This window comes from Massilia pinisoli (assembly GCF_024753285.1).
GTDB lineage: Bacteria > Pseudomonadota > Gammaproteobacteria > Burkholderiales > Burkholderiaceae_D > Telluria > Telluria pinisoli.
Window position 1 is genome coordinate 1 of sequence record NZ_JANUGW010000019.1, and the last position, 56,620, is coordinate 56,620.

Annotated in this window: 52 protein-coding genes (1 of these 52 cut by a window edge); 18 read left to right on the plus strand and 34 right to left on the minus strand. The window is 67.7% G+C overall.

Going from position 1 to position 56,620, the window contains the following annotated elements:
- Positions 1-24 precede the first annotated feature (24 nt).
- The 21 genes from NX784_RS21365 to mepK all read right to left on the minus strand — a co-directional run bounded on the left by NX784_RS21365 (position 25) and on the right by mepK (position 16,888).
- Positions 25-918: a hypothetical protein gene (locus tag NX784_RS21365; protein WP_258818717.1), complete on the minus strand. Its 894-nt coding sequence runs from the start codon at positions 916-918 to the stop codon at positions 25-27.
- Positions 919-933: 15 nt separating this feature from the next.
- Positions 934-1,422, minus strand: coding sequence for a hypothetical protein (locus NX784_RS21370; RefSeq protein WP_258818718.1), 489 nt, complete (start codon positions 1,420-1,422; stop codon positions 934-936).
- Positions 1,423-1,436: 14 nt separating this feature from the next.
- Entirely contained in the window at positions 1,437-2,018 is a 582-nt protein-coding gene (locus NX784_RS21375) for an RNA polymerase sigma factor (RefSeq protein ID WP_258818719.1), read from the minus strand.
- 67 nt (positions 2,019-2,085) lie between these two features.
- Positions 2,086-2,529 carry a thioesterase family protein gene (locus NX784_RS21380; protein ID WP_258818720.1) on the minus strand — a complete coding sequence of 148 codons (444 nt, stop codon included), beginning with the start codon at positions 2,527-2,529 and terminating at the stop codon, positions 2,086-2,088.
- A gap of 30 nt (positions 2,530-2,559) precedes the next feature.
- Entirely contained in the window at positions 2,560-3,864 is a 1,305-nt protein-coding gene (locus NX784_RS21385) for a M20/M25/M40 family metallo-hydrolase (RefSeq protein ID WP_258818721.1), read from the minus strand.
- 60 nt (positions 3,865-3,924) lie between these two features.
- The gene (locus NX784_RS21390; RefSeq protein WP_258818722.1) at positions 3,925-4,665 is read right to left on the minus strand and encodes a sulfite exporter TauE/SafE family protein; all 741 of its coding nucleotides are present in this window, start codon (positions 4,663-4,665) and stop codon (positions 3,925-3,927) included.
- Between the two features lie 63 nt (positions 4,666-4,728).
- Positions 4,729-5,694: an electron transfer flavoprotein subunit alpha/FixB family protein gene (locus tag NX784_RS21395; RefSeq protein WP_258818723.1), complete on the minus strand. Its 966-nt coding sequence runs from the start codon at positions 5,692-5,694 to the stop codon at positions 4,729-4,731.
- Between the two features lie 24 nt (positions 5,695-5,718).
- A complete protein-coding gene (locus NX784_RS21400; RefSeq protein WP_258818724.1) occupies positions 5,719-6,468 on the minus strand; it encodes an electron transfer flavoprotein subunit beta/FixA family protein in 750 nt (249 codons plus the stop codon).
- 11 nt (positions 6,469-6,479) lie between these two features.
- Positions 6,480-7,253 carry a ferredoxin--NADP reductase gene (locus NX784_RS21405; RefSeq protein WP_258818725.1) on the minus strand — a complete coding sequence of 258 codons (774 nt, stop codon included), beginning with the start codon at positions 7,251-7,253 and terminating at the stop codon, positions 6,480-6,482.
- On the minus strand, positions 7,246-7,617 hold the full coding sequence (locus NX784_RS21410; RefSeq protein ID WP_258818726.1) for a gamma-butyrobetaine hydroxylase-like domain-containing protein: 372 nt from the start codon (positions 7,615-7,617) through the stop codon (positions 7,246-7,248). The genes NX784_RS21405 and NX784_RS21410 overlap by 8 nt, the downstream gene beginning before the upstream one ends.
- Positions 7,607-8,479, minus strand: coding sequence for an ABC transporter ATP-binding protein (locus NX784_RS21415; protein WP_258818727.1), 873 nt, complete (start codon positions 8,477-8,479; stop codon positions 7,607-7,609). Before NX784_RS21415 ends, NX784_RS21410 begins: the two co-directional genes overlap by 11 nt.
- Complete coding sequence (locus tag NX784_RS21420) at positions 8,476-9,420, minus strand: ABC transporter permease (RefSeq protein ID WP_258818728.1); 945 nt, start codon at positions 9,418-9,420, stop codon at positions 8,476-8,478. Before NX784_RS21420 ends, NX784_RS21415 begins: the two co-directional genes overlap by 4 nt.
- 2 nt (positions 9,421-9,422) lie before the next feature.
- Positions 9,423-10,835 carry an ABC transporter substrate-binding protein gene (locus NX784_RS21425; protein ID WP_258818729.1) on the minus strand — a complete coding sequence of 471 codons (1,413 nt, stop codon included), beginning with the start codon at positions 10,833-10,835 and terminating at the stop codon, positions 9,423-9,425.
- 55 nt (positions 10,836-10,890) lie between these two features.
- Positions 10,891-11,220: a ferredoxin FdxA gene (fdxA, locus tag NX784_RS21430; protein WP_258818730.1), complete on the minus strand. Its 330-nt coding sequence runs from the start codon at positions 11,218-11,220 to the stop codon at positions 10,891-10,893.
- Positions 11,217-12,167 carry a HEAT repeat domain-containing protein gene (locus NX784_RS21435; protein ID WP_258818731.1) on the minus strand — a complete coding sequence of 317 codons (951 nt, stop codon included), beginning with the start codon at positions 12,165-12,167 and terminating at the stop codon, positions 11,217-11,219. Before NX784_RS21435 ends, fdxA begins: the two co-directional genes overlap by 4 nt.
- 12 nt (positions 12,168-12,179) lie before the next feature.
- Positions 12,180-12,413, minus strand: coding sequence for a 4Fe-4S dicluster domain-containing protein (locus NX784_RS21440; protein ID WP_056448502.1), 234 nt, complete (start codon positions 12,411-12,413; stop codon positions 12,180-12,182).
- Positions 12,414-12,436: 23 nt separating this feature from the next.
- On the minus strand, positions 12,437-14,173 hold the full coding sequence (locus tag NX784_RS21445) for a fumarate reductase/succinate dehydrogenase flavoprotein subunit (RefSeq protein WP_258818732.1): 1,737 nt from the start codon (positions 14,171-14,173) through the stop codon (positions 12,437-12,439).
- 197 nt (positions 14,174-14,370) lie between these two features.
- On the minus strand, positions 14,371-15,105 hold the full coding sequence (locus tag NX784_RS21450; protein ID WP_258818733.1) for a GntR family transcriptional regulator: 735 nt from the start codon (positions 15,103-15,105) through the stop codon (positions 14,371-14,373).
- A 69-nt stretch (positions 15,106-15,174) separates the two neighbouring features.
- Positions 15,175-15,492, minus strand: coding sequence for a hypothetical protein (locus NX784_RS21455; protein ID WP_258818734.1), 318 nt, complete (start codon positions 15,490-15,492; stop codon positions 15,175-15,177).
- Complete coding sequence (locus NX784_RS21460; RefSeq protein ID WP_258818735.1) at positions 15,489-16,322, minus strand: hypothetical protein; 834 nt, start codon at positions 16,320-16,322, stop codon at positions 15,489-15,491. Before NX784_RS21460 ends, NX784_RS21455 begins: the two co-directional genes overlap by 4 nt.
- Positions 16,323-16,324: 2 nt before the next feature.
- Complete coding sequence (gene mepK, locus NX784_RS21465) at positions 16,325-16,888, minus strand: peptidoglycan L,D-endopeptidase MepK (protein WP_258818736.1); 564 nt, start codon at positions 16,886-16,888, stop codon at positions 16,325-16,327.
- Positions 16,889-17,050: 162 nt separating this feature from the next.
- On the opposite strand from mepK, the gene NX784_RS21470 reads away from it, so the two are divergent.
- Positions 17,051-19,846, plus strand: a complete 2,796-nt coding sequence (locus tag NX784_RS21470) for a M16 family metallopeptidase (protein WP_258818737.1) — start codon at positions 17,051-17,053, stop codon at positions 19,844-19,846.
- 4 nt (positions 19,847-19,850) lie between these two features.
- On the opposite strand, the gene NX784_RS21475 is transcribed toward NX784_RS21470, so the two are convergent.
- Positions 19,851-21,554 (minus strand): M1 family metallopeptidase, encoded by a 1,704-nt coding sequence (locus NX784_RS21475; protein ID WP_258818738.1) that lies wholly within the window; start codon positions 21,552-21,554, stop codon positions 19,851-19,853.
- A 78-nt stretch (positions 21,555-21,632) separates the two neighbouring features.
- Here NX784_RS21475 and NX784_RS21480 point away from each other — a divergent pair, with 78 nt between their 5' ends.
- Positions 21,633-22,223: an isochorismatase family protein gene (locus NX784_RS21480; RefSeq protein WP_258818739.1), complete on the plus strand. Its 591-nt coding sequence runs from the start codon at positions 21,633-21,635 to the stop codon at positions 22,221-22,223.
- 10 nt (positions 22,224-22,233) lie between these two features.
- On the opposite strand, the gene NX784_RS21485 is transcribed toward NX784_RS21480, so the two are convergent.
- Positions 22,234-22,512: a hypothetical protein gene (locus NX784_RS21485; protein WP_258818740.1), complete on the minus strand. Its 279-nt coding sequence runs from the start codon at positions 22,510-22,512 to the stop codon at positions 22,234-22,236.
- Between the two features lie 120 nt (positions 22,513-22,632).
- Positions 22,633-23,619: an LLM class flavin-dependent oxidoreductase gene (locus NX784_RS21490; protein WP_258818741.1), complete on the minus strand. Its 987-nt coding sequence runs from the start codon at positions 23,617-23,619 to the stop codon at positions 22,633-22,635.
- 137 nt (positions 23,620-23,756) lie between these two features.
- On the opposite strand from NX784_RS21490, the gene NX784_RS21495 reads away from it, so the two are divergent.
- Positions 23,757-24,986, plus strand: a complete 1,230-nt coding sequence (locus NX784_RS21495) for a serine hydrolase domain-containing protein (RefSeq protein ID WP_258818742.1) — start codon at positions 23,757-23,759, stop codon at positions 24,984-24,986.
- 21 nt (positions 24,987-25,007) lie between these two features.
- Here NX784_RS21495 and NX784_RS21500 read toward each other — a convergent pair whose 3' ends face one another.
- Entirely contained in the window at positions 25,008-26,474 is a 1,467-nt protein-coding gene (locus NX784_RS21500; RefSeq protein WP_258818743.1) for an aminotransferase-like domain-containing protein, read from the minus strand.
- A 9-nt stretch (positions 26,475-26,483) separates the two neighbouring features.
- Complete coding sequence (locus NX784_RS21505; RefSeq protein ID WP_258818744.1) at positions 26,484-27,068, minus strand: LysE family translocator; 585 nt, start codon at positions 27,066-27,068, stop codon at positions 26,484-26,486.
- Positions 27,069-27,367: 299 nt separating this feature from the next.
- On the opposite strand from NX784_RS21505, the gene NX784_RS21510 reads away from it, so the two are divergent.
- Both NX784_RS21510 and NX784_RS21515 read left to right on the plus strand, forming a co-directional pair.
- Entirely contained in the window at positions 27,368-27,949 is a 582-nt protein-coding gene (locus NX784_RS21510) for a hypothetical protein (RefSeq protein ID WP_258818745.1), read from the plus strand.
- A 186-nt stretch (positions 27,950-28,135) separates the two neighbouring features.
- The gene (locus NX784_RS21515) at positions 28,136-30,094 is read left to right on the plus strand and encodes a sialate O-acetylesterase (protein WP_258818746.1); all 1,959 of its coding nucleotides are present in this window, start codon (positions 28,136-28,138) and stop codon (positions 30,092-30,094) included.
- Here the strand turns inward: NX784_RS21515 and NX784_RS21520 are convergent, their stop codons facing one another.
- From NX784_RS21520 to NX784_RS21530, 3 genes are all read right to left on the minus strand, one after another.
- Positions 30,095-31,027, minus strand: coding sequence for a bestrophin family protein (locus NX784_RS21520; protein WP_258818747.1), 933 nt, complete (start codon positions 31,025-31,027; stop codon positions 30,095-30,097).
- Positions 31,028-31,109: 82 nt separating this feature from the next.
- The gene (locus tag NX784_RS21525) at positions 31,110-33,527 is read right to left on the minus strand and encodes a sensor histidine kinase (RefSeq protein ID WP_258818748.1); all 2,418 of its coding nucleotides are present in this window, start codon (positions 33,525-33,527) and stop codon (positions 31,110-31,112) included.
- 1 nt (position 33,528) lies between these two features.
- The gene (locus NX784_RS21530; RefSeq protein ID WP_258818749.1) at positions 33,529-34,725 is read right to left on the minus strand and encodes an ABC transporter substrate-binding protein; all 1,197 of its coding nucleotides are present in this window, start codon (positions 34,723-34,725) and stop codon (positions 33,529-33,531) included.
- Positions 34,726-35,028: 303 nt separating this feature from the next.
- On the opposite strand from NX784_RS21530, the gene NX784_RS21535 reads away from it, so the two are divergent.
- Together NX784_RS21535 and NX784_RS28850 are read left to right on the plus strand one after the other, a co-directional pair.
- Positions 35,029-36,657 (plus strand): methyl-accepting chemotaxis protein, encoded by a 1,629-nt coding sequence (locus NX784_RS21535; protein ID WP_258818750.1) that lies wholly within the window; start codon positions 35,029-35,031, stop codon positions 36,655-36,657.
- A gap of 280 nt (positions 36,658-36,937) precedes the next feature.
- Positions 36,938-38,545, plus strand: coding sequence for a methyl-accepting chemotaxis protein (locus NX784_RS28850; RefSeq protein ID WP_307736081.1), 1,608 nt, complete (start codon positions 36,938-36,940; stop codon positions 38,543-38,545).
- Positions 38,546-38,582: 37 nt separating this feature from the next.
- Here the strand turns inward: NX784_RS28850 and NX784_RS21550 are convergent, their stop codons facing one another.
- Positions 38,583-39,050: a host attachment protein gene (locus NX784_RS21550; RefSeq protein ID WP_258818751.1), complete on the minus strand. Its 468-nt coding sequence runs from the start codon at positions 39,048-39,050 to the stop codon at positions 38,583-38,585.
- 117 nt (positions 39,051-39,167) lie between these two features.
- Here NX784_RS21550 and NX784_RS21555 point away from each other — a divergent pair, with 117 nt between their 5' ends.
- The 4 genes from NX784_RS21555 to NX784_RS21570 all read left to right on the plus strand — a co-directional run bounded on the left by NX784_RS21555 (position 39,168) and on the right by NX784_RS21570 (position 45,977).
- Complete coding sequence (locus NX784_RS21555; RefSeq protein WP_258818752.1) at positions 39,168-39,368, plus strand: DUF2905 domain-containing protein; 201 nt, start codon at positions 39,168-39,170, stop codon at positions 39,366-39,368.
- Between the two features lie 180 nt (positions 39,369-39,548).
- A complete protein-coding gene (locus NX784_RS21560) occupies positions 39,549-42,236 on the plus strand; it encodes a TonB-dependent receptor (protein ID WP_258818753.1) in 2,688 nt (895 codons plus the stop codon).
- 2 nt (positions 42,237-42,238) lie between these two features.
- Complete coding sequence (locus tag NX784_RS21565; protein ID WP_258818754.1) at positions 42,239-44,698, plus strand: family 20 glycosylhydrolase; 2,460 nt, start codon at positions 42,239-42,241, stop codon at positions 44,696-44,698.
- On the plus strand, positions 44,691-45,977 hold the full coding sequence (locus NX784_RS21570; protein WP_258818755.1) for an MFS transporter: 1,287 nt from the start codon (positions 44,691-44,693) through the stop codon (positions 45,975-45,977). The genes NX784_RS21565 and NX784_RS21570 overlap by 8 nt, the downstream gene beginning before the upstream one ends.
- A gap of 3 nt (positions 45,978-45,980) precedes the next feature.
- On the opposite strand, the gene infA is transcribed toward NX784_RS21570, so the two are convergent.
- Entirely contained in the window at positions 45,981-46,244 is a 264-nt protein-coding gene (gene infA / locus NX784_RS21575) for a translation initiation factor IF-1 (protein WP_056129853.1), read from the minus strand.
- 248 nt (positions 46,245-46,492) lie between these two features.
- Here infA and NX784_RS21580 point away from each other — a divergent pair, with 248 nt between their 5' ends.
- The 4 genes from NX784_RS21580 to NX784_RS21595 all read left to right on the plus strand — a co-directional run bounded on the left by NX784_RS21580 (position 46,493) and on the right by NX784_RS21595 (position 49,515).
- Positions 46,493-46,909 (plus strand): ribbon-helix-helix domain-containing protein, encoded by a 417-nt coding sequence (locus NX784_RS21580; protein WP_258818756.1) that lies wholly within the window; start codon positions 46,493-46,495, stop codon positions 46,907-46,909.
- 9 nt (positions 46,910-46,918) lie between these two features.
- On the plus strand, positions 46,919-48,052 hold the full coding sequence (locus NX784_RS21585) for an extracellular catalytic domain type 1 short-chain-length polyhydroxyalkanoate depolymerase (RefSeq protein WP_258818757.1): 1,134 nt from the start codon (positions 46,919-46,921) through the stop codon (positions 48,050-48,052).
- 70 nt (positions 48,053-48,122) lie between these two features.
- The gene (locus NX784_RS21590; protein ID WP_258818758.1) at positions 48,123-48,671 is read left to right on the plus strand and encodes a DUF2058 domain-containing protein; all 549 of its coding nucleotides are present in this window, start codon (positions 48,123-48,125) and stop codon (positions 48,669-48,671) included.
- Between the two features lie 100 nt (positions 48,672-48,771).
- Positions 48,772-49,515, plus strand: coding sequence for a hypothetical protein (locus NX784_RS21595; RefSeq protein WP_258818759.1), 744 nt, complete (start codon positions 48,772-48,774; stop codon positions 49,513-49,515).
- On the opposite strand, the gene NX784_RS21600 is transcribed toward NX784_RS21595, so the two are convergent.
- The 3 genes from NX784_RS21600 to NX784_RS21610 form a co-directional block, all read right to left on the minus strand.
- Positions 49,512-50,414, minus strand: a complete 903-nt coding sequence (locus tag NX784_RS21600) for a helix-turn-helix domain-containing protein (protein WP_258818760.1) — start codon at positions 50,412-50,414, stop codon at positions 49,512-49,514. The two genes, NX784_RS21595 and NX784_RS21600, sit on opposite strands and share 4 nt — an antisense overlap.
- Positions 50,415-50,646: 232 nt before the next feature.
- The gene (locus NX784_RS21605; protein WP_258818761.1) at positions 50,647-51,162 is read right to left on the minus strand and encodes a hypothetical protein; all 516 of its coding nucleotides are present in this window, start codon (positions 51,160-51,162) and stop codon (positions 50,647-50,649) included.
- A 117-nt stretch (positions 51,163-51,279) separates the two neighbouring features.
- Positions 51,280-51,846, minus strand: a complete 567-nt coding sequence (locus NX784_RS21610; protein ID WP_258818762.1) for a lipocalin family protein — start codon at positions 51,844-51,846, stop codon at positions 51,280-51,282.
- Between the two features lie 211 nt (positions 51,847-52,057).
- On the opposite strand from NX784_RS21610, the gene NX784_RS21615 reads away from it, so the two are divergent.
- The 3 genes from NX784_RS21615 to NX784_RS28855 form a co-directional block, all read left to right on the plus strand.
- Positions 52,058-53,473, plus strand: a complete 1,416-nt coding sequence (locus NX784_RS21615) for a family 43 glycosylhydrolase (RefSeq protein ID WP_258818763.1) — start codon at positions 52,058-52,060, stop codon at positions 53,471-53,473.
- A gap of 355 nt (positions 53,474-53,828) precedes the next feature.
- Positions 53,829-54,605: an NF038120 family PEP-CTERM protein gene (locus NX784_RS21620; RefSeq protein WP_258818764.1), complete on the plus strand. Its 777-nt coding sequence runs from the start codon at positions 53,829-53,831 to the stop codon at positions 54,603-54,605.
- Between the two features lie 16 nt (positions 54,606-54,621).
- Positions 54,622-56,620, plus strand: partial view of a S8 family serine peptidase gene (locus NX784_RS28855; protein WP_307736082.1) — the 5' portion only. Its footprint extends 1,145 nt past the window's final position; only the first 1,999 of its 3,144 coding nucleotides appear in the window; the start codon lies at positions 54,622-54,624; its stop codon lies beyond the right edge, outside the window.

The following is a 56,620-nucleotide window of genomic DNA, read 5'->3' on the forward strand; positions in this document are numbered from 1 at the left end:
GGGCCGCCCACCCTACGGCTGCCGTTATTTGTCGCCGCGGCCCTTCCGATCGCGTACCGTGTAGTCGGCCGGCACGGTGAACAGCGCGGCGGCCGGTTCTTCGCGCCGCACGTTCTCGAGCCGGAACACGACGTCGCCGCTGCGCGGATCGCTGTGTTTCGTGTAGACGGTCACCTGCAAGTCCGGTGCCGTCCACGTCTCGTCCGAGACGACGATGGGATTGCGGTTGCCGAGCGCGCCGGCTGGAATCTCGTAGCTGCGCAACTTGCCCTCGGCCTTGATGCCGCCGACGTCGCGCGTGCCCAAATCCTTCGTGACCGCCTTCGCCGCCCATTTCAGGTCGGCGAAGGCGCCGTTCATCAGCGGCGCCACCTGCATCTGCGCGTCGCGCAGCGCCGTGTCGCCTGCCGCCGGCGTCCGGGGCACCTGGATGCGCACATCGCGCTGGCGCTCCGCGTCGCCGGCACCTTCGACCCGCTTGACGATGATGTCCTCTCCGCCGTCCCGGCGCGTGTGCGCGATCCGGGCGGCCGAGCGGTCGCGCGGATGCAGGATCAGCGTGGCACCGGCCACCGGGTCGTTGATCGTGACGGTGATGACCTCGCCGTCGGCGTCGCGGATGTCGTGGCGCGTACGGCCGGCGCCATCGCGGTACGTCATCGTCGTGCGGCGGATGGCGATCTGGTTGCCGTCGGCCAGTGCCTGCGTGCGCTCGGTCACGACTTGCGCGGTGTACGGTGCATTCTTGACGACGTTCATACGCATCGTCGTGATGCCGCGGCGCGCGTCGTGGTCCAGTGAATCGAAGTGGACCGTCACGGCGCCGTCCGCGGGACGGCCGGCGTGCGCGTCCTGGGCGTGCGCGGGCGCGAACAAGGTGAACGTCAACGTTGCGAGCAGCAGGTGTCGGGTGGTCATGGCATCCTCTCGTGGTTATTGGATGGCGGAGACGCGCAGCGCCAGCGGCTGGCCGTCGGCCGCGACGAGCATCTCGGCGCGCACGGAATCGCCCGCGTTTTCCGGCGTCAGCGGCAGGCCCAGTGCGGCCAGGCTCGTGCGCGGCACGTCGGCGGCGACCAGGCGCGGCGCGGGCTCCGCGGCGATGCGCTCGGCCGAATCGAGCGCGATGAACGGTCCGTCGTCGTCGAGCGTGGCCAGCGTGCGTGGCGCGTCGTCGTTGGCGCCGGGCGCGCGCAGGCCGAACGCCAGCACGAGCAGCGCGGCCGCAGCGCCGGACATGCCGCCCGCCAGCAGCCACCGGCGCGCGAACGGGGCGTGATACCAGCGCCGCCGCGGCGGGTGCAGCCGGGCGAACGCGTGCAGCAGCTCCTTTTCCACGCCGCGTGGCGTGTCCAGCCGCTCCACTTCCGCGCGCAGGGCGCCGAACAGGGGATCGCGATGGGTCGTGTGTCGGGTGTCCATGGTGGCTTTCCTTCTCATGCCGCGTTGGCCGTCGCGTGCCGGCCGGCGAGGCGCTTCGCGAGCGCCGCGCGTCCGCGCGACAGGCGCGAGCGCACGGTGCCGATGTCGATCTGGCAGATGTCGGCGATCTCGGCGTACGACAGGTCGTGCATCTCGTACAGGATGACGGTGTCGCGGTAATGCGGTGCCAGCAGCGCCAGCGCGCGCCGCACTTCCTCGGCCGCCTCGTTGTCCAGCAGGCGCGCCAGCGGGCACGCGTCGTCGGCCGGCTGCGCCGCGCCGTCGTCCTCGTCGTCCGCGTTCGGCAGGACGACGTGGCGCTGTTGCGCCGTCTCGTTCTTCAGGATCAGGTTGCGCGCGACGCCGAACAGGAAGTGCTGCAAGGCGCCGCGCAGCGGGTCGAACCGGAAGCGTTCCGTCAGCAGGCCCATGAACGTTTCCTGGACGACGTCGGCGGCCGTGTCCGCGGAACCGCAGCGCAGCAGGGCGAAGCGGTACAGCGGCCCCTGGTGGCGCCGGTACAAGGCCGCGAAGGCGTCGGCGGCGCCGCCGCGCATCCGGCGCAGCAGATCGATGTCGGAAATGGTCGTGGTCATGGGTCGTTATTTACCCATATTCCGGCAAGCGGCGGCAAAAGTTCCAGGTTTTTGCAGGCGGCCCCGCTCAATCGATCCAGTTCACCCGCTCGAACTTGGCGCGGAACTCGTCCGGCATGGCGACCACCTGGCTCGACTTGTAGTTGAAGAAGACGAAACCCTGCTTGGCCATCGCGACGAGAACCTTGTCCTGGGGACGCGTGATGCGAAAGGTGATGTCGCCGCCGTACTTGTTGAAGTCCATGACGCCCACTTCGAACAAGAGCTGGTCGCGTGCGTGCGCCTCGGCGCGGTACGTCGTCGCGAGGTCCGTGACGATGATGCCGGTGCCGTCGCGCTCCGTCTCGGCCACGCCGTATTCGAACAGGAAGCGGGCGCGCGCCTCGGAGATCATCGAGATCATCGAGTCGTTGCCGAGGTGGTTGCCGGCGTTGATGTCGGTGACGCGCACCGTCAGCAACGTCGTGTAGTAGTACTGGTCTTCGGGGAAGGTGAGGGTCAGTCGTGCCATGGCTGCAGTGGTTGAGGAGGCTACAAATGGTCAGCGGGTGAGACGATAGATCAGCAATGCCGCGCGGACGGCACCCCGTTCGATCGAGGCCACGTCCAGGTCTTCGTCCGGCGAATGGGCGCCGTGGCCGCTCGCGCCCAGGCCGTCGAGGCTGTCGACGAGCGGCGCGACGAACTGGATGTCGCCCGCGCCGCGCGCCTCGGCCGGCACGGCGCCGATGGTGCCCAGCCCCGCATCCTGGCTGGCGCGCGCATACAGGTCGAGCAGTTTCAGGTTGCCCGGCGTGACGGCCATCGGCGGATACGAATCGTGGAACGCGATGGTCGCGCTGGTGCCCGGCAGGCTGTGCGCGACGATGTCGCGCATGCGTGCCTGCGCGCGGTCGCGCTGCGGATAGTCCAGGTAGCGCAGGTCGGCCTTCACGACGGTCGTGTTGGCGATCACGTTCGTCTTGCCGAACGCCGTGCCGCGCGAGTTGGCGTCATCCAGCGTGACGTCGGTGCCGCCCAGGATCACGCCCGGGTTGAACGTGAGGCCCGGTTCCGCGACTTCGCGCCGGAACGCGTCGAGGATGCGCGCCGTCTCGTACACGGCGCCATAGCCATTGGTGCCGAACACTCCCATCGAATGGCCCTGGCGGCCCTGCACCTGCAACTCCCACGTGGCGGTGGCGCGCCGGCCTACCGTGGCCGTCGCCTGGCCCTCGTTGTCGGGGATGTTGCTTTCGAAGCTGAGGGCGACGTCGCTGCGCTTCGCCAGTTCGACCATGTCGCCGCGCGAGACGCTCTTCGGATTGCCCGCTTCCTCCTCGTCGCCCGTGAACATGACGGCGATGCGCGCGCCATCGAGGGCGCCTGCGCGCTGCAGCGCGCGCAACGCCTCGATGACGATCACGTCGCCGCCCTTCATGTCGGACACGCCCTGGCCGCGCACGCGGCCGTCGCCCGCGCCCTGTTGCCACGCGGGGACCGGCGAGCCCGGCTCGAACACGGTGTCCAGGTGGCCCAGCAGCAGCACCCGCTTGCCGCGGTTGCCGTCGCGCGTGGCGACGAGGTGGCCGGCGCGATGCATCCCGGGCGGCATGTCGATCCAGCGCGTGCTGAAGCCGAGGTCGTCGAACGCCTTGCGGAACAGCTGGCCCACGTCGCGCACGCCGCGTGCGTTCATCGTGCCACTGTTGATGCGCACGCTCTGTTCGAGCAACGCGAGGGCTTGCGGCGCATGCGCCTTCACTGCGGCGACGATCTTCTGCTCGGTGGGGTCCAGGCCGTCGGCCCGGGCCGTATGTACGCATGCCAATGCCGCCGCCAGCAGCGCGCCTGTCATCCTGCGCATCGTGAACCTTCCAAAACAATGATGCGCAACTGTACACCGATTCGGCGCGCCGGCGCGTCCTTACAGGCTGCGCAGGATGAAACCGCAACCGGCCACCATGCACAGGCCGCCGACGAGACGCTTGACCAGGCCCGCGTCCATGCGGTGGATGGCGACGGCGCCACCCAGCACGCCGACGGTCTCGAAGGCGCCGATGAACGCGGCCAGTCCGTAGTCGATGCCGGCGTAATGCAGGTTGGCGAGCGAACCGGAGAGGGCGCCGACCGTCTGCAGCACCTGGCCGACGCCGATCGCCGTCAGCACGGGATAGCCGCACATGACCATCAAGGGCACCGACAGCACGGGGCCGCCGACACCCGTGAGGCCGGACAGGAACCCGGTCACGATGCCGATAGCGACGAGAATCGCGCCGCGCCCGCGCGCATCCCGCGACGGGGCGCCTGCCGCGCGACCGGCGAGCGTCTGGATGCCGACGGCGAGGATGAGCGCCGCCAGCAGCGCCGACAGCGTCCCCGTGTCGAGGCCGCGACCGAGCCATGCGCCGGCATATCCCGCCGGTGCCGCGCCGAGACAGACGGGGCGCGCCAAGGTCCAATCGAGGCTGCCCTTGCGATGGAAGTACAACGCGCCGGCGATGCCCGTGAAGACGAAGGTCGACAGCGACAGCGCCATGGCCCGATGCAGGTCCAGCGCGATCAGGAGGGTCAGCGCCGGCGGCAGGAAGAAACCGCCGATGCCGGCCGCGCCGACGAGAATGCCGATGGCAATGGATGTCAGCGCAAGGCTTGCAGACGGCGGCATGGCTCCCGATCGACGTGGTTGGCGAAGCTCATTATAACTGGATATGACGAGCGGACGGGAAGATTACGCGGCGCGCTGCTCCTGGCGATCCTCCCGCAATGCGGCCAGCAGCACAGGCACGACGTCGAACAGATCGCCGACGATGCCATAGTCCGCCACGCCGAAGATGGGCGCGTCCGCATCCTTGTTGATGGCGACGATGACCTTCGCGGCGGCGATGCCGGCCAGGTGCTGGATCGCGCCGGAGATCCCGATCGCGAGATACAGGTCGGGTGCGACGACCTTGCCCGTCTGGCCGACCTGCAGGTCGTTGCCCGCGAAACCGGCATCGACCGCCGCGCGCGATGCACCGATGGCGCCACCCAGCGCATCGGCCAGCGGCTCGAGCATCCTGAAATGGTCGCCCGAGCCGAGGCCGCGTCCGCCCGCCACGACGACGCGCGCCGATGCCAGCTCCGGCCGCGCCGACACGGTCCGCTCCATCGACACGACGCGCGCCGTGCCGGCATCGTCGACCGGCATCACGTCCTGCACGACCGCGTCGCCGCCGGTCCGCTGCGCCGCGTCGAAACTGACGGCGCGCACGGTGAGCACCTTGACGGGGTCCAGCGCCCGGACGGTCGCGATGGCGTTACCCGCATAAATGGGACGCTCGAAGACGTCGGGCGCCACGACACGCGTGACTTCCGAGATCTGGCCGGCGTCCAGTCCCGCCGCGACGCGCGGCATGACGCTCTTGCCGAACGTGCTCGCCGCCGCCAGCACATGGGTGTACGGATGCTCCGCCAGCACCTGCAGCGCCTGGGCGGCGACGTTTTCCGCGAGGCCGTGCGCGAGGTGCGGGGCCGCGGCGAGCAGCACCTGCGTCACGCCGGCGACGCGGCCGGCGTCGTGCGCGGCGGCGCCGCAGTCGTGTCCCGCGACGAGCACGTGCACGTCGCCGCCACAGAGGCGTGCCGCGCCCACCGCATGCAGCGTGGCCGTGCTCAGCGCCGTGTTGTCGTGTTCTGCAATGACCAGTACCGTCATGATGGCTCCTTCAATCAATGATGTTCAGATGACCTGCGCTTCGTGTTTCAGGCGGTGGACGAGCGCGGCGGCGTCCGGCACGAGCACGCCGGGTTTGCGCAGCGGCGGTGCGCCGACGTTCAATGTGTGCCAGCGCGGTGCGAGGTCGACGCCCAGCGTTTCCGCGCGCACGACGTCCAGCCGCTTCTTCTTCGCCTTCATCAGGTTGGGCAGGCTGACGAAGCGCGGCGCGTTCAGGCGCAGGTCCGCCGTCACGACGGCCGGCAGCGCGAGTTCCACCGTCTCGACGCCGCCGTCGACGTCGCGCGTGACGGTCAGGCTGGCGCCGGCGACGCGCACGCTCGATGCGAACGTGCCCTGGGGCCAGCCCAGCATCGCGGCGAGCAGCTGGCCGGTCTGGTTGCAGTCGTCGTCGACGGCCTGCTTGCCGAGGATGACCAGTTGCGGCACTTCGCGCCGGACGATGGCCGCGAGCAGTTTCGCGACCGCGAGCGGCTGCAGCTCGGCATCCGTCTGCAGCAGGATGGCGCGGTCGGCGCCGAGGCCCAGCGCCGTGCGCAGGACGTCCTGGCACGCATCGGGGCCGCAGGACACGGCGATGACTTCCGCCGCATGCCCCGCTTCTTTCAGCCGCACGGCTTCCTCCACGGCGATCTCGTCGAACGGATTGATGGCCATCTTGACGTTGGCGAGATCGATGCCCGAGCCATCCGGCTTCACGCGCACCTTGACGTTCGGGTCCGCGACCCGCTTCACGGGGACCAGTATGTTCATCGTTCGCTCCTTCACTTGTCGACGAACGCGCGTTCGATGACGTAATGGCCGGGATGGCTCATATTGCCTTCCGTGAGGCCGTGCGCCTGCAGCACCTCGACGGTGTCCTTCAGCATGGCGGGGCTGCCGCACAGCATGAAGCGGTCGTGGTCGATGTCGAGCGGAGGCACGCCGAGCTTGTCGTAGAACTGCGGGCTGGTCAGCAGGTCGGGGATGCGGCCCTGGTTTTCGAACGGTTCGCGGGTCACGGTGGGGTAGTAGAGCAGGCGGCCCGCCACCATCTCGCCGAGGAATTCGTGGTTCGGCAGGTCCGCCGCGATGCGCTGCTGGTAGGCCAGCTCGCTCGCGTGGCGGCAGCCATGCACGAGGATGACCTTGTCGAACTTGTCGTAGATGTCCGGGTCCTGCACGATGCTCATGAACGGGGCGAGGCCCGTTCCCGTGCCGAGCAGGTACAGGTGCTTGCCGGGCAACAGGTTCTGGCTGAGCAGCGTACCGGACGCCTTGCGGCCGACGAGGATCGCGTCGCCGACCCGGATGTTCTGCAGGCGCGAGGTGAGGGGACCGTCGGGCACCTTGATGCTGAGGAATTCGAGCTGCTCGTCGTAGTGCGGGCTCACCATGCTGTAGGCGCGCATCAGCGGCCGGCCGTCCACGTCGAGCCCGATCATCGCGAACTGCCCGCTCTGGTAGCGGAAGCCCGGATCGCGCGTCGTGGTGAAGGAAAACAGGCGATCCGTCCAGTGATGCACGGACAACACTTCCGCCTCGTAGAAATTACTCATCACGCCATCCTTTCGTCAAAGAGTCGCTGAATTCGCCCGTCGTCGGGCCGAATGCCATCTGCTTCAGGTAAGTCCACGGATAGATGCCTCGTTCGTGGCCGTCCGAAAAGACGAGGCGCAGCGCGGTCGACCCCAGCGGCTCGATCGTCAGCAGCGCCACGTCGGCGGCGACGGGTAATGCGTCGTCCGTTTTCCGGCGCGCGTTCTCGCACACGCTGCAGCGGCAGGAACGCCGCAGTACGCGGTGCGACAGCACGGCGCGCCTGTCGTCCCACACGAGTTCCAGCGTACGGGCCTGCGCGTGCAGGTTGATCGCCGACGGCCACGCGGACGGCGGCACGGCGTTCGTGTCGTCACAGGACATTGGCCACCCCCTCCGGTCCGATTTCCATGCCCAGCCCACCGTAGCCGCCGTCGCGCAATTCGCCGCCCATCGCTGCCAGGCTTTCCTCGCGAATCAGCTTCTTGATCGAGCGGACGAGGCCCGCGAACTCGGGCGTGTCGACCATGTCGGGCGTGCGCGGGCGCGGCAGCGGCACCTTGATCTCGGCCTTGATCCGTCCCGGCCTGGCCGTCATCACGTAGATGCGGTCGGAGAGGAAGATCGCTTCCTCGATGTCGTGCGTGATGAACAGCACGGACAGCCGCAGCCGCTGCCACATATTCGTCAGGATCTCCTGCATCACGGTGCGCGTCTGCGAATCGAGCGCGCCGAACGGTTCGTCCATCAGCAGCACTTGCGGGCTCGTGGCCAGCGCGCGCACGATGCCCACGCGCTGCTTCATCCCGCCGGACAGCTGCGACGGATAGTGGTTTTCGAACGCCAGCAGGCCGGCGAGGCCCAGCAGGGTGCGCGCCTGCGTCTCGCGCTGCGACGGCGGCATGTGCGCCATCTTCAGCCCGAACTCGACGTTCTTGCGCACCGTCATCCAGGGGAACAGCGAATACTGTTGGAACACGACGCCCCGGTCCGAACCGGGACCGTCGATGCGTTTGCCGTCCAACATCGCCACGCCGCTGTCCGGCGGCGTAAAGCCGGCGACGGCGTTCATCAAGGTGGACTTGCCGCAGCCGGACGGGCCGATCAGCGACACGAATTCACCGGCCTGCACGTCGAGCGACACGGATTTGACGGCCTGCACGGCCGCGCCGTTCGCCTTGAAGCTGATGTTGAGGTCGCGCACCTCGATATGACCCGACCGGGTCGCGGCGGCGGGGGCGTTCATTTCCGTGCTCCCGCCAGCGCGGTCCACGGCATCGCGAGCCGCGAGCACACGTGGATCGCCTTGCTGCACAACAGGCCGAGGACGCCGATCGTGATCATGCCCAGCGCGATGTCCGGATACGAAATCAGCGAATACGCTTCCCACGTGAAGTAGCCGATGCCGAACTGGCCGGAAATCATCTCCGCCGCGATCAGCGACACCCACGCGACGCCCATGCCGACGGCGAGTCCCGTGAAGATGTGCTGCAGCGCGCCGGGGATCACGACGTGCAGGATCACGTCCTTCTCTTTCGCGCCGAGGCTGTGCGCGGCGCGCAGCAGGACGTCGTCGACGGTCTCCACGCCGTGGATCGTGTTGATCAGGATGGGGAAGAAGGCGCCGAGGAAGGTGATGAACGCGATGCTGACCTCGTTGCTGGGCCACAGCATGATCGCCATCGGCACCCACGCGATCGCCGGAATCGGGCGGAATAATTCCATGGCCGGCATCGTCAGCGAACGGAAGATCCGGTAGCGGCCCACCATGATCCCGAGCACCGTGCCGGCGACCGCCGCGCCGACGAAGCCGAACAGCACGCGACGCACGCTGATCCCGATGTTCACCATGAACTTGCTCGAATGGTTGACGGCGACGATGCTGTGCCAGACGTCGAGCGGTGTCGGGATGTTCCCGAAGCGGACGTAGAAATCGAGTCTGAAGCGCGTCGCCAGGTACCAGGCCAGCAGCACCGCGCCGATCGACAGGGTGCCGAGCAGGGCGCCGCCCGCGCTCGATTCCAGCCAGCGCTTCAGCGAGAACGGCGCGGGCCGTGCCGCGGGGGCGCCGCCACCGCCTTCGATGGCTTCCAGCCTGGGCTGGCGCACCGGCTTGCCGGGCACGGGGTGGTGGGGCGGCGCCGCGGACGCGGGCGGCGCGATCGTGTGACGATCTGTCAGAGCCATGATCAATTCTCCATCTTGGCGAGCACTTGCTCGTAGGTTGCGACGGTGCCGCCGGCCTTCGCCGCGCTGGCTTCCGCGTCCTTCTTCAGCAGGAAGGGCACGACCTCCATCCCGGCACCGCTCCCGTTGACCGCGTAGAAGGCCCTGTCGGCGAATACCTTGATGCCGAGCCCACGATCGAACAAATAGGCCACTGCAATTTTCTTGCCAGCTTCCTGGTACTTCCGGATCCCCATGAAGGTGCAGACGGGGGAGCTGAGGGGCACGATGTCGCCGCCCTCGATCCAGATTTCGCCCGCGTTCTTCGGGCTCGTCACCGGCTTGGCGCAGACGGGGTCCTTGCCCTGGATGTCGTAGTTGGCCAAGGTGCGCTTCTGCGCCTCGTAGTCGAGGCCGCGCTGCTTGAACGCGGCGCGCAGATAGGTCTCGTTCACCCAGCCGTCGACGTTGAACTCCTTCACCCGTCCCAGTTTCTGCAGCACGCCGTAGCTGGTCCGGATACTGTTGACGAGCAGGGGCTTGATCGTGGGATCGAGCGTGTGGATGCCGTCGGGGCCGAGGAAGATGTAGACGACTTCCTTTTCGATCTTGGTCCACTGCGCGATCTTCTCGGCCGCCAGCTTCGGGTTCTTGCGCACCCAGTCGTCCGCATCCATCAGCGCGCGCAGGTACGCGACGACGACTTCCGGATATTTCTCGGCGAAGTCCTTGCGCACGACGATGCCGTGGAACGTGGGGACGCGCGTCTCGACGCCGTCGAAGATCTTGCGCGCGAAGCCGCGGTACGGCAGCAGTTCGCCGAACGGCACGAAGTCGGCGTGGGCGTCGATCTTCTTTTCCTGCAGGTTGCTGGAGCCGATTTCCGGCGACTGGCTGACGAGGTTCCAGTAATCGTCCGACCAGCCGCGCGCCTGCATCGCCTGCAGCAGCATGCCGTGCGCCGCCGATCCGAACGGCACGGACACGTTCTTGCCCTTCAGGTCGGACAGCTGGTAATACGGGCTGTCCTTGTTCACCACGACGCCGTTGCCGGCACCGAAGGCGTTGTAGGCGATCACGGCGACGAGCTGCGTTTCGTTGCCGCGGCTCTGCTGGCCGTTGGCGCCGTTGATCAACAGGGGGTAGTCGCCCATCATGCCGATCTGGATCTTGTTGGCCATCATGCCGTTCGTGACGGGCGGGCCGGACGTGAAGTTCTGCCAGTCGACCTTGAAATCGACGTTCGCGTACTTGCCCGTCTTCGGCAGGTATTTGTCGAGCAGGCCCAGTTCCTTGATGACGACGCCGCCCGTGACCGTGTTCGTCGTCGTGTTCTGCGTGCCGATGCCGATCGTGACGACGTCCTTCGCGTGCGCCAGGGCGGCGCACAGCACGGTGGCGGAGACGGCGGCGATGCGAATGAACCAATGTGTCATGTTGAATCCTTCCAGTATGAGTCGAAGCATGAAAAGCCGACGCGTGTCCGCGGTGCTAGGTCGTCTCCATCAGGTGTTCGCGCTTGTCTTCCCGGGATGCCCATGCGTCGGCATCGGGCAGCGGTTCCGTCGAGGCCGCGATGACGGGCCAGCGCGCGGCGAGCCTCGCGTTCAGCGCGACGTAGTCCCGCTGCGCCTCCGGCAAGTCCTTTTCGTCATAGATCGCCTCGACGGGGCATTCCGCGACGCAGACGCCGCAGTCGATGCACGCTTCCGGATCGATCACGAGGAAGTTCGGACCTTCGTGGAAGCAGTCGACGGGGCAGACCGACACGCAGTCCGTGTATTTGCAGCCGATGCACGATTCGCCGACGACGTGGGTCATGACGCACCTCCGCGCAGCTGGATGGTGGCCAGCGCCAGCTTGGACAGCTTGCGCACGTCCGAGTCGACGTCCTTCAGCGCCAGTTCCAGGTGGGCGATGGCGCGCGTGTCGGCGATTTCGCCCAGCGCGATCACGGCTTCCTTGCGCAGGTTGCTCATCGGGTGCTGCAGCGCGACGCACAGCGCGTTCACCGCGGGCTTCGCCTTCAGCTTGCCGAGGCTGCGCGCCGCCTTCACGCGCACCTGCCAGAACTCGTCGTCCAGCGCGCGCACGAGGTCGGGGATGCCGAGCGCGAGCCCCAGCTTGCCCATCGTCGTGGCGGCTTCCTCGCGCACCTGCCAGGCCGGGTCGGCGAGGACGCGGCTCAGCGTCGGCTGGATGCTGACGGCCGATGCGTAGCCGAGCGCGCCCACCGCGATCCGGCGCACTTCCTGGTCCGGGTCGTGCGCGGCAGCGTTCGTCAGCGCGCCGATCGCTTCGGGCTTCTTCAGGTACCCGAGCACGCTCACGGCTTCGCGCCGCACGGCCGCATCGTCGTCGTCCAGCGCGTGCAGCGCGGGCTCGAACGCGGCGTCCACGCGCAGGGCGCGGATCGCGTGCAGGGCGGCGGCGCGGACCGTCGCCTCGGCGTCGGTGAGGTAGGGCAGCAGGAACGGCGCCGACGCCGGTTCCTTCAGTTCGGCCAGTGTCGTCGCCGTCGCGCGCCGCACGTCGGGATCGGCGTCCTTCAACAGTGGCACGAGCGCCGCCAGCACGTCCGGACTTTCGTACCCTTCGATGGCCTTGGCCGCCTCCAGCCGCACGCACGCGTCGGGGTCGGCCAGCGCCGCGACCAGCAGCGGCACGATGTCGTCTTCTTCCTCGGAATAGGGGAGGTCCAGCACCGCGATGCGGCGCACTCCCGGGTCGCCGCTGCGCAGCCGTTCGTGAATTCCGGTTGCCATCATGGCCGTGCCTCCTTAGCGGACGAGATAGGGGATGTTGACGTGCACGGCGCCCGTCGGGCAGTCCTGTTCGCACGGCATGCAGTACCAGCATTCGTCGAACTTCATGAATGCCTTGTTGGAGACGATGTCGATCGCCAGCACGTCCAGCGGGCAGACGTCGACGCACACGGTGCAGCCTTTCTCGGCGATGCACTTCGACTGGTCGACGACGACCGGGGCTTGCGTACGGGTGGTTGCGATGGTCATGATCTTTCCTTTTTCGTGTGGGGTTAGACGGCGGCGCCGGTCTTGCTGCCGGCCACGCGCAGGCGCTGGTACGCGGCTTTTTCCTCGGCATTCAGTTCGACGATGTAGGGCTCGATCTCGCGCTTGCGGAACACCATCCGGCCGTCCGCGCCCTTGCCGACGTTGGTGTGGCAGAACCAGTTCTCGTCGTCCTTCTCGGGGTGGTCCACGCACAGGTGGTACAGGCCCCAGCGGCTCTCCTTGCGGAACAGCGACGATCGCGCCGCGAGTTCGGCGCAGTCGCGGATGGTGTGCGCCTCCATCGCCCGCATCAATTCGTGCGGATCGACGGCGCTGAGCTCCTCGAGGTCGTCCTTGATCTCGCCGAAGCGTTCCAGCGCGATCTCCATCTTGCGGGTGATCTTCGGCGGCTGCAGGTAGTCGTTGACGATGCGGCGTGTCTTGTACTCGACCTGGAACGGCGTCAGGCCTTCGCTGCGCGCCAGCGGCGCCATGATGCGCTTGCGCTCCGCCTCGACCATGTCCGTGTTGATGACGGGCGCCGACCTGCCGGCGACGTAGTCCGCCGCGTTCTCGCCGCAGAACTTGCCGTACACGAAGGCGCCCAGCATGTAGTTGTGCGGGATGCTGGCGCAATCGCCCGCCGCATACAGGCCGGGGATCGAGCATTCGCCGCGTTCGTTGGTCCAGATGCCGGAGGCACTGTGGCCGCTGCAGAAGCCGATTTCCGAGATGTGCATCTCGATCGCCTTCTGCCGGTAGTCGTTGCCGCGCCGCTCGTGGAAACGGCCGCGACTCGGGCGTTCGTTCGTGTGCAGGATGTGTTCGATCTCGGCGATCGTTTCTTCCGCCAGGTGGTCGAGCTTCAGGAACACGGGGCCGCGGCCGCCTTCGAGTTCGTTATAAAACTCCAGCATCATCTGGCCGCTCCAGTAGTCGCACTCGATGAAGCGCGCGCCGGTGGAGTTCGCGGTGAAGCCGCCGAACGGGCCCGTCACGTACGCGCACGCGGGGCCGTTGTAGTCCTTGATCAGCGGGTTCACCTGGAAGCATTCGAGGTTCGTCAGCTCGGCGCCCGCGTGGTAGGCCATCACGTGGCCCTCGCCGCTGTTGGTCGGGTTTTCGTACGTGCCGAACATATAGCCGGAGGCGGGCAGGCCGAGGCGGCCCGCCGCGCCCGTGCACAGGACGACGGCCTTCGCCTTGATCACATAGAAGTCGGCCGTGCGGCAATCGAAGCCCATCACGCCGGCGATTTCGCCGTTCACGCCCGTGATCAGCCGCGTGGCGACGACGCGGTTGGTGATCTCGACGCGCTGGCGCTTCAGCTGCCGGTACAGCACCTTCTTCATGTGGTGCCCTTCCGGCATCGGCAGGACGTAGCTGCCGAGGTGGTGCACCTTGCGCACGGCGAAATCGCCCGTCTCGTCCTTCTCGAACTTGACGCCCCAGCGATCCAGCTCCTCGATCATCGCGTAGCTGTTGCTCGCGTACGCGTACACGCCTTTCTGGTCGACGATGCCGTCGTTGGCGACCGTGATCTCCTTCGTGTACTGCTCCGGCGTCGCATGGCCGGGGATGACGGCGTTGTTCAAGCCGTCCATGCCCATGGAGATCGCGCCGCTGCGTTTGACGTTCGCCTTTTCCAGCACGAGCACGCGCAACTTCGGATTCTTTTCCTTGGCCTTCACGGCGGCCATCGGGCCGCCCGTACCGCCGCCGACGATCACCAAATCGTATTCCAGTTCGATGGTATTCATGTCACCCTTTCAGTAAAGTTCCCGTGCGGCCCGTGCGCACCTCGTCATAACTCGTAATAACGAGTAGTGCAAAACGCGTGCCAAGGGAATTCGCCGCGATTTACGGGCGGCGGGCTGGAAGAATGGTCAGGAACGGTGCGCGGATGGCGCGCTGGGTGGCCGTCGTGGGGCGGGCGGCCACCAAAGTAGGGCGGGTTTTAGCGCAAGACCTTCATCTTGTATTTGAACGTCTCGGCGCGGTAGTACAAGTATTCGAAGACGAGCGGCGTCTCCTGCTGCGCATAGGTCAGGCGCTCGATGCGCAGCACTGGCGAGCCGGGCGCGATCTTCAGGCGGGTGGCCACGTCGCTGCCGGCGGACGTCGCGTCGATTTCGATGTCGGCCGAGTGCAGCCGTTGGCGCAGCTCGTTTTCCAGCAGCGAGAACAGGTCTTTGTCGCGCAGGTTCTGCTCGGTGAGACGCGAGCCCACGTCATGCCGCACCCAGGAATGGTCGATCGACACCGGTTCCCTGTTTAAATAGCGCACGCGCCGGATCTCCGTCACCGGGTCGCCGTCCGCGATCCGCAGCTTGGCGGCCACGATGCCCGTCGCCTTGACGGTCTTCAGGCCGAACACGTCGGAAAAGGTTTCGTGGCCGAGACGGTGCATCGCTTCGCCGAAGCCCTGCAGATGCGTCAGTTCCTGCGACACGTTGGGCAGCGCGACGAACGTGCCCTTGCCGTGCACCTTGAACAGCAGGCCTTCCTTCTGCAGGTCGTTGATCGCCTGGCGCACGGTGATGCGGCTGACGCCGAACGCCGCGATCATGTCGTTTTCCGACGGGAGCTGCTGGTGTCCAACATACGTGCCGTCGATGATCTTGGCACGGATCGCTTCCTTGATCTGTATGTACAGGGGAACGGTCGACGAACGCGGAAGTTGGATGTTCAAGGCGGCGGCGCGGCAGGATGATGGAAAGGTCATTATAACGAGTTCGCCGGCCACCCCGTCGATGACCCGTCAGGGAACGGGATCGGTCGGGTAGGCCGGCCGCTTGCGCAGCTTGCGCACGATGCCGTCGCGCCCCACCAGCAGCACCAGTTCCGTATGCCGGGCGCCCGCCGCCGGCGCCGTGTACAACCAGGCCTCCATGCCGGAATCGAATACGACCGTCTTCGTCGGACCGAACGCGGCCAGCAGCTCGGCGCGCGTCGTGCGGCCCGGCACGACGAGTGTATCGAACCGGGTTTCGGCCACGCTCGTGCCGGGCTCGGGCGCGCGCGTGGCGCAGCCGGCCAGCACGACTGCTACTGCCACCAGCAGGCGGCGGGCGTTCACGGCGTGCTCTCCTGCGCCGGGGGCGCGTCGTCCATGTAGTCGACGGTGACGAGGGTGTCGTCGGGCCAGCCGCGGTCCCAGATCGGCGCGTAATACGTGCGGTCGAGCAGCACCTGGCAGTCGCAGAACGGCAGCATGTCGCGCGTCTGCTCGCCGCCCGCGTACAGGAAGCGGAAGGGCAGCACCTCGGTCCGGTCGCCCGCGTGCAACGTGACGGAAAACAGCGGGCGCTCGGTAAAGTACAGGAAATTGCCGTCGGGGCTGTTGCACACCTGCTCGGGACTCGTGAGGGCGTTCGAGATCCAGCCGAACAGCGGCGAGCTGTTCGACACGAGCCCCGCCTCCATGCCGACCAGGCATTCGAGCCGCAGATCGCCCAGCCGGCGCGTGCCGGGCGGCAGGCCGGGTGTCGTCACTTGCGCGCGCCACGTCATGCTCGTCGTCTTGCGGTTGGCGACGACGGCAGCGTCTTCTTGCAGCGCCTGTTCATTGCGCGGCAAGACGAAGCTGTTGTCGGACGCCACGGCGACGGGCACGGTGATGTGGTCGCCGGCGACGCGCAACGTGATGCCATGCATGTCGACGGTCGGCGCACGGGGCAGCAGGCGGAAGCGCAAGGTGGCCTGCGGTGCCAGCCCGTGCTCGCGCTGGAAGCGTTCCATGCCGCGGATCATCTTGCGGTACGACTTGTCGACCGGGTCGCGCGTGTACGTGACGGTGACGGTCTGGATGCCCTGGTCCGCCTGCGCCGTGGCCTGCCCGAGCGCGGCGCCCGGCAGCGGGGCGGCCAGCAGCGCAGGCAAAACGACCGGCAGGACGATCCGGCGCATGGTCACCAGTGGCGCACGCGCCCGACGTCCATGTGCACGAACTGCGAGTCCGGGTAATAGCCGACCCCGCCCGCCTGCTGGGCCAGCGCGATCTTGTGCAGCTTGGCCAGGTCTTCGCCGGGAATGCGCACGTCGATGGCCTTGCCCTCCATGTGCAGGCTGTGCTTCGCGACACCGTTCGTGTTTTCGTGCAGCATCGCGTTCGTTTCCGGCGAGCGATAACCCGAGATCACGTGCATGGTCGGATGGCTGCCGTACTGGGCGCTGACGCGGTCCAGCAGCAGCAGGAGCTTCGGATCGATGGACGAGATCTTGTTGTTGCGGTGGTCGCGCAGCAGTTTATTAATGTCCTGCAAGGCTTCGGGGATGAACTCGCCTTCGGCCCAGAAAATGGTCCGCAGGCTTTCGCCCGTGTGCGTGTTGTACAGGCGCACGATGCGCTCGTTGGGCGCCACCGGCGTGACGGGTGCATCGGGCAAGGTCTTGGCGCTGGTCCGGATGGCGGGCGCACCGAGCACCGATGCGAGGACGGCCGAGCTTTTGAGGAAGGAGCGTCGTTGATTCATGAGCGTTTCCTTGCTGTTTGCCAGTCTCCATGATACGCCTCGCTCACCGTTCATGCAGCGGACAGGAGGCTTCCCGTCTGTCAGCCAAGGATGACAACACGGGGAAACATTGGCTTACAATGGCTTTCATTGCCCCTTTTGCAATGTTGCCAGGAGAGCCGCATGCGTGTGTCCCACCGTCTGACCTTCGGATTGTGCAGTGTCCTGTTGTCCTCGCTGGCTGCCGCGGCGCCCGCGCCCGCGCCCGCGCGCGACGCCGCCGTCGCCATCCCCATCCCCGACGTTCCCTACACGACGTTCACGCTGAAAAACGGCCTGACCGTGATCGTGCACGAGGACCACAAATCGCCCGTCGTCGCGATCAACACGTGGTACCACGTCGGCTCGAAGAACGAAAAACCCGGCAAGACGGGTTTCGCGCACCTGTTCGAGCACCTGATGTTTTCCGGCAGCGCCAACTTCGACAAGACCTTCCTGTCGGCATTGGAGGGCGTCGGCGCCACCGACCTGAACGGAACGACGAACAAGGACCGCACGAATTACTTCGAGACGGTGCCCACGTCGATGGTCGACTATGCGCTGTTCGCCGAGAGCGACCGCATGGGGCACCTGCTGGGCGTGCTCGACCAGAAGAAGCTCGACCTGCAGCGCGGCGTCGTGCAGAACGAGAAGCGCCAGCGCGAGAACCAGCCCTACGGCATCGTCGAGCAGATCGTCACGGAGAACACGTGGCCCGCGAACCACCCGTATTCGTGGACCGTGATCGGTTCCATGACCGACCTCGACGCCGCGTCGATGACGGACGTCACCGACTGGTTCAAGGGTCATTACGGCCCGAACAACGTCGTGCTCGTGCTCGCGGGCGACATCACGCCGCAGCAGGCGCGTGAGAAGGTGGAGAAATACTACGGCGACATCCCGCCGGGCCCGCCGCAAGCGCACCAGGAGGCGTGGATCGCGAAGCGCAGCGGCACCCATCGCGGCAAGGTCCAGGACCGCGTGCCGCAGGCCCGCATCTACCGGTCGTGGAACGTGCCCGGCGCCGACACGCCGGAAGAAGCGCTGCTCGACCTCGCGGCGCAGGTGCTGGGCGGCGGCAAGACGTCGCGCCTGTACCAGCGCCTCGTCGTGAAGGAGCAACTGGCCACGGCCGCGTCGGCCGGCGACGATTCGAACGAGATCGCCGGCCAGTTCGGCATCAACCTGACCGCGAAGCCCGGCGCGCCCGCGACCGACGTGGCCCGGATGGAAGCGCTGGCCGACGAGGAATTGCGCGCGCTGCTGAAGGCCGGCCCTACGGCGGCCGAACTGCGCCTCGCGCAGACGACGATCCTGGCGCAGTTCGCGCGCGCCGTCGAGCGCGTGGGCGGCTTCGGCGGCAAGAGCGACCTGCTGGCCCGCTGCGCCACGTTCACGGGTAACCCGGACTGCTACAAGACCTATCTGCAGCGCATCAAGGCCGCGACGCCGGCCGCCGTGCGCCAGGCGATGAACGACTGGCTGGCCAACGGCGACTACGTGCTGGAAGTCGATCCGTTCCCCACCGGCCTCGCCGCGACGCCGTCCACGGTGGACCGCAGCAAGGGCGCGCCGACCGGTCACCCGGAAGCGCTGCGCCTGCCGCCGATGCAGAAGGCCACGCTGTCCAACGGCATGAAGGTCGTGCTGGCCGAACGCCACGGCGCGCCCGTCATCAATCTGTCGATGCTGCTGGGCGGCGGGTTCGCGTCCGACTCGCAGGCGCTGCCGGGCCTTGCGAGCCTCACCTTGCGCATGCTGGAAGAGGGCACGGGGGCACCGGGCAGGACGCGCAGCGCGCTGGAGATCAGCCGCGAGCTGGAAGGCCTCGGTGCGTCGTTCGGCACGACGATCAACCTGGACGGCGCCTTCGTCAACATGAACGTCCTCAAGCCGACATTGGCGCAGGCGCTCGGCCTGTACGCGGATCTCGCGCGACACCCCTCGTTCCCGCAGGCCGACTTCGAGCGTGTGCGCAAGACGCGCCTGGCCGCCATCCAGCGCGAGCAGACGGTGCCGCGCCTGATGGCATTGCGCGTGCTGCCGCCGCTGATGTACGGCGCCGGCCATCCGTACTCGCTGCCGCTGACCGGCACGGGCACGATCGATGCCGTCGCGCGCATGCGCCGCGCCGATCTCGTCGCTTACCACGACCAATGGTTCAAGCCGAACAACGCCACCTTGCTCGTCGTCGGCGACACCACGCTGGCCGAACTGACGCCGCTGCTGGAACGCGCGTTCGGCGCCTGGAAGGCCGGCGCCGTGCCCGCGCACGACATCGCCAAGGTCGACCAGCCGGCCGGCACGACGATCTACCTGATCGACCGGCCGGGCGCGCTGCAGAGCGACATCGTCGGCGCCCAGCTGGCACCGCCGCGCAACACGCCGGACACGATCGCGCTGAACCTGCTGAACGACGTGTTCGGCGGCACGTTCAGCTCGCGCCTGAACATGGACCTGCGCGAAGACAAGCACTGGTCGTACGGCGTCGGCACGTCGCTGGTGGCGGCGCGCGGCCAGCGCATCCTGTACAGCGATTCGCCGGTGCAGACGGACAAGACGGCCGACGCGTTGCGCGAACTGGCGCGCGAGTACGCCGAGCTGGGCAGCGCACGTCCCGTCACGCCGCGCGAGCTGCAGGACGCGCAGGCCAACGAGACCTTGGGCCTGCCGGGTTCGTTCGAGACGGTCGGCCAGCTCAGCAATGCGTACTCGACCATCCTGCAATACGGCCTGCCCGAGGATTACTACAACACATACACGGCGGCCGCGCTCGCGCTGACACCGGCGCAGCTGAACGCGCTGGCCGCGCGCGTCGTGCTGCCGCGCCAGCCCGTGTGGATCGTCGTCGGCGACATGAGCAAGATCGAGGCACCGATCCGCGCGCTGAACCTCGGCACCGTGCGCCGCATCGACGTCGACGGCAAGCCGCTGCCGTGACGGGCTAGGCGCCCGGCTTCGCCTTCTGGCTGTCCTGGTAGCGCTGGAACGCCTCGAAGCGTTCCTCGCGGCGCAGGATCTTCGAATGCGGGTCGAGCGTGTAAGTCGCGCCGACCGGCAGGGCGATGCTGCCGCGGCCATCCGTCATCGGCACGGTGACGATGCGCTCGCCCACGCGCACCTCGACCGGCATCGGGAACGGCGTCCTGCCGGCCGTCGTCCACGCCAGCTCGAGCGTGTCGCCATGGCGCACGGCCGAGAGTTCGGGCAGCGCGGCCTGGTACATATATGCCTGGAAGAACCAGCCGAGGTCGCGTCCGCTCGCACGTTCGGCGAGGCGGATGAAGTCCGGCGTCGTCGCATAGCGCGGTGCGAAGTTGCCGGGGCGCGGGTCTTGAGTACCGTACACGAGTTCGCGCACGGCGCGGAAGAATGCCGCGTCGCCGATCAGGCCGCGCAGGGTGTGCAGCACGAGCGAACCTTTCGTGTAGATGTCGCCGCCGGGGCCGCCCCGCTTGGTGTCGTAGACGTCTTCCTCGCGCTTGTGCTTGCCGGAGACGAGCGGCGCCTTGTTACGGATGGCTGCCCGCTGCTGCATCAGCGCGGCGAAGTATTCCTGGTCGCCGTGCAGGTATTGCATGTACAGCGGTTGCATGTAGGAGCCGAGGCCCTCGTGCAGCCACATGTCGTCCCAGTCCGCGTTGGTGAGCTGGTTGCCGAACCATTCGTGCGCGAACTCGTGCTGCAGCAGGTCGTCGTAGCCGTACGCGGTCTTTGCGTACTTGTTGCCGTAGGCGTTGATGGTCTGGTGTTCCATGCCCTTGTGCGGAGTTTCGACGACGCCCATCTTCTCGTCACCGAACGGGTACGGGCCGATCGTCGCTTCGAAGAAATCGAGCATCTGCGGGAATTCCGAGAACAGGTCCTGCGCCTGCGCCTTGTTCTGCGGCAGGTACCACAGCCGCAGCGGGATGACGTTGCCGTAGCGGCTGCGGTACTCGCCGGACAGCACCTCGTACGGCCCCACGTTGACGGCGATGCCGTAGGTGCTGGGGTGCTTCGCGCGCCAGTGCCACGTGCGCCAGCCGTTCGCTTCCGTCATCCCGAGCGCCACGCCGTTGCCCGCGGCGACCAGGGGCGCCGGCACGGTGATGTGTTCGTCGACGACGGCCGGCTTGCCCATCGGGTGGTCGATGCAGGGCCAGAACAGGTCGCAGCCTTCGCCCTCGACGGCGCTGGCGACCCACGGCCGGCCATCGGGCGTGCGCGCCCACACGAAGCCGCCGTCCCACGGTGCCCGCTTCGCCACGTGCGGCTCGCCGTGGTAGGTGACGCGGATCGTGGTGTGCCGGCCAGGCGTCAGCGGCTGCGGCAGGTCGATGGTCAGCTTGCCGTCCGGATTGCGCCACGCGCTTGCGGCCAGCGGCCGGCCGTCGACGGCGACCGCGTCGATGGGCAGGTTGCGGTCGAGGTCCAGGTCGATATGGTCCAGCGCCGCGCGCGTGCCGAACGTGAGCAGGGCGTCGCCCGCGAGGCTGCGGCTGTCCGGATCGATGCGCAGGGTGAGGTCCGCATGCTCGAACACGAGTTCCTGCTGGCCCGGGCTGCGCTGGACGCCCGAGTTGACGGTGTAGTCGGTGAGGGCGGGCTGGCGGCTGGCGCAGCCCGCCAGCACGGTGCACACGGCGGCGATGGCGAGTCTTTGCATGCAGGGAATTTAGCACAGCGGAACGGGGCGCCACGCAAATCGCGGCTGGTGAATACTGCCCGGCGAGGAGGATCACGTATGAGCGACCTGGACATCGACATCGGCCGCACCGCCCTGGTGCTGATCGATTTGCAGAACAGTAATGTGAAACGCGACTTGGCGCCGTACACGGCCGAGCAGGTGGTGGGCAATTGCGTGCTGCTGGCGAGTGAGATGCGCGACCGCGGCGGGATGGTGATCTTCGTGCGCGTGCTCGCCGACCAGCTGCAGCTGCCGCCGGCCGACGCGCCGCTACGTAAGCCGGGCACGCCCGCGCCGCCGCCGGACGCGTCGCACCTGGCCCCGGAAGCGCAGGTGCAGGCGACCGACATCGTCGTCACGAAGCGCCAGTGGGGCGCGTTCTACGGCACGGAACTCGACCAGCTGCTGCGCCGGCGCAACATCAAGACGATCGTCCTCGGCGGCATCGCGACGAACTTCGGCGTCGAGTCGACGGCGCGCGCCGCGTTCGACCGCGGCTACGGCGTCGTGTTCGTCGAGGATGCGATGAGCAGCATGTCGGCCGAGATGCACAAGTTCGCCTGCGAGCACACCTTCCGCGTCATGGGCAAGGTGCGCTCGACGCGGCACGTGATCGACGCGCTGCAGGCGGGCACGGGCGACGCCTGAGCGCGTTGGCTTACTTGCGCGGTGCGGGTGCGGGAGCCGGCTGCTGGCTGTTGGCCTGCGCCTGGGCGTTGGCCTGGGCCTGCGCTTCGCGCTGCTGGCGTTCCTGCTTCTTCGCCATGTGGTGGCCGATGGCGCAGCCGGCGGCGGCACCGAGCAGGCCGTGCTTGCCCGCCACGTGGCCGCCCACGCCGCCGACGATGGCGCCTTTCGCGCAGCTGGGTTTGGCGTAAGCGGCGCCCGTCGAGGCGAGCGAGAGCATCAGGGTGGCGGCGATCAGTCGAGTCTTCATGGTGTCCTCCAAGTAAGTAGGCTAACAACGGCTCAATGCCGTGCATGGATGACAGCCTAGACGCCGCGGCGCCGGTTGAATGTTCGCCAGATCACCGTTGCGGCCAACGGTAATGTCTGTTCAAGCCTTGCGGCGGATGTCGGCTGCGATCTCGTACGAGCGCAGCCGCGCCGCATGGTCGAAGATCTGCGACGTGATCATCAGCTCGTCCGCGCCCGTGCGCGCGATGAACGCTTTCAACTGGCGCTCGACGGTTTCGGGCGAACCGATCGCGGAGCATGACAGCACGCCGTCGAGCATGCCCCGTTCCGCCGGGCCCAGCAGGTCGAGATAGCCTTCGACGGGCGGCTTCAGGCGCGTCGGGTGGCCGCTGCGCAGGTTCACGAACGCCTGCTGCATCGACGTGGCGCGCCACTGCGCTTCCGCATCCGTCTCTGCGGCGAACACGTTAAAGCCGAGCATGACGTACGGCTTGTCGAGCTGGGCGGACGGCTTGAAATTCGTGCGGTAGATTTCGATGGCCTGCATCATCATCTGCGGCGCGAAGTGCGACGCGAATGCATACGGCAGGCCCATCATCGCCGCCAGCTGGGCGCCGAACAGGCTGGAGCCGAGGATCCACACGGGCACCTTCAGCCCGGCGCCGGGCACGGCGCGCACGTGGCGGCGCGGCGACTCCGCAAAATAATCCATCAGTTCCGCGACGTCCTGCGGGAATTCGTCCGCGTCCGACGCGAGGTTGCGGCGCAGTGCGCGCGCCGTCGCGTGGTCGGAACCGGGTGCGCGGCCGAGGCCCAGGTCGATGCGGCCGGGGAACAGCGATTCGAGCGTCCCGAATTGTTCCGCGATGACGAGCGGGGAATGGTTCGGCAGCATGATGCCGCCGGCGCCGAGGCGGATGGTCGACGTGCCGTTGCCCACGTGGGCGATCAGCACCGCCGTCGCCGCGCTGGCGATGCCCGGCATACCGTGGTGTTCGGCCAGCCAGAAGCGGTGGTAGCCCCAGCGTTCGCCGTGCTGCGCGAGGTCGAGCGAGCGGCGGAACGATTCGGCAGCGTCGCTGCCTTCCGTGATTGGGGCGAGGTCGAGTATCGAAAAGGGAATCATGGGTGCAGTCATCCGGCGATGATACGCCGATCGCTTTTTTCGCGTACGACGTGCCGTTTTCGCAAGCTTGACCCCGCTTGAAGGGCTGCCTATGATGGCCGGTCGATCAATGTCGCTCCGGCATCATTTATTTCGCCATGCGTATTTACCTGCCTCGTCCGTCATTGCCTGTCTGGCTGGCCGTCGCGTGCATCGCCGCGCTCGCCGCCGGCTGCACGGCGCCCGCCCACGTGCCGCGTGCACCCGCGCGCGTGGTGCCCCAGCTCGACGTCAGCCGCTTCCCGCAGATCGACGCCGCCGTCAAAGCCGCGATCGCCGCGCACAAGCTGCCGGGCGCCGTCTTCCACCTGGAGCATGGCGACGCGTTTTACGAGCGGGCCTACGGCAACGTCACGTACGAGACGGATGCGCAGGCCGTCACGGCATCCACCGTATTCGACGCGGCGTCGCTGACGAAGGTGCTGGCCACGGCGCCGTCCGTGCTGATGCTGGTGGAGCAGGGCCGCATCGGCCTGGACGACAAGCTCGTCAAGTACTTCCCCGACTGCGCGGGCGGCGGCAAGGAAACGATCACGATCCGCCAGCTGCTCACGCACAGCTCGGGCCTGCCGGCCGGGCTGCCGGCGAGTCCTGCCTGGCACGGCCGCGCGGCCGCGCACAAGCTCGCGTGCGACCAGGCCGTCACGCATGCGCCGGGCACGTTCTTCCGCTATTCCGACATCAATTACGTGCTGCTGGGCCAGATCGTCGAGCAGGTCACGGGCACGCCGCTGGACGATTACGCGCAGACCCACATCTTCGCGCCGCTGCGCATGACGGCGACGGGCTATCTGCCGCTGCGCCGGATGGACGCGGCGGCGATCGCGCCAACGCAGGCGGGGCAGGCGGGCAGCCACGGTGCGCACGGCGACCTGGCGCCGGGCGAGATCCTGCGCGGCATCGTGCACGACCCCACGGTGCGCCGCATGGGCGGCGTGGCCGGTTCGGCCGGCGTGTTCACGACGGTGGGCGACGTCGCGCGCTACGCCCGGATGCTGCTCGCGGGCGGCATGCTGGACGGCGTGCGCATCCTCAGCCCGGAGAGCGTGCGCCTGCTGACGACGGTGCAATCGCCGCCAGGCCTCGCGCTGCGCGGCCTCGGCATGGACATCGATTCGCCGTACGCGAAGCGCCCGCGCGGCACCGTGTTCCCGATCGGCAGCTACGGCCACACGGGCTTTACCGGTTGCGTGCTGTGGATCGACCCGGCGTCGCGCGCGTTCTACGTCTTCCTGTCGAACCGCGTCTATCCGGACGACAAGAGCAATGTGCTCGACCTGTACACGCGGCTGGGCACGCTGGCCGCGCTGGCGGCGGGGGACCGCTGAGATCGGTCGCGCAGCCGATATTCAGGACTTGCCCTTGACGCCGGCAGTGCCGCTGGCGCGGGCCAGGCTCGAGCGCGCGTCAGCCACCGCGCGCAAGCGGTCTTCGAGGTAGGCGCTCACGCGGGGATGCTGGCTGAAGGCGACGTTGAAGCGGATGTGCTGGTCAGGCCCGTCGTCGGCCGAGAACGCCGAGCCGCGCATCATCAGGATCTTGTTGCGGTAGGCGTCCTGCACCAGCAAGTCCACGTCCAGCCCTTCGGGCATGGTGCCCCACAGGAAAATGCCTGCGTCGCCGGGCTGCTCGAACAGCACGCCGGCTGCGCTCAGTTGCCGCGTGGCGGCGTTGCGCGCCACCATGATCTTGCGTTGCAGCCGGTCCAGGTGCTTGCGCAGGTTGCCGGCCTTGAGCACTTCCAGCAGCACGTATTCGTTCAGCGCAGGCAACGTCATGACGGCGTGGATCTTGGTTCGCATCAGCAGCTTCAGCAGGGTGGGCGCCGCGGCCAGGTAGCCCATGCGCAGGGCCGGGCTCAGCGCCTTGCACAGGCTGGAGTAGTAGATCACGCCGTCCAGTCCCGACAGCGATGCCAGTCGCGTGCTGCGGCCCTGCTGGAAATGGCCGTGCACGTCGTCTTCGGCGATCAGGACGCCATACTGCTGCGCCATGATCAGCACCTTGTGCAGGTTGGCGGCGCTGCTGCTCCACCCGGTGGGATTGTGCAACGCCGTTTGCACGAACAGCAGGCGCGGACGGTGCGCGCGGCAGGCGGCTTCGAGTTCGTCCAGGTCGAGGCCATCGGGGTGGCGCTTGATGGGCACCAGGCGCACGCCATCCTGGCGCAGCCTGCCGAACATCAGGAAGTAGCCGGGATCTTCGACCAGCACCGTATCGCCTGGCTGTAGAAACGTGCGGCAGATCAGATCGATGGCATGGGTGCCGCCGAACGTGGTGAGAATGTCGCCGGCCTCCGCGGCGATGCCGATGCCGCGCAACAGCAGCGCGATCTGCTCGCGCAGTTCGGCCAGTCCTTGCGGCGGACAGCGCGACGCCATGCCGGCCGCGCTGCGCGCCAGGCCGCGTTGCACGGCGGCCGCCGGCAGCCCGTCCTGCAGCCAGGTGGGCGGCAACGCGCCGCTGCTGGCCAGCAGCACGCCCGGCCGCTGGTCGTTCACTTGCTGGATCAGCCAGACCGGCTCCTGCTCCTGGCCCGCCTCCAGCGCCACCTCGTCGGGAACGGCGCGGCCGGCGTCCGCCGGTGCGCGGACGAAGAAGCCCGCCGTGCCGTGCGTGTCGATGACGCCTGCGGCCACCAGCCTGTCATAGGCCACCACCACGGTGTTGGTGCTCACGGCGAGCTGGGTGGCGAGCTGGCGGATCGACGGCAGCCTGGTCCCGCCGGGCAGGACGCGTTGCGCGATCTGCTGGCGCAATGCGGCCTCGATCTGCTTGAACAGGGCGATGGGGGAGGAGCGGTCGATGGGGAACATCGCGGAAGTCTAGCGTAAAAACAGCACGGCGAGGACCAGCAGGACGCCCCCCATCGCCAGATTGAATATGCGCTGGCTGCGGGGCGCTTTCAGCACGTTGCGGATCGAGACGCCGAACAGCGCCCACACGACGTTGCACGGCATGCCCACCACGGTGCCGATCACGGACACCAGCAGCGCGCATGCGAGCATGTTGCCCTGCGCAGGCATGAAGACCGATGCCATCGTGACCGCCTTGAGCCAGCTCTTGGGGTTCAGCGCTTGAAACAGCGCCGCCTGCGCAAAGGACACGGCCTTCGGTGCGCCGGTTCCCGCCACCGAGGCGCCGGCAAGCTTCCAGGCCAAGAACATCAGGTACAGCGCGCCCGCGATCCGCAGTATCTGCTGCGCCATCGGGTACGCGACGAACACGCTGCCGAGCCCCACGCACATGAGCATGGTCTGCACAAAGAGGCCGGCCTGGATGCCGAGGATCACTGGCAGCGCACCGCGATAGCCGAAACCGGCGCCGGTGGTGGCGAGCATGACGTTGTTCGGCCCGGGCGTGGCGGACATCACGAAGCAATAGCTCATCAGGGGCAGGAGTTCGGTCATGGCATGCAGTCATAGTGTGGAGAAGGCCCCAGTCTAGAAGCGCGGCACGGCAGGGAAAAGGTACAAGGCGCCGCGTACAAACACATGCTGTATCGGTCGAACGACTACTACAGCGGGGATGCGTTTCCTCGGCCTCGATTCACGAACGCGAACACAGCCTTTTTCATCTCCATTTTTTGTTTCCGCGCGGCTAACGCGCGCACCGTTCGCGACGATCTCTTTAAACTTCGCCTCCACAATATCTACTTGATATTGCAGAGTTTTTGCCCCACCCATTCTCTGAGGAGAGCGATATGAAAATGAATAAGTTACTGAAAGGCCTGATGGGTGCTGTCGTCACGGCGGCGATGTTCGGTACCGTGGGCGCACAGGCGCAGACCAGCGGCAGCGCCTCCACCGACAGCAGCGCGATGGCGCAGGACCAGTCGGGCAGCGCGCCCATGAAGAAGCACAGCAAGAAGAAACACACCCGCCACCACAAGAAGAGCTCCAGCGCCAGCTCGAGCAGCGGCTCCAGCAGCAGCGGCTCGACGGGCAGCAGCGGTTCCAGCAGCAGCGGCATGAGCGGTAGCCAGGACATGCAAGGCACGCAGGGTACCTCCGGCAGCAGCGGCAGCATGGGCACCGGCACCTCGGGCACTGGCACGTCGTCGGGCACGAGCGGCACGTCGACCTCCGGCTCGTCGGGCACCAGCGGCATGAGCGGCAGCACGGGCGCCAGTGGCACGGGCCTCTCCGGCTCCAGCAGCATGGGAACCGGTACCGGCACGAGCACGAGCGGCTCCAGCACCACCATGCCCGCCACGCCCGCCACGCCGGCTACGCCCGCCACCCCCGCCACGCCTCCCAACAATCAGGGCACGGGCAACCGCGGCTACTGATCCAGTGGCGGCGTCCGGCTCAGGCCGGACAGCGCGACAACGCCAGCCTGCGGGCTGGCTTTTTTTTGCCCATCGGTATCGCAATGCGTCGTCGTTGGTATAACATTGTTCATATCAAAAAATGATATGCGCAAACATCCGAGCCCGGCTCGGTGGCGCATCCACGATAAACGACGAGGAATCACGATGGAGACAACGAGACTGGCCGTGCCCCTGCTGGCACTCGCCGCAGGCTGCGCCTGCTTGCCCGCGCAAGCGGCCGACCTGGGCCTGGCCCGCATCTTTTCCGACCATGCCGTCCTGCAGCGCGACGAGCCGATCGCCGTGTGGGGCACGGCCGCGGCGGGCCACAAGCTGGCCGTCACGCTGGCCGGCCATACGGTGAACGGCAGCGCGGACGCGCACGGCAAGTGGAAGGTCCAGCTGCCGCCGCAGCCTGCGGGCGGGCCGTACACGCTGATGGTGACGTCGGACGGCCAGACGGTCAGCCGCGCCGACATCCTCGTCGGCGACGTTTATCTATGCTCGGGCCAGTCGAACATGGAGTTCCTCCAGCGCCAGGCGACCAATGCCGGCGCCGCCGTCTACGCGGGCCGCAACGAGCAGCTGCGCTTCCTGAACGTACAGAAGAACAGCGCGGCGCTGCCGCAGGATGAACTCAAGGGGCCGGTCCAGTGGACGGTCGTGACGCCGGAAACGGTCGGAGACGCGTCGGCCGTCTGCTACTACATGGCGCGTTCGCTGCAGGCCAGCCAGAAAGTGCCGGTCGGCTTCGTCAACGCGAGCTGGGGCGGCACGACGATCCAGAGCTGGATCGGCGGCGAATCGCTGCGCACGCTGGACACCTACAAGGCCGGCGTCGCCGCCGTCGCGCAATACGGCCTTGATCCGGCTGCCGGCATGCGCGCCGAGGACGCGCGCAACGACGCCTGGTGGCGCGCCCACGACCCGCAGGCGGCCGCGCAGCGCGCGTGGATCGCCCCTGGCTTCGACGACAGCGCGTGGCCGACGGTCACGCCGGGCGGTTCGTGGAAGGACAGCGGCGTGGCCGGCTTCAAGGACTTCGACGGCGTGGCCTGGTACCGCACGACCGTCACGCTGACGGACACGCAGGCGAAGGCCGCGAACATGGTGCACCTGGGCCCCGTCGACACGTACGACACCACCTGGGTGAACGGCGTGTACGTGGGCGGCGCCAGCACGTCGTGGATGTGGCGCGACTATGCCGTGCCGGCCGGCGTGTTCAAGCCGGGCCGCAACGTGATCGCGATGCGCGTGCTGAGCGGCGGGCAGGGCGGCGGCATGTCGGGTCCGGCCTCCAGCCGCAGCATCGGCATGGCCGACGGGCAGGCGATCCCGCTGCCGGCCGCGTGGAAGGTGCAGCGCGGCAGCGCGCTGAAAGGCCTGTCCGTGCCGCCGGCGCCGTGGGACGTGCCGACGAGCCTCACCACGCTGTACAACGGCATGATCGCACCGCTGGTCGGTTATAAATTCAAGCTGGCCGCGTGGTACCAGGGCGAATCGAATGCGGACGCGGCGCTGGAATACCGCGCGCTGCTGCCGCTGTTGATGCGCGACTGGCGCCAGCGCTTCGCCGAGCCCGCGCTGCCGTTCCTCGTCGTGCAGCTGACGTCGTACGGCGCGCCGGCGAAAGCGCCGGGCAAGTCCGGCTGGGCCGAGCTGCGCGACGCGCAGGCGTATGCCGTGGCGCACGATGCGCATGCGGGCCTGGCCGTCACGCTCGACGTGGGCGACCGCTTCGACATCCACCCGACGCAGAAGACGCTCGTCGGCGAACGCCTCGCGCGTGCCGCGCGCGCCGTCGCGTACGGCGCGCATGAGGTGCCGGGCAGCCCGACGGCCGTGTCGGCGACGCGCAGCGGCAACGACATCGTCATCGCGTTCAAGGACACGGGCGGCGGCCTCGCCACCTACTCGTCCGACCGCGCCCTCGCGTTCGAGACGTGCACGGCGGCCGCGTGCCGTTATGCCGAGGCACGCGTGGCCGGCGACACGGTCGTCCTGCCCGGCGCCGCCACGGCGGACGTCACGCGCGTGCGCTACGCGTGGGCCGACGCGCCATTCGTCAACCTGTTCGGCGCGGACGACCTGCCCGCCGCGCCGTTCCAGCTGGACGTCAAGTAATCAACTGAGCCGGTAGTCGTGCGGCAGCAGCGGGGGCGGCAGGTCGCGCTCCCCCAGCGCCGCGCGCAGGTCGATCTCGATCGTGCGGCACAGCGCCTCGAGCGGCAGGCCGTTGTCGGACGCGCGGAACGGTTCCTCGAGTTCGTCGCCGAGGGCGTCCAGGCCGAAGAACGTGTAGGCCACGATGGCCGACACGAGCGGCGTCAGCGTGCCGATCGTGTCGACGAGGCCGAACGGCAGCAGGAAGCAGTACAGGTACGCCGTCCGGTGCAGCAGCAGCGTGTACGAGAACGGGATCGGCGTGCCGCGGATGCGTTCGCACGACGCGGCCACGGCCGTCAGCGCCGACAGGCTCGCGTCGATGGCGGGCGCCAGGCAGGCATCCACGCGCCCCGTGCGCAGGCACAGGCCGAGATCCGTCCCCATTTCAAGCATCAGCGCATACGGCAGGTTCGGCTGCGCGCGCACGCGATCCCATTCCCCCGCCGCGAGCCACGGCGCGACGTCGGCCTCGGCGTCGTTGCCCGCATCGCGCAGGCGGTGGCGCAGCGCGTGCGCGTAGGCGATGGCGCGGCGCACGATGCGCAGGTGTGGTTCGTCGCTGCCGTCACTGCCCGGCGCCACCAGCGACAGGCATTGGCGCGCGAGGCTGCGGCTGCGCAGCACCAGCTCGCCCCATTGCTTGCGGCCTTCCCAGTAGCGGTCGTACGCGGCGTTGTTGCGAAAGCCGAGGAAGATGGCGAGCGGCAGGCCCATCAACGTGAACGGCGTCGGCGTGAAATGCAGCTTGTGGTGGCCGAGCTGGCCGTCCGTCCACGTGACGGCGATGGCGAGCAGGGTGCTGACGGCGAGGTGCATCCAGATGCGCGGCAGGACGGAGCCGCGCAGGATGAAGAACAGGCGCAGCGCCGATGGGCGGTCGCGGACGATCATGGCCGGCTCCGGGGCCGGACGGGGTGGCTGTGCATGGGGCGGTCTTTCGGCGTGAGAATGCTTCGTTGCATTATCGCCGGATTCACGCGGGCTCGGTGACCGGCAGCAGCGGCAGCGTGACCGTGAACGTGCTGCCGCGCCCCGGGCCCGGGCTGGCCGCGTCGACGTGGCCGCCGTGCAGTTCGACGAGCTTGCGCACGAGGGCGAGGCCCAGCCCGAGGCCGCCCTGCGCGCGGTCGAGCGTGCGCGAGCCTTGCGTGAACAGGTCGAACACGACAGGCAGCAGGTCGGGCCCGATGCCGTTGCCGTTGTCGTGCACCGCGAGGTAGGCCTGGCCGTCCGTCGTCTCCAGGTCGACGTCGATGCGGCCGCCCTCGGGCGTGTACTTGGCCGCGTTGTTGAGCAGGTTCGCCACCACCTGCACGAGGCGCGTGTGGTCGCCGTCGACCATCACGGGCGTGTCGCCCAGCCGCACGGCGAGCACGTGGTGGCGCGCGTCGACGAGCGGGCGCGCCTGCTCGGCCGCCTCGGCGACGACGCGGCGCAGGTCCAGCGGCTGGCGCGCGACGGTGACGAGCCCGCGCGTGACGCGCGAGACGTCCAGCAGGTCGTCCACCAGGTGCCGCATGTGCGCGACCTGGCGCGCGATGATGTCGCTGATCTGCTTCACGCGCGGCTCGCCCGCGTACGCGAGGCGCAGCATGTCGGCCGCGCTGGAGATCGGCGCCAGCGGGTTCCGGAGTTCGTGCGCCAGCATCGCGAGGAATTCGTCCTTGCGCCGGTCGGCCAGCTGCAGCGCTTCTTCCGCGCGCTTGCGCTCCGTGATGTCGATCGCGATCGCGTGCACGACGGTGCTGCGGCCGTCCGCGCCGAGGCCCAGGCGGCCGCGCACGTCGATCCAGGCGAGGCGGCCATCGTCGGCGCGCCGGATGCGCGGCGTGGTGCGGTACTCGCCGCCGGCGCGGACGGCCTGCTCGACCGTGTCGCGCACCGCCTGGCGGTCGTCCGGATGGATGAGCTTATGCAGTTCGGCGATGTTGTGCCACTGCTTGCCGAACACGCTGTGCAGGTTGGCGGAGAAGCTCACCTGGCCGCTGTGCGGATCGCGCTCCCACACGGCCATGTGCGCGGCGACGAGCCCTTGCTGCAGGCGTTCCTCGCTGTAGCGCACGGCGCGCTCGGCCCGTTCCAGCGGCGTGACGTCCGTGCACGTGCCGAACCACTGGACGATGCGGCCGCCGTCGTCGCGCAGCGGCGCCACCGACGTGAAGAAGCTGCGGTAGCGGCCGTCGGCGCCGCGCAGGGGGAAGGTCATCTGCGCCATGTTGCCGCTGGCGAGCGCCTCCTTCCAGCGCTGCATCACGAGGGGCAGCACTTCCGGATCGTGGTACCGGTGCCATTCGTCCACGCCGGCCTGGCCCGGCGGACTCCCGGTGAATTCGTGCCAGCGGTCGTTGAACCAGACGACGTTGCCGTCCGGGTCGGCGATCCACACGAGCTGCGGGATGTTGTTCGCCAGCTGCAGGAACTTGCGCCGCTCCGCTTCCAGCCGCGCATGCTGTTCGTACAAGCGGTCGAGCATGCGGTTCAGCGCGCGCGCAAGGCTCACGACTTCGCGCGACCCGTCGAGCGGCGCGCGCTGGCTGCCGATGTCGTCGCCGAGGCTCGCGGAAAACGTCTCCAGGCGGCGCAGGTCGTGCGTGAGCCCCAGCGCGAGCCGCGACGCGAGCAGGAACACGACCAGCGCGAGCAGCGCGGCCACGGCGAGGATCAGCAGGTATTGCGGGGCCGACGTCGGCAGCGGCGGCGGCAGGCGGCGCTCGTCCTCGCGTAGCACGAGGCCCAGGTGGGCCAGGCGTGACGGCAGCGGGACGGCGACCGCGATCTCGTGCGCGCCCGTGCGCGCGTCCGCGGGCGCGAGCACGGCCCACGGCGCGGGCTTCAGGTCGGCCAGGCGCACCTTGTACATCAGCGCGCCCTCCGGCGTGCGCGTACGCGAGTAGCGCAGCAGCACGACGCCGAGCAGTTCGCCGCCGTCCGGGCCGGGGCGCAGCGCCGCGCGCTCGTCGCCGCTGTCGAGGCGCGCGCGCAGCCAGGCCATGTCGGCGGGCGTGAACCCGGACACGCCGTTGTCGGCGATTTCCTGTGCCTCGAAATCGGTGAACAGCAGCCGCAGCGGGATGCCGTTCATCTGGCGCAGGCCGTGCAGGAACGGCGTCAGATAGGTTTCCTTGCCGGTGCTGTCGATCAGGGCCGTGGCCAGGATCGGGCTGGCGCCCACTTCCTGCAGCCGCGTGGCGAGGGCGTCGAGGTTGTGGCCGACGGTCGTGGCGTGGAACGTGACTTCGCGCTTCTGCAACAGGGCGTTGGCCTGCGCGCGCTGCTGGTCGATCAGCCAGAAGGAGACGCCCGCGATCAGCAGCACGGCGGCCGCCGTCAGGATCGCGGCCGCGATCGCGAAACGGCGCGACAGGCTGGCCGGTGCGGATGGTTCTGCCATGTCAGTCGCCGGCCGGTACCAGCACGCCGTCGGCGCGGAACCGCGCCAGCAGCAGTGTGGCCGGGTCCAGCGCTTCGTGGCGGGCCGGCGTGAACGGCGGGGCGTAGGTCTGGACGAGGCCGTGGTACGTGCCCAGGTGCTCGAGTGCGTCGCGCACGGCCTTGCGGTCGGTGCTGCTGGCGCGCTCGATGGCCAGCGCCAGGATGTGCGTGAGGTCGTACGCCTGGGCGGCGCCCACCGGGGACTTGATGTCCTCGATGCGGCGCACTGTCGAGACCTGCGCCGCGCTGTCGAGGAAGCGCCGCACGCGGGCCGGATCGGCGCGGAAGAAGCTGAACGTCTGGATCACGGACAGGTCGACCTGCTGCAGCGCGGGCCCGGCCTGCGCCGCGAATTCGCCGCCCGTCACGCCCCAGTGGCTCAGGATCGGCAGGCGTTGCTCTTGCGGCAGCGCGGCGATCTCGCGCACGAGGATCGCCGCCTCGTCGTCATTGGCGACGAGGACGACGGCCTGGGCGCCGGCCGCCCGCAGGTGCCGGTAATTGTCGACGAGGCTCGTGTCGCGCCAGTTGTACCACGACGTGCCGACGATCTTCAGCGCCGGCAGCGCCGGCAGGGCGCGTGCGGCCGCCTGGGCGTTGCTGCGGCCCCAGGACGTGTTGGTCAGCAGCAGGCCGATGCGGCGCAGGCCGCGCCGCTGCGCCGCCCGCAGCAGCCTGGGCATCGCGAGCGAATCGCGCAGCGACAGGCGGAACACGTAGTTCGGCTGCATGCCGTTGTCGACGATGACGTCGGCCGACGACCACGGTGCCATGAACAGCGTGTGCGTCTCGCGCAGCGCGGGCAGTTCCTCGATGACGACGGGACTGAAGCGCCCGCCGAACACGGCCACGAGATCGGGCATCGCTGCGAATTCACGGATGTTGCGGATGCCGCGCGCGGGGATCGAGCGGTTGTCCTTGATGACGAGGGACAGCGGGCGTCCGCGCAGCACGCCGCCCGCCGCATTGATCTCCGCGAGCGCGGCGCGCATGCCCAGTTCGATGGCCTGGGCCGATGTCGAATTGTCCAGGCCGAATTCGCCGTCGATCCCCAGCAGCACGGGCGACGGCGCGGCCGCGCGCGCCGCGCCGGGCAGCGTCGCCAGCACGGCAGCTGCGCCAAGCACGCGGCGTCGCGAACGCAGGGTAGTGGACACGAGGGAATCCGACATGGCAAACCAGAAACAATGCGAATCCGGAAATGTTAACCTTGGGCCGCCGATGGCTTTCTTCATCTTTCGAAGAAATATCGTTGCGGTGCTGCAACTCGATATTCCGTGAGTAAATATCACGTGTATCATCAAATTGTGACACGGCCCCGCCCATGCAGGCGCGCGCCCGTCGGGCCCAACCCGCGCCCCCGTCACTGCTCCGGCCAGCCGCCATGACCCACCGCGCGCAGCCAAAGCTCGAACGCGCAGCCGCATCGCGCGGTGTTACCGTTTTCCGTCGAGGTGCACATGACTATCCAGAATCTCAAAATCGGGGCCCGGCTCGGCCTGGCGTTCGCCGCAGTCCTCGCGCTCGCGGCGATGCTCACCGTGGTCGGCACACTCCGCTTGCAGCAGGTCGTCAGCGCAACTGCCGACATGGACGGCGTCGTCCGCAAGACCCGCCTGGCCGACCGCTGGCAGGCCGACACCCGCATCAACCGCGCCCTCGTCGAAGCGCGGTTGCGCGCCGTGGATGCGGACGATCGCAAGCGGATCGACGCGAAGATGAAGGAGAACAGCGCGGACATCACCGACATCGCCAAGCAACTGCAGGGGGACGTCGCCAGCGCGGAAAGCAAGGCATTGCTGGCGAAGCTCGACGAGCGGCGCGCGACCTACACGGCGGCGCGCAAGAAGCTGTTCGCACTCCAGGAAGGTGGCGCGGCCGACGCCGCCGCCATCGAGCGCGCGGCTGCTGCCGAAATGAATCCGGCGCTGGCTGCCTACGAGGCGGCGGCGAACGACCTCGCCGAACACCAGAAGCAGCGCTTCGACGAGGCCAAGGCGCGCGTCGAGGATCTCGCCGCGAGCGGCCGCCTGCTGCTGGGAAGCGTGGGCGTCGTCGCGATGCTGCTGGGCGCGTTGCTGGCGTGGTGGCTCTCGCGCAGCATCACGGGGCCGCTGCGCCGTGCCGTCGCGCTCGCGAATGCCGTGGCGGACGGCGACCTGTCGACCCGCATCGAGGCCGTGGGCGGCGACGAGACGGGCGAACTGATGACCGCGCTGCAGACCATGAACGCGAACTTGAACACGCTCGTGACGCGCGTGCGCAGCGGTGCCGATACCATCGCCACGGCCGCCACCGAAGTCGCCACGGGCAACCACGACCTGTCGGCACGTACCGAGGCGCAGGCCGGCGCGCTGGAGGAGAGCGCGTCCTCGATGGAGGAATTGACGAGCACCGTGCGCCAGAACGCGGACAATGCCCAGCAGGGCAACCAGATGGCGGTGTCGGCGACCGAAGTCGCCGTCCGCGGCGGCAACGTCGTGGCGCAGGTCGTGGCGACGATGGGCGCGATCGACGCGTCGTCGAAGAAGATCGTCGACATCATCGGCGTCATCGACGGCATCGCGTTCCAGACCAATATCCTCGCGCTCAACGCCGCCGTGGAAGCGGCGCGCGCGGGCGAGCAGGGCCGCGGATTCGCCGTCGTGGCGGGCGAAGTGCGCACCCTGGCCCAGCGCTCGGCGGCGGCGGCCAAGGAGATCAAGGCGCTCATCGACGATTCCGTGGACAAGGTCGCCACCGGTTCGCGTCTCGTCGGCGAAGCGGGGACGACGATGCAGGACGTCGTCACCAGCGTGCGCCGCGTGTCCGACATCATGGCCGAGATCTCGTCCGCGTCGAGCGAGCAGAGTGCCGGCATCGAACAGGTCAGTTCGGCGATCCTGCAGATGGACCATGTGACGCAGCAGAACGCCGCGCTCGTCGAGGAAGCGGCGGCCGCCACGGAATCGATGCAGGACCAGGCACGCAGCCTGGCGGACGCTGTCAGCGTGTTCAAGCTGGACAACGCTGCCGCGCCCGCGGCCACCCGGACGGCACGCACCGTCGCGCGGCCGCGGCCGGCACTGGCTGGCGGCAAGGCGTTCTGAACGCCGCCGACGCCCTCACGGCCCGCATCCGCGCCCGCCACACCGCCTTTCCGGCGGACGGCGGGCGCTGTCGTTTGGGGCTTCGCATGGGCGCACCGTTTTGGATGCGGCGCACCATGGCGGTGAAAGTTGACTCAACATGGTGCGCGTTGCGGTAAATTAGTCGTGGATTGCACGATAATGTAGCCAGATGGCAACGGTTTGGTTCCGGTGCGGGAGAAACTGCTCTACAGTGCGGTGGCGTCTCATATTACGAACGGACAAGCTCCGTCAGCCATCCATGCTCAAACATCTCAGCATCAAAACCCGCCTGATCTTTCTCACCGTTCTGTTGAGTACGGTTTCCATCCTCGTCGGCGTCGTCGGCCTCGTCAACCAGGGTGCCACGAGCGACGCGCTCGGCGGCGTCTACAACGATCGCCTGCTGGGGCTGGCGCGGCTCAGCCACGTGCTGTCGCTGATGCAGCAGAACCAGAACGCGCTGTCGAGCGCGGCGCTGGCGGCAGCGCCGGACAACGGCCCCGTGATCGCGGAAGTCGAGGCGCGCATCCGCGAGATCACGGGCTTGTGGGACCAGTACAAGGCGGCCCGCCTGACGCCGGACGAACAGGCGCTCGCCCGCACGTTCATCGACAGCCGCATGGCCTTCGTGCAGGAAGGCCTGAAGCCGACCATGGCCGCGCTGCGTGCCAACGATTCCGAGCAGCTCAAGCGCCTCGTCGCCGGCCCGCTGAAGTCGCACTTCCTCGTCGCGCAGCGGAACATGCAGGCGCTCGTGGCGATGCAGCAGGACCTGGCGAAGGCGCAGTTCGATGCCGCTCGCGGGCGCTACGAGCACACGCGCAATCTGTCGGTCGCGTTGATCGTCGTCGGCACGCTGGTGGGGGCGCTCGTCGCCGCGCTGCTGATCCGCGGGATCGACGCATCGCTGGCGGAGGCCGTGCGCCTCGCGCGCAGCGTGGCCGCGGGCGACCTCACGCAGGTAGTGCACATCGAGCACGACGACGAGATCGGCCAGCTGCTGACGGCGCTGCAGGCGATGAACGCGTCGCTGGCCGCCATCGTGGGCGAAGTGCGCAGCAGCACCGACACGATCGCGGCGGCGTCGGACCAGATCGCCGCCGGCAACGAGGACCTGTCCGCGCGGACCGAGCAGCAGGCGTCGTCGCTGGAACAGACGGCAGCGTCGATGGAGGAGCTGATGTCGAACGTGAAGCACAATGCCGACAATGCGCGCCAGGCGAACGCGCTGGCCGAGGCGGCATCCGGCGTGGCGGGACGCGGCGGCGCCGTGATCCGCGAAGTCGTCGGCACGATGGGCGAGATCAGCGAATCGTCACGCCGCATCGCCGAGATCATCGGCGTGATCGACGGCATCGCGTTCCAGACGAACATCCTCGCCCTGAACGCCGCGGTGGAAGCCGCGCGCGCGGGCGAGCAGGGGCGCGGCTTCGCCGTCGTGGCATCCGAAGTGCGCAACCTGGCGCAGCGCTCGGCCGGCGCGGCGCGCGAAATCAAGCAGCTCATCGGGCATTCGGTGGAGCGCGTGGAAGCGGGCGGACGGCTCGTCGAGCAGGCCGGCGCGACGATGCACGAGATCGTCGCGAGCGTGCACCGCGTCACCGACATCATGGGCGAGATCACGTCGGCCAGCGCCGAGCAGACGACCGGTATCGTTCAGATCAACGCGGCCATGGCGCAGATGGACCAGGTGACGCAGCAGAATGCGGCGCTCGTCGAGGAAGCCGCGGCGGCGGCTGGCGCGCTGCGCGACCAGGCGCGGCGCCTGGCGGCATCGGTCGGCGTGTTCCGCACCGGCGCGCTGCCGCCGCCGGCCGCGCAGGCGCAAGCACCGGTGGCGGCGCGGCTGGCACTGACGCGGGCGTAACGCGATCCCGCGCCGAGCGCGGGTCCGCGGTCCCCGGTCAGAACTTCGACTTCTGCGCCTGCAGCTGTTCGCGCAGCTGGTGCGCGTTGCAGTGGCTGTAGTCCTTGTTCAGTTCCAGGTCGACGAGGGGTTTCAACTGGTTGTCGAGCTGGCCGCGCAGCACGCCGAGGAACTTCGGCTCGGCCACCAGTTCCAGCTTCTGGAAGCGCTGTTCCTGCCAGCCCTTGAGCAGGAAGCCGCAGATGTCCTTGGCAAAGAATTCCGCGTCATGCTGCTCCGGCGTCTGCGCGGGCTGGTACTGCTTGTTCGGCGTGGCGCCGCCCGTGTTGTGGATGCTCTGGCCGGCCGCCGTCGCGCCGATGCGGTCGGTGTTGATGTCGATGTCGCGCAGGCGCGCATTGGCGCTGACCATGTCCTCGATTTCGATGTACGGCTGCTTGGGGTCCGATTCGGCGAAGATGCGTGCGCGGCCGGCGTCGGCGGATACGATCCAGGTGGTAGTCATACATTCCCCTTTTCCAAGTTGCAATCAAGTTGTCGGCCCCACCGGGCCGTACAGGCTGAAGGAAAGGATATCCCAACCAGATTTTTCGAGAAGTACAAAAGAAGTTAGACTGGCGCCATGCAAAAACTTCTCATCGTCCTCGGCCTCGTGCTCCTCGCCGCGGGCCTCGCCTGGCCCTGGCTGCGCCGCCTGCCGTTCGGCCGCCTGCCCGGCGACATCCATATCGCGCGCGGCGGCTTCCATTTCAGCTTCCCCATCGTCACCTGCCTCGTCATCTCCATCGTCGTCTCGCTGCTGCTCTGGATTTTCCGTCGCTGAGTCGCCTCCCTCGGCCGTGTCAAAAAAATGACGCGCGTCGGCGCGATAGCAAGATTTGACAAACATGGTCGGAATTTCAACGCGACAATGCGCCCCATACGAAGACGAGAGACGCTGCAGCGTCCACGAATTCGAAACTGGCAAGGTTCCTCGATTACCACAGTTTTGGGAGAGCACAACATGAGGCAGCAGAAGACCATGGTCGCGCGCACCGCGATCGCGGGCGCGGTGGCGGTACTGGTGATGGGCATCGCCGCGCAGGCGCGCGCGCAGGACGACATGAACACGAACGCGGCCAGCGCGGCCGCCGGTGCACCGGGCCCGCGCCCGGGCGAGACGCAGACCGTGATCGTCACGGGCGTGCGCGCCGCACTGGAACAGTCGATGCGCCAGAAGCGCAACGCGGACGCCGTCGTCGAGGTGGTGACGGCGGAAGACATCGGCAAGATGCCGGACAAGAACGTGGCCGACGCGATCCAGCGCCTGCCCGGCGTGAACACGCAGTCGTCCGCGGGCGGCGAGGGTGGCTTCGGCGAGAACGACCGCGTGAGCCTGCGCGGCACGAGCCCCAGCCTGCAGCAGACGCTGTTCAACGGCCACGCCATCAGCACGGGCGACTGGTTCGTGCTGAACCAGGTCGGCGGCAACGTGGGACGTTCGTCGAGCTTTTCGCTGCTGCCATCGGAACTCGTGGGCTCCATCGTCGTGCAGAAGAGCGCGACCGCCGACCTCGTGGAAGGCGGCGTCTCCGGCGCCATCAACGTAATCACGCGCCGTCCCCTCGACTTCCGCCAGCCGCTGACGGTCGAAGCGTCCGTGCAGGCCAATTACAACGATCTCGCGAAAAAGACGGAGCCGCAGGTGTCGGCCCTCGTCAGCTGGAAGAACCCGGCGAACAATTTCGGCGTGCTGCTGCAGGGCTTCTCGGAAAAGCAGAGCGTGCGCCGCGACGGCCAGGAGATCCTCGGCTACACGCCGATCAGCGCGACGAGCGCCGCCGCCGTCGCGAATCCATCGCTTGCCGGCGTGAAGGTCCCGACCTTCATCGGCGCCGCGCTGTTCGAGCAAAAGAAGAAGCGTGAAGGCGGCGCGTTCGACATCGAGGCGAAACCGTCGCGCGACATCGGCGTCGATTTGAACGGCTTTTATTCGAAGCTGAAGGCGCCGCACCAGAACACGAACTGGCTCGCCGCGCCGGCGAATTCCATCAACAGCGCGGGCCTGATCCCGCAGAACCCCGTCGTGCGCAACGGCACGCTCGTCGGCGCCGGGTTCACGAGCAACGCGGGCGAAGTGGACAACATCTACCGTCCGGATGCGGGCGGCGAATCGTGGTACGTCGACCTGAACGGCCGCTGGCGCGCGACGGAAGACCTGAGCTTCACGGGCAAGATCGGGCGTACGCACGGCGTGGGCTTCGACCACGGCGACGTCTACTACCAGAACAACGTCGACGGCGGCATGGTGTACGCGCTGAACGGCATGACGCCAGCCTCCGTCAGCTACCCGGGCGGGAACACGACGCAGCCGGGATCGACCGCATGGGCCGGCGGCGGCGAGGCGCAATCGGTCGACAAGGAAAAGTATGCGCGGGTCGACGGCGAATGGCGCGTGCACGACAACGCCTGGATCCAGGCCGTGCGCTTCGGCGCGCGCTGGACGGACCACAAGCGCACGGCGGAACACCCGCTGGAAACGCGTCCGGGCCCGAACGGCTTCACGAATCCGGGACCGGCATGGAGCGGCCTGATGTACCCGTCCGACTTCGGCTCGGACCTCGGCGGCAGCGTCTTCAACAACTACTTCAAGTACGACGGCGCGGCGCTCGGCGCGTGGGGCGCGGTACCGGGCAACCGCCTGCTCGACTTCACGCTGCGCCACAACTGGCTCGACGAATTCCAGGTCGGCGAGAAGACGGCCGCCGTGTACGGCATGGCCGACGTCGGCGGCGACGGCTGGAGCGGCAACTTCGGCCTGCGCGCCGTCGAGACGCGCCAGACGACGATCGTGAACCTGCCGGGCGGCCCGAACCCGATCACGGGTTCCGCGTTCGGCCCGTACACGCCGACGACGTACGAGCGCACCTACCGCGACTACCTGCCGAGCGCGAACGTGAAGTTCGACGTCCGTTCCGATCTCGTCGTGCGTGCCGGCATTGCGAAGACGATGTCCCGGCCGGACTACAGCGCGCTCGGCGGCTCCGTGTCGCTGAACGACGACGCGCTGTCGGGCACCGGCGGCAACGTCAGGCTCGACCCGATCCGCTCCGTCAACTACGACCTGTCGGCCGAGTGGTACTACATGCCGAAGGCGATGCTGTCGGCAGGCGTGTTCTACATGGACTTCAGCTCCATCGTCGCGCAGGGCACGAGCACGGGCAGCTACTACAACAACAAGCGCGGCACGTTCACGGATTACCAGATCACGTCGCCGTACAACACGAAGGCGACGAACAAGGGTGTCGAGCTGTCGTGGCAGCAGCCCGTGTGGAACAACTTCGGCGTGCTCACGAACTACACGTGGGCGGACGGTGAACTGGATGGCGGCGGCGAGATGCTCAACGCGTCGAAGAACACGTACAACGTGACGGGCTATTACGAGAACGACCGGTTCAGTGCGCGCCTCGCGTACAGCTACCGTTCGTCGTACAAGGCCGGGGTCGACCGCGGCGCGAGCCAGCACGTGGATTCGATGCCGTCGCTGGCGGCCTCCGTGAACTACAAGCTGAACGAGCACCTCACGATCACGTTCGATGCGCTGAACCTCACCAACGAGACGATCAAGATGTACGCCGAGAACAAGGACCAGCCGCGTGCGTTCTACTCGAACGGCCGCACGTTCTACCTCGGCCTGCGCGGCAAGCTCTGATCGTGTCGCAACGGGAGAAGCGGGACGGCGTGCCCGTGGCCGCGGCATGGGAATGCCTGACGAACCTCGTCGCGGACGACGTGTTCGCGGCGCGCCTGACGCTCACCAACGTGTCGGACGCGCCCATCGAACCGGGATGGACCGTGTACTTCAACGCGTGCCGCCGCGTGCTGAGCGTGAGCGCGGGCTTCGAGCTCGCGCACGTCAACGGCGACCTGTTCTCGCTGCGTCGCACGGCAGCGTCGCCGTGGCAGCCGGGCGAAGTGCTCGACGTGCGCTACGAGGCGCAGTTCTGGGCCATCAGCGAGACGGATGCGCCGCTCGGCTTTTACCTCGTCGAGGTTGGCGGACGCACGGTCGACCTGGGCGACGCGGACATCAAGCCGTTCGCGCGCCCGGAGCAGCTGAAGCGCAACGCGCACGACGTGCTGCCGACGGCCGATGCGGCCTGGCGCTGGCGCGAGAACGCCGGCCTGCGTCTGCTGCCGCCGGAGGAGGTGGGCCGCATCACGCCGACACCGGTCTCGGTCCGCTTCACCGAAGCGCGCTGCAAGCTGACGTGCGCGAGCGAGATCATGGCCGGCGCCGCGCTGGCGGGCGAAGCGGCATTGCTGTACGCGCTGCTGGCCGATCTTCCGGACGGCGATGCAGGCGCGGCGCGTGTCGTGCTGGAGATCGGCACGGTGGCGGCGGATGCCGTGGCGACGGCCGGACCCGAGGCGTACCGGCTCGACATCGGCGTCGACACGATCGTCGTGCGCGGCGCGGGCGCGCATGGCGTGTTCAACGGCATCCAGACACTGGCCCAGCTGCTCGACGCGGACGGCACGCTGCCGTGCGGCCGCGTGGTCGACGCGCCGCGCTTCGGCTACCGCGGCATGATGCTGGACGTGGCGCGCCATTTCGCATCGGTGGCGACGGTGCAGCGCCTGCTCGATTGCATGGCGCGCTATAAGCTGAACCGCCTGCACCTGCACCTGACGGACGACGAGGGCTGGCGGTTGCACATCGACGCGCTGCCGGAACTCACCGGCATCGGTTCGAAGCGCGGCGTCGCACCGGACGCCGCCGACGCGCTGCCGCCATCGTTCGGCTCCGGCCCGGACGTGATGGCGTCCGCCGGCACGGGGCATTACGACGCGGACGACTTCATCGCGATCCTGCGCTACGCGCATGTGCGCCACATCGAGGTCATCCCGGAATTCAATATGCCGGGCCACGCGCGCGCGGCCGTGCTGGCGATGCGCGCGCGCCACGACCGCCTGCGCGCGCAGGGCGACGTCGAGGGTGCGGAGCGCTACCTGCTCAGCGATCCGGACGACGCGTCCGTCTACGAATCCGTGCAGCTGTGGCGCGACAACGTGATCTGCATCGCGCTGCCGTCCGTCGACCGTTTCATCGACACGGTCGTCGCCCACGTGGCCGCGCTGTACCGCGAAGCGGGCGTGCCGCTGAAAACCATCCACACGGGCGGCGACGAAGTGCCGCGCGGCGCGTGGGAAGGCTCGCCGCGCTGCCAGGCCTTGATGCGCGAACGCGGTTGGACGCACGTGGGCCAGCTGCATGCGGATTTCATCGGCCGCTGCCGCGCGATCCTGGCGCGCCACGGCGTCGCGTTCGCGGGCTGGGAAGAGACGGCGCTCGCGTACGACGAGGCGGCGCCGCTGCCGCACGGCGGCTTCCTCGTCCATGCATGGAACAACGCGTGGGGCTCGGGCAAGGAAGACGTCGCGTACCGTCTCGCCAACGCGGGCTACGACGTCGTGCTGGCGAACGCGGCGAACCTGTACTTCGACCTCGCGTACGCGAAGGACCCGCAGGAGCCGGGCTATTACTGGGCCGGCTTCGTCGAGACGCGCCACGCGTTCGGCTTCTGCCCGCTGGACATGGTCGTCAGCGCGGCCAACGACCCGATGGGCCAACGCGTGCCGCCCGAGCGCCTGGCCGCGCTGGTGCGCCTGACACCAGCGGGTCGTCGTCGCATCGTCGGCCTGCAGGGCCAGTTGTGGGGCGAGAACGCCCGCACGCGCGACCGCATCGAATACCTGGCCGCGCCGCGCCTCGTGGCGCTGGCGGAACGGGCGTGGGCCCAAGACCCCGGCTGGTGCGCCATCGCGGACGCCGCCGCGCGCACGGCCGCGATGGACGGCGCGTGGAACGAATTCGCGAACCGCCTCGGCCAGCGCGAACTGCCGCGCCTCGACCGCGCGCCGCTTGCGTACGGCTACCGCCTGCCGCCGCCGGGCGCCGTCGCAAGGGGCCGCACCGTGCACGCGAACGTGGCCCTGCCGGGCCTCGCGCTGCATTACACTCTGGATGGCAGCGAGCCCGATGCCGCCAGCCCGCGCTACGCGGGACCGGTACATGCCGGGCCGGACGCCGCCGTGTTCAAGGCCGCCACCTTCGACACGCGCGGACGCAAGAGCGCAACCGTCGTCATCGCACTGGATTCCCATGGATAGCATCCACCCCGACCACCTGACGCCCGCCGCCCGCCATCCGCTCGCGTGGGTGCCCACGTTGTACCTCGCGCAGGGCCTGCCGTTCTACAGCGTTGCCCTCGTGGCGGGGCTGATGTTCAAGAGCATGGGCGTGCCCAACGAGCAGATCGCGCGCTGGACCGGCGTGCTCGGCCTCGCGTGGGTGTTCAAGGCGTTGTGGAGTCCGTTCCTGGAACTGGCGTCGAGCAAGAAGCGCGTCGTCGTCGTGCTGCAGGTCGCGGGCGGCATCGCGCTCGGCGTGCTGTCGTTCGCGCTGCAGCTGCCCGCGTGGTTCGCGCTGGCGATCGGCCTGCTCGGGATCGTGGCGCTCGCGTCCAGCACGCACGACATCGCGGCCGATGGTTTATATATCGCGAGCCTGTCGGCGCGCCAGCAGGCCGCGTATGCCGGCTGGCAGGGCGCCTTCTTCAACGGCGCGAAATTCCTGTCGCTGGGCGGCCTCGTGATCCTGGCCGGCTTCCTCGAACAGCGCGTCGGCGCATCGGCCGCGTGGGCCACCGTGTTCGCGTTGCTGGGCGCCTTGCTGGCGGGACTGGGGCTGTACCACGCGTGGGCGCTGCCCGGCACGCTTACGCCGGCAGCGAGTGGCGCCTCCATGCGTGGCGCCGTCGACGTGCTGGTGGACGTCGTGCGCGCGTTCTTCGCCAAGCCCGGGATCTGGATGGGCATCGTGTTCATCCTGCTGTTCCGCCTCGCGGAAGGGCAGGTGCAGACGATCGGCCCGCTGTTCCTGCGCGACGCGCGCTCGCTCGGCGGCCTCGGTCTGTCGACGCAGGAAGTGGGTGCCATCTACGGCACGGCCGGCACGGCCGCGTTCCTCGTCGGCAGCATCCTCGGCGGCTGGTTCACGTCGCGCGTGGGCCTCGCGCGCGCGATGCTCGTGCTGATCCTCGCGATGAACGTGCCGAACCTCGTGTTCTGGTACCTGAGCGCGATGCAGCCGTCCAGCCTGGGGCTGATCACGGCGGCGCTGTCGCTGGAGATGTTCGGCTACGGGTTCGGCTTCGTGGGCATGATCCTGTTCATCATGCAGGTGATCGCGCCGGGCCGCTACCAGACGGCGCACTACGCGCTGGGGTCCGGTTTCATGCAGCTGGGCTTCGTGCTGTCGAAGGTGGTCAGCGGCGACATCCAGCTGCTGCTCGGCTATCGCCACTTCTTCCTGTGGGTGGTGCTGTCGGCGCTACCCGTGCTCGTGCTGACGCGTTTCGTCAAGATGGCGCCGCCTGACGGCGCCTGACGATCAACGGCGGTACGTCGGGCGGCGCGCCGGTGCCGCGTTGCGCTTCTCGATGTGGCGGAACGTGATGCGGCCCTTGCTCAGGTCGTACGCCGACATTTCCAACGTGACGCGGTCGCCCGCCAGGATGCGGATGTGGTGCTGGCGCATCTTGCCGGACGTGTACGCGATCAGCTTGTGACCATTGTCCAGGTCCACGCGAAAGCGCGAGTCGGGGAGGATTTCCTGGACGATGCCGTCCATTTCGATGAGTTCTTCTTTGGCCATGGGGGTTCCTTTGTAGGCGCAGGCGGGCCGGCAGGTGCGCAGGTGGCGCGCGACGCTTGCCGGAGCGTGAGGTGGGATGGAGAGGGGCACCGGCGCGCGCTCGAGGCGCCGGCGGTGAGGCGGTCCGGATTTCTGTCCGGAAATCGCATTATACGGCATCTGGGTGGCTGACACGCGTCTGTTTGAAATTTATACGCCGCTTATACTCCAATTGGAGTATATTGGCGTATCGATTGCACGGAGACGCCATGAAGCTCGTCGAAACAAAGCCCAAATTCCCCGACACGGACAAGGTCACGATCAATCTCGGCCTCGTTGACCTGGCCCAGATGGACCTGCTCGTCGCGGAAGGTTTTTATACGAACCGTACGGATTTCGTCCGCACGGCCATCCGCAACCAGTTACAGCAGCACGGCGACGCGATCCGCCAGACGGTCACGCGCAAACGCTTCGTGATGGGCATGCAGCGCTACACGAAGGCGGAGCTGGAAGCGAGCGTCGCCGCCGGCGAGCAGCTCGACATCCACGTGCTGGGCCTCGCCACCATCGACGACGACGTCACGCCCGAGCTGGCGCGTGCGGCGATCGCATCCATCCAGGTGCTGGGCGCGTTTTTCGCCCCGGCAGCCGTCAAGTCCGCCCTCGCGGACCGCATCCATTCTTGAAGGAACACCATGAAGCCCTATGAACAATTTGTTGAAAACATTCTTGGCGCCGTCCGCTCGGGCCAGGGCAAGGACCCGGCCGCGGCCACCGCGCTGATCCAGGACGCGCTGCGCAACGCCGGGCTGATGCCGGGTGCCCCGGCCGCCGCGGAACCGGCCGCGCGTGCGCCATTCGTCGACCTGAACGGCATGCCGGAGTGGCTGCGCCGCCCCGCGGCGCCGGCCGGCGACTGGCGCGCGCGCATCGATGCGCTGCGGCCCCGCCCGCAACCGGTCACGCCGGATGCGCCCGGCCAGTTCCTCGAAGGCTCGTTCGGCAACGCCGCCGGCTCGCGCCGCTACCGGCTGTACGTGCCGGCGCGCGCCGCGTCCGGGCCGCGGCCGCTCGTCGTGATGCTGCACGGCTGTCAGCAGAGCGCCGGGGATTTCGCGGCCGGCACCGCGATGAACCGGCTGGCCGAGGAGCAGGGGTGCCTCGTGCTGTACCCGGACCAGGAGCGCGGCGCCAACAGTTCGAATTGCTGGAACTGGTTCGATGCGGCGCACCAGCGGCGCGAGGAAGGCGAGCCGGCACTGATCGCCGGCATGACGCGCCAGGTCGTGCAGGAGCACGGCGCCGATCCGCGCCGCGTCTACGTGGCCGGGCTGTCGGCCGGCGGCGCGATGGCGGCCGTGATGGGCGCCGCGTACCCGGAGCTGTATGCGGCCGTCGGCGTGCATTCTGGCCTGCCGGTAGGCGCCGCGCGCGATTTGATGTCGGGCCTGAACGCCATGAAGGGCAAGCACCTGGGCGGCAAGAGCGCGGCGCTGCGCGCGCGCGTGCCGCTGATCGTGTTCCATGGCGACCAGGATGCCGTCGTGCATCCGTCGAACGGCGCGGCGCTGTACCGCCAGTTCACGGGTGCTGGCAAGGATGCGGCGCTGCGTGAGATCGAGGAGCGGGGCGCCGCCGGCGCGGGCCGCGGTCACACGCGCACGACGGCGCTGGACGGCGACGGCCGCGTCGTGGCGGAGCATTGGGTCGTGCATGGAGCCGGCCACGCGTGGGCGGGCGGCGACCCGGCCGGCTCGTACACGGATGCGGCGGGGCCCGATGCGTCGGCCGAGATGCTGCGCTTTTTCCTCGATCGGACCGCGGGCTGAGCGGCCGCTGTTGCGAAGGCGCCAGGTTTGCTATGCTGGAGGATTCCCGTGATCGTTGATGGAGTACACGATGGTTTCCCTGCAAGAGCAGCTGATGAAGGCCGGGCTGGTCGACAAGAAGAAGGTCAAGGTCGCCAACCAGGAAAAGGCCAAGCAGCAAAAGATTGAGCGCCGCACCGGCGTGCAAAGCGTCAACGAGACGAAGGAGGCCGTGCTCGAGGCGCAGCGCCAGCAGGCCGAGCGTGCCCGCGCGCTGAACGCCGAGCGCGACGCCGCCGCGGCCGCGAAGGCCGTCGAGGCGCAGATCGCGCAGATGATCCAGGTGAACCGCCAGACCAAGGGCAAGGGCAGCCTGGACGTCGCGTACAACTTCACCATCGGCACGAAGATCGAGCGCATCCACGTGTCGGGCGCGGTGCGCGACCACCTCGTGGCCGGGCGCTTGTCCATCGTCGCCCACGGTGGCGGCTTCGAGCTCGTGCCGCGCGTGATCGCCGACAAGATCGCGGAACGGGCGCCGGAGCGCGTCGTGCGCGTCAACAAGGCCGCAGAACCCGTCGCGGCCGACCAGGACGATCCGTACAAGGACTTCAAGATTCCGGACGACTTCGACTGGTAAACCACCGGCGTCGACCCACGTCACATAAGGACCCGACGGTCCTGGACTTGTCGTTTCTTTATGCTAGCTTGGATGGATCAGTGATCCCGAGGAGGCTGGCATGGCATCTCCGCAACGACAGTATGTGGCGATCTCCGACCACGCGCTGCAGCAGACCGTGGGCTGGATCGCATTCGCGATGCCTTTGTTCGTGAGGGCCGTGGCATTCCTGCACGACGGCATCTGGACGACGAATTCGATCAGTGCCTATTACTACACGAGCCTGCGCGACGTGTTCGTCGGTGCACTTGTCGTCGGCGGCGTCGTGCTCGCGTTCTTCCCGTCGCCGCACAAGATCGACCGCTGGCTGTCCCGCATCGCCGGGGTGGCGGCCGTCGGCATCGCGCTGTTTCCCATGTCGATCGAGGAAGGCGTCATCGACTGGGTGGGCGCGACGACGCCGGAAGCGCGCAAGGCCTATGTGCAGGCGCTGGAGCACGGCCCGCACGGGCCGCTGCACTACCACTATGCGTTCGTCGTCGTCTTCTTCGCCATTGTCTTCTACCTCGTGACGTTCCGGTTCAAGGCCAATACGCCTGCTGATCCGACGGAGCGCAAGCGCAAACGCAACAAGGTGTATGCCGTGTGCGGCTACCTGATGGGAGCCGCGTTCCTGTGGATGGCCGTCCTCTGGCTCCGGCACCACAGCGACCAGAACGAGATGGCCTCGATCTTTTATCCGGAAACGTTGGCCGTGATGGCGTTCGCGGCCGCCTGGCTCGTCAAGGGACAAGTGGTGTTGAAGGACCGACCGCGCACCGCGCCCGTCGCGCACCCGGCCATCAAGGTGATCCCCGCGACCTAGCGCTTCTTGACGGGAAGCGCGAGCCAGCCGCGCCAGCGGCCTTCCGGCGTGCGCTCGACTTTCTGGATGTGCGGCCGGGTGCTGTCCAGGCGCCAGACGGCCTGCTTGTCGAGCCAGTCCTCGTACATGGAGCGGAAGCGCGGCCACTCGTCGTCGAAGTCGAGGCAGGCGTAGCTGCCGGCCGGCAGCACGCGCAGGCCCAGGGCCGGATCGACGACCGTGTCGTCGGCGCAGCCGAAGTCGTAGCAGTATTCGCGCTCGCCCGTGAAGCCGGGGTCTTCGTCGAACACGCCATACCACGCCGTGCCGGTGGGCACGCCGTCGGCCTGTTCGCGTTCGCGGATGAAGTCGTGGCAGGCGAACGACAGCGCCGCGCCGGACTGGCCGAAGAAACGCTGGTAGCGCAGGTTCAATGCCGGCAGGCTGCGCACGGCGATGCGGGCGGCAATCGTGCCGGGCTCCGGCGGGCAGTAGGGTGCGAGGATCGCTTCCAGGTCGTCCGGCTCGGCCACGAAGAAGCTGACGTCGCTTTCGCGCCCCACCTGCTGGTCCATGTAGTCGCGCCAGCCGCCTTCGCGCCACGCCTTGGCCGACATCGCGAACTGCTGCTTGAATGCCTTGGCGAACGCGGCGTTCGACGGAAAGCCGCAATCCTGGGCGATGCGCACGATGGGCACGTCGGGCTCGTGGCGCAGCAGGTGCGCCGCGCGGCGCAGGCGGCGCTTGCGCTGGTATTCGACGGCCGAGAACCCCGTCAGCTCGCGGAAGATGCGGTCGAAGTGGAACGACGAATAGCTGGCCGACGCCGCCAGCGATTTCAATGCGAGCGGATCGCCGACCGAGTCCAGCATGAGGTCCATGACTTCGTACAGGCGCGACACGCGCGCGGCGGTCTTCATGCGCTGGGCCTCCGGGCGTGGGCCGGCCGGATGGGGACGGATCGGGAAAAACGCGTCATCAACGGCGATCGTTACAAAAATGAAATAACTAGTTTCCGTAAATAACACGGCCTTGGCAAGCATTTGCCGCCGAAGGGCAGGAGAGTGTTGTCGGTACGCGTCCCGCCGGCGCCGAACCAAAAAAAATGGCACATGCGCGCATGTGCCATCCGGAGTGGGGCAGATACCCCGTTCAGTTCATGCCGCCCTGGGCGACGGGGGCAGCGGGTGCCGCCGGTACCGATGCGGCCGCGGCCGCTGCCGGTGCCGCGGCCTGCGGTGCCGCTGCCGGCGCGCTGGTCTGCTGGCCCATCATGATCTGGAACGTGTTCGGGTAATCGTAGCCCGCGCCCGTCGCGGCATCGACACCGGCACCGATGAAGCCGCCGACGAGGATATTGCCCGCCATCATGCCCTTGGTCGCGGACTTGATCGAGGCGAGGCCCGGATCGAAGCCCAGTTTTTCGCATTTCACGCTCATGTCGCCGTAGGCGCGGTGCACGGTGACCGTGCCCGGCGTCGTCACGTAATAGACGCCCTTATCGTTTTCGAGCTTGCAGGTGGCGCCGATGACGGGGCCGCTCGAGTGCAGCGTCTCCACCGAGACGATTTGATTCGTACCGCTGACGATCGACGCACATCCCGTGAGGCTGCTCGCGCCGGCCAGGACGGCCGTCATCATCGCGATGCGCAAAATTTGTTTGGACATATTCTCTCCCTGGACTTGGCCGACGAGTCGGCCGTTTATTGTTGGAAACATATTTATACATATGCAAGTATTTTTTTGCAATAAATATTTTCCAAAATCAAGGAAAGAACCCCATTCTTATCTTGCCTGCCGCGTCACCTCCAGCTTCGACAGGTCGAATCCTTGTCGCTCCAGGCGGTCGAGCAGGGCGCCGTACGCCTGGCGCGACACGGTCGGCGTGCGTGCCAGGATCCACAGGTAATCGCGGCCGGGCTCGCTGACGGCAGCCAGCTGGTAGTCCGGATCGAGGTCGATCACCCAGTAATCGCCCCACACGAACGGCAGGAACGACAGCCAGCGGGGTGCGAAGCGCACCTTCAGCGTGGCCGACGTGGGGCCGCCCAGCTGGCGCGCCGTGCCGACGGCGTCGATGACGGTGCCGTCCGCGCGACGGCAGCGGTTGATGACCTGGACGGTGCGGTCCGGTTGCAGGCTGTAATGCGCCGTCGTGTCGCCTGCGCACTTGCTCTGGAAACGGTTCGGGAATTTCGCGATTTCGTACCAGACGCCCATATAGCGGGGCACGTCGAGGCTCGGGATCGGCGTGACGGGCGCGGCACGGGCGCCCCGTTCGGCGGCCAGCAGGGTGGCGCTGGCGCCGAGCAGGCCGAGCAGCAGGAGGATCAGGCGGGAATTCGGCAGCATGGGCAGCATCGGTTGACTGAACGGTATCTATCCTACGACAACACGGCGCCGGCCGGCGCCACCTGCGCACGCCGAGGGATATGCCGTTCGGTATCGGCCGTGCCGAAAATTTCATCAGCGGCGCATGGTTTTTCCACTTGTCATGTCGATAGCATGCATATACCCGCCAATCCGGTGGGCATAACAAGATGAATGCGTAGAGGAGACTTCCATGAAACTGTTCTTGGCCATCGCGGCCTTTCTGATCGCCTGTTCGGCGTCCGCGCTGGACTTGCAGGGCCTGCAGAATTCCCACGACCCCGGCACGATCGTGAAGGACCACGACACCTATTTCCACTTCACGACGGGCACCAACGGCATCTGGTATTCGACGTCGACGGACCTCGTCAACTGGGGCACGACGACCGGCAACGTGTTTTCGTCGACGAGCTATCCGTCCTGGATCACCAGCAATTTCCCGAACTGGAGCAAGGGCTCGTTCTGGGCGCCGGACGTGATCAAGATGAACGGGTATTTCTACCTGTACTACTCGGTGACGGACACGTTCGGCTATGCGAATTCCGCCATCGGCGTCGCGCGCTCGCCGTCGCTGAAGAACCCGGTGTGGACGGACCTCGGCATCGTCGTGCAATCGAGCGGCAGCCCCGGCGCGAACGTGATCAACGCGATCGACCCGGCCGTGTTCCGCGACCATGACGGCAAGGTCTATCTCACCTACGGCTCGTTCTTCAACGGCATCGGCGTGGCCGAGATCAACCAGAGCACGGGCAAGCTGGCAACGAACGTCACGCACCTGATCGGCGGGAACGGCCTGGACATGGAAGGCGCCTACATCACGCGCAACAAGGGCTATTACTACCTGTTCGTCAACCGCGGCGCCTGCTGCACGAATCCGCTGTCGAACACGACGTATTACGTCGAAGTCTATCGATCGACGAGCGTGACGGGCCCCTACACGGGCGGTAACGTGTACAACGGCACGAACACGGTGATGCCCAACGTCGACGCCGCGGCGCCCACGCACAAGGGCCCCGGCCACGTGGGTGTGCTGAAGAAGGATGGCTGCAACTACGTGTCGACGCACTACGTGGACACGAGCGACGGCAACGCCAAGCTGCAGCTGATGCGGATGACGTACGATGCCAACGACTGGCCCGTCCTGACCCGCAACTTCACGAGCATCACGAGCTGTGGCGGCATCAGCGACGACCCGTACGTGTTCACGTCCGCCCTCAGCGGCAAGGCGATCACGGTGGCGAACGCGTCGACGGCAAACGGTGCCCTCGTGCAGCAGCTGACGTATTCCGGCGCCCAGAACCAGAAGTGGTACGTGATCGGCCATGGCGATGGCTACTACAGCATCATCAACGCGAACAGCCTCCTCAGCATGGACGACTACAACAACTCGACGACGGCGGGCACGAACATCGCCCAGTGGGGTTACTGGGCCGGCAACGGCCAGCAGTGGAGCTTCGCCAGCGCCGGGTCCGGTTACTTCACGGTGAAGAATCTTCTGTCCGGCATGGTGCTGGACGTGCAGAACAAGAGCACGGCCGACAATGCGCAGATCATCCAGTATCCGTCGAACGGCGGCACCAACCAGAAATGGGCGATGGGCGCGCAGTAAGTGCGTGAGAGGGCGGCGGCTGCCGCCTTTTTTGCTGTTTATATTGATCAAAAGAAATTAATTCGAGCTCGAATTCGTTGCAAAATCGCTAGCATAGGCAGAATTGAATGTCTAGCGACGTCCGCAATTTCATCAATTTGTAATTAAAAAGCGACAACTTTTCGCACGAATGCACCGCCGATTTCATAGGGAAACCCGAATTTTGTTCAATTTCTTATTCTCAATACAATAGTTAATTTGGATATTTTTCTTCGATCGGAAATTGTTTTCTTGCTAAAGTGAAAAATCGTGCAGTTGGTAAAAAAACACGAATGGCCGGTAACCCATCGGCACTTCCACTTCAAGGCGAGAGACAATGACAACCCATCCGACTTCTTGCGTTTCCCCTGCCCGATCCGGGCTGAACAAACTGGTTCTTGGTGCCGCCGCGGCGCTGGCACTGCTGGGCACGGCCCCGGCCATGGCCGCCACCGTGAATTTCGAATCCATGGTGGCCGACACGATGTACGGCGACGGCGACACGCTGTCCGAGGCCGGCTACACGCTGCACGCGGTCGACAATCACGCGGGTACGAGCGGCGGCGTGGGCCTGCTCGTCAACGGCCTCGATCCGACCAGCTGCTGGCTGGGCGGCTGCCCCACCAACAACACGAGCCATTTCTACGCCGGCCTCAACGACGGCGGCTTCACGATCACGAAGGATGACGGCGGCGTGTTCAGCCTGCGCAGCCTCGACTACGGCTTCATCGCCCCGGTCGGCGGCCAGCCGAACGTCTCGTACGGCCAGCTGATGTTGACGGGCACGTTCGGCATGGGCGGGTCGGCCAGCATCGCCCTCGACTTCCCAGGCACCGACGGCAGCGGCAATCCGCTGTTCGATTCGGCCACGTTGCCCAGCGCGTTCGGCAACACGCTGCTGAACAGCCTGACGATCCGCGCCTGCCTGTTCGACGGCATGGGCGGCTGCACGGTCGCGAAGGACTGGTCCGATCCGACCATCTACCAGGCCCAGTTCGCCGTCGACAACCTGCGGCTGGCCGAAGTGCCCGAGCCGGCGAGCCTGGCCCTGATCGGCCTCGGCATGGGCGCGCTGCTGCAGCGCCGCCGCAAGTCCTCGTCCAACCACGCCTGATCCGCCGGAGCCGACCATGAAACTGCGTCCCATCACTTCGGCCGTCCTGTTCGCGCTGACCGTCGCCGCGGCCAATCACGCCTACGCCGACGACGTCCGGCACTCGTACATCGTCCAGCTGGCCGACAAGCCCGTTGCCACCTACGACGGCACCGTCAGCGGCCTGCAAGCCACCAAGCCGCCCAGCGGGCAGCGCCTGAACGTCGACGCGTCCAGCGTCCAGAACTACATCACCTACCTCGAGACCAAGCAGGCCGACGTCCTCTCGACGATCAACAAGGCCCAGGTCACGAACGAATACAAGGTCGTCTTCAACGGCTTCTCGGCCATGCTGACCGATGACGAAGTCCGTTCGCTCAAGAAGAATCCCGGTGTCGCCAGCATCTCGGCCGACTCGATCCTGCAGCTCGACACGAGCTACACCCCGACGTTCCTCGGCCTCGACAAACCGGGCGGCCTGTGGGACCAGCTCGGCGGCCAGGACAAGGCGGGCGAGGGCATCATCATCGGCATCGTCGACGGCGGCATCTGGCCCGAGCAGGACAGCTTCGCCGACCGCGTCGACGAGAACGGCAACCCGAGCCGCAGCGGCGGCAAGCTCGCCTACGATGCCCCGCCGGTGTCGTGGAAAGGCATCTGCCAGACCGGTGAAGGCTTCGCCGTCACCGACTGCAACAACAAGCTGATCGGCGCGCGTTACTTCAAGCAGCCGACGCAGACCTTGCACTGGACCGAATTTTTGTCGGCGCGCGATTCCGTCGCCGGCGCCGAAGGCCATGGCGGCCACGGTGACCACACGGCCAGCACGGCCGGCGGCAACGCGCATGTGAATGCCGTCATCAACGGCCTGTCGCTGGGCAAGGTCACCGGGATGGCGCCGCGCGCGCGCCTCGCCGCGTACAAAGTCTGCTGGACGGACGGCGTGACGGGCCTGAACGGCTGCGCCACGTCGAACAGCGTGGCCGCCATCGAGCAGGCCGTGAAGGACGGCGTGAACGTCATCAACTTCTCGATCGGCCCGAACGCGGGCGGCGGCGCGTTCAACGAACCGACGGAAGTCGCGTTCCTCGGCGCCGCGGCGGCCGGCGTGTTCGTCGCCGCATCCGCGGGCAACTCCGGCCCGGCGACGGCACCCGTCGCCCACATCAGCCCGTGGCTGACCACGGTCGGCAACTCCACGCACAACCGCACGTACGTGGGCGACGCCGCGCTGGGCAACGGCGTGACCGTCACCGGCGCGTCGGGCAACGCCAACACGCCGTCGGCGCCGATGATTCTCGCGAAGGACGCCGGCATGACGGGCATCGATCCGAGCGACATCAACCTGAACCGCTGCTTCGGCCCTGCCGACGGCGCGCCCGTGATGCTCGATCCGGCCAAGGTGACGGGCAAGGTCCTCGTCTGCGACCGCGGCGCCAACGTCCTCGTCAACAAGAGCGCGAACGGCAAGACGGCCGGCGCCGTGGGCGTGATCATCGCGAACGTGCCCGGTGGCGCGACGACGATCCTGAACCAGGCCCACACCATTTCGACCGTCCACATCACGAGCGCGGACGGCCAGAAGGTCAAGGATTATTACGCGGCCACACCGGGCGCCACGGCGGCGCTGAACAACCTGCGCGGCATCGTCGATCCGAACCTCGTGGCGCCGCAGATGAACAACAGTTCGTCGCGCGGCCCGAACGTGGCCAACGCCAACATCATGAAGCCGGACGTCACGGCGCCGGGCACGGACATCCTGGCCGCCGTCAGCGCGGACCTGACCCGTGACCAGCGCAATGCGGTCGCCGCCGGCTCGCCGGCACCGAGCAAGGACTTCGCGTTCTACACGGGCACGTCGATGGCGTCGCCGCACGTGGCCGGCATCGCCGCGCTGCTGAAACAGCGCCATCCGGACTGGAGCCCGGCGATGATCAAGTCGGCCCTGATGACGACGGCGTACGACACGTTCAATGACGGCCAGAACGGCTCCGTGCCGTGGGACAGCACGGCCCGCACGACCGGCACGCTGCCGT

Excerpts from the sequence above, each read along its gene's own strand:
- NX784_RS21480 (WP_258818739.1), top strand. The coding sequence starts at position 21,633 with ATGAGCGACCTGGACATCGACATCGGCCGCACCGCCCTGGTGCTGATC.
- infA (WP_056129853.1), bottom strand. The coding sequence starts at position 46,244 with ATGGCCAAAGAAGAACTCATCGAAATGGACGGCATCGTCCAGGAAATC.
- NX784_RS21560 (WP_258818753.1), top strand. The coding sequence starts at position 39,549 with ATGAGGCAGCAGAAGACCATGGTCGCGCGCACCGCGATCGCGGGCGCG.
- NX784_RS21385 (WP_258818721.1), bottom strand. The coding sequence starts at position 3,864 with ATGCGCAGGATGACAGGCGCGCTGCTGGCGGCGGCATTGGCATGCGTA.
- NX784_RS21550 (WP_258818751.1), bottom strand. The coding sequence starts at position 39,050 with ATGACTACCACCTGGATCGTATCCGCCGACGCCGGCCGCGCACGCATC.
- NX784_RS21415 (WP_258818727.1), bottom strand. The coding sequence starts at position 8,479 with ATGAACGCCCCCGCCGCCGCGACCCGGTCGGGTCATATCGAGGTGCGC.
- NX784_RS21520 (WP_258818747.1), bottom strand. The coding sequence starts at position 31,027 with ATGATCGTCCGCGACCGCCCATCGGCGCTGCGCCTGTTCTTCATCCTG.
- NX784_RS21555 (WP_258818752.1), top strand. The coding sequence starts at position 39,168 with ATGCAAAAACTTCTCATCGTCCTCGGCCTCGTGCTCCTCGCCGCGGGC.
- NX784_RS21440 (WP_056448502.1), bottom strand. The coding sequence starts at position 12,413 with ATGACCATCGCAACCACCCGTACGCAAGCCCCGGTCGTCGTCGACCAG.
- NX784_RS21405 (WP_258818725.1), bottom strand. The coding sequence starts at position 7,253 with ATGAGTAATTTCTACGAGGCGGAAGTGTTGTCCGTGCATCACTGGACG.
- NX784_RS28850 (WP_307736081.1), top strand. The coding sequence starts at position 36,938 with ATGCTCAAACATCTCAGCATCAAAACCCGCCTGATCTTTCTCACCGTT.
- NX784_RS21610 (WP_258818762.1), bottom strand. The coding sequence starts at position 51,846 with ATGCTGCCGAATTCCCGCCTGATCCTCCTGCTGCTCGGCCTGCTCGGC.
- NX784_RS21420 (WP_258818728.1), bottom strand. The coding sequence starts at position 9,420 with ATGGCTCTGACAGATCGTCACACGATCGCGCCGCCCGCGTCCGCGGCG.
- NX784_RS21475 (WP_258818738.1), bottom strand. The coding sequence starts at position 21,554 with ATGCAAAGACTCGCCATCGCCGCCGTGTGCACCGTGCTGGCGGGCTGC.
- NX784_RS21445 (WP_258818732.1), bottom strand. The coding sequence starts at position 14,173 with ATGAATACCATCGAACTGGAATACGATTTGGTGATCGTCGGCGGCGGT.
- NX784_RS21605 (WP_258818761.1), bottom strand. The coding sequence starts at position 51,162 with ATGTCCAAACAAATTTTGCGCATCGCGATGATGACGGCCGTCCTGGCC.
- NX784_RS21370 (WP_258818718.1), bottom strand. The coding sequence starts at position 1,422 with ATGGACACCCGACACACGACCCATCGCGATCCCCTGTTCGGCGCCCTG.
- NX784_RS21580 (WP_258818756.1), top strand. The coding sequence starts at position 46,493 with ATGAAGCTCGTCGAAACAAAGCCCAAATTCCCCGACACGGACAAGGTC.
- NX784_RS21510 (WP_258818745.1), top strand. The coding sequence starts at position 27,368 with ATGAATAAGTTACTGAAAGGCCTGATGGGTGCTGTCGTCACGGCGGCG.
- NX784_RS21590 (WP_258818758.1), top strand. The coding sequence starts at position 48,123 with ATGGTTTCCCTGCAAGAGCAGCTGATGAAGGCCGGGCTGGTCGACAAG.
- NX784_RS21425 (WP_258818729.1), bottom strand. The coding sequence starts at position 10,835 with ATGACACATTGGTTCATTCGCATCGCCGCCGTCTCCGCCACCGTGCTG.
- NX784_RS21620 (WP_258818764.1), top strand. The coding sequence starts at position 53,829 with ATGACAACCCATCCGACTTCTTGCGTTTCCCCTGCCCGATCCGGGCTG.
- NX784_RS21495 (WP_258818742.1), top strand. The coding sequence starts at position 23,757 with ATGCGTATTTACCTGCCTCGTCCGTCATTGCCTGTCTGGCTGGCCGTC.
- NX784_RS21500 (WP_258818743.1), bottom strand. The coding sequence starts at position 26,474 with ATGTTCCCCATCGACCGCTCCTCCCCCATCGCCCTGTTCAAGCAGATC.
- NX784_RS21410 (WP_258818726.1), bottom strand. The coding sequence starts at position 7,617 with ATGTCCTGTGACGACACGAACGCCGTGCCGCCGTCCGCGTGGCCGTCG.
- NX784_RS21515 (WP_258818746.1), top strand. The coding sequence starts at position 28,136 with ATGGAGACAACGAGACTGGCCGTGCCCCTGCTGGCACTCGCCGCAGGC.
- NX784_RS21375 (WP_258818719.1), bottom strand. The coding sequence starts at position 2,018 with ATGACCACGACCATTTCCGACATCGATCTGCTGCGCCGGATGCGCGGC.
- mepK (WP_258818736.1), bottom strand. The coding sequence starts at position 16,888 with ATGAATCAACGACGCTCCTTCCTCAAAAGCTCGGCCGTCCTCGCATCG.
- NX784_RS21525 (WP_258818748.1), bottom strand. The coding sequence starts at position 33,527 with ATGGCAGAACCATCCGCACCGGCCAGCCTGTCGCGCCGTTTCGCGATC.
- NX784_RS21400 (WP_258818724.1), bottom strand. The coding sequence starts at position 6,468 with ATGAACATACTGGTCCCCGTGAAGCGGGTCGCGGACCCGAACGTCAAG.
- NX784_RS21380 (WP_258818720.1), bottom strand. The coding sequence starts at position 2,529 with ATGGCACGACTGACCCTCACCTTCCCCGAAGACCAGTACTACTACACG.
- NX784_RS21435 (WP_258818731.1), bottom strand. The coding sequence starts at position 12,167 with ATGATGGCAACCGGAATTCACGAACGGCTGCGCAGCGGCGACCCGGGA.
- NX784_RS21390 (WP_258818722.1), bottom strand. The coding sequence starts at position 4,665 with ATGCCGCCGTCTGCAAGCCTTGCGCTGACATCCATTGCCATCGGCATT.
- fdxA (WP_258818730.1), bottom strand. The coding sequence starts at position 11,220 with ATGACCCACGTCGTCGGCGAATCGTGCATCGGCTGCAAATACACGGAC.
- NX784_RS21365 (WP_258818717.1), bottom strand. The coding sequence starts at position 918 with ATGACCACCCGACACCTGCTGCTCGCAACGTTGACGTTCACCTTGTTC.
- NX784_RS21460 (WP_258818735.1), bottom strand. The coding sequence starts at position 16,322 with ATGCGCCGGATCGTCCTGCCGGTCGTTTTGCCTGCGCTGCTGGCCGCC.
- NX784_RS21505 (WP_258818744.1), bottom strand. The coding sequence starts at position 27,068 with ATGACCGAACTCCTGCCCCTGATGAGCTATTGCTTCGTGATGTCCGCC.
- NX784_RS21395 (WP_258818723.1), bottom strand. The coding sequence starts at position 5,694 with ATGACGGTACTGGTCATTGCAGAACACGACAACACGGCGCTGAGCACG.
- NX784_RS21585 (WP_258818757.1), top strand. The coding sequence starts at position 46,919 with ATGAAGCCCTATGAACAATTTGTTGAAAACATTCTTGGCGCCGTCCGC.
- NX784_RS21535 (WP_258818750.1), top strand. The coding sequence starts at position 35,029 with ATGACTATCCAGAATCTCAAAATCGGGGCCCGGCTCGGCCTGGCGTTC.
- NX784_RS21615 (WP_258818763.1), top strand. The coding sequence starts at position 52,058 with ATGAAACTGTTCTTGGCCATCGCGGCCTTTCTGATCGCCTGTTCGGCG.
- NX784_RS21595 (WP_258818759.1), top strand. The coding sequence starts at position 48,772 with ATGGCATCTCCGCAACGACAGTATGTGGCGATCTCCGACCACGCGCTG.
- NX784_RS21600 (WP_258818760.1), bottom strand. The coding sequence starts at position 50,414 with ATGAAGACCGCCGCGCGCGTGTCGCGCCTGTACGAAGTCATGGACCTC.
- NX784_RS21490 (WP_258818741.1), bottom strand. The coding sequence starts at position 23,619 with ATGATTCCCTTTTCGATACTCGACCTCGCCCCAATCACGGAAGGCAGC.
- NX784_RS21485 (WP_258818740.1), bottom strand. The coding sequence starts at position 22,512 with ATGAAGACTCGACTGATCGCCGCCACCCTGATGCTCTCGCTCGCCTCG.
- NX784_RS21470 (WP_258818737.1), top strand. The coding sequence starts at position 17,051 with ATGCGTGTGTCCCACCGTCTGACCTTCGGATTGTGCAGTGTCCTGTTG.
- NX784_RS21570 (WP_258818755.1), top strand. The coding sequence starts at position 44,691 with ATGGATAGCATCCACCCCGACCACCTGACGCCCGCCGCCCGCCATCCG.